Raw genomic sequence first — 57671 nt, forward strand, 5'->3', positions numbered from 1 at the left:
ACTATACACACCCACACCCACCACCGCAACCCGAGGAGTAATGATATAGAACACTCACAAAAATACTAGTCAGATATCTATAAATTCTACAGTGCTGGTTGGGGGGCGAAAGACCCCCGAAACTACGCAGCTCTTCACTGTTCTTGAAAAGCGCGTATTCCCGTCATGTCACCTCAAAAACTCGAATCGCTAAGATATTCTTTTCCCTCTAGACCACCATACTGAAGATATAGATGAAGGGTTTCCATACATCGAACCGTATAGAAACCCTTCAAGATCCTGTGGTAAACGGGAATAGTAAACCCTATACTACGGTAATCGCGCCCTGGTTTTTCTTGCCCCGACGCACGATTGCATACTTACCGTGCACAAGCTGCTCAGATGAGATCAGGGCATCTTCACCTTGAACCTTCACACCATTGACAGATGCGCCGCCTTCTTTCAGGATGCGTCGCGCCTCAGACTTGGAAGAGGCAAAACCAAGCTCCGTAAGCGCAGTAATCAGATCCAGCCGATCCGAAGAAAGCTCAACCGAAGGCAGCTCATCCATTACAGCCTGAAGAGTGCTCTCGTCCAAGGCCGCAAAATCTCCCTTGCCAAAAAGGGCTTCCGAAGCCGCTATGGCCTGTTCCGTAGGTTCAACACCGTGAACAAGGGCCGTAACCTCATAAGCAAGCCGTTTCTGTGCTTCACGCTTGTACGCTTCGGCTTCGACCTTATGCTCGTATTCGCCAATCTCCGCACGAGTCAAGAAAGTAAAGACCTTCAAACGATCTATTACATCCGCATCAGCGGTATTAAGCCAGAACTGGTAAAAGGCATATGGAGAACACATCTCGGGGTTCAGCCAAATTGCGTTGCCTTCGCTCTTACCAAACTTCGTACCATCAGAGTTTGTAATCAGAGGGGTTCCAATAGCATGAACGGTTTTTCCCTCGACCTTGCGAATCAGCTCGGTGCCGCTGGTGAGATTACCCCACTGGTCAGAACCACCGGTTTGTAAAGTGCATCCGTACTGACGGTTAAGCTCAAGATAATCCAAGCCCTGCAAGATTTGGTACGAGAACTCGGTGTAAGAAATTCCTTCTTCAGAGTTTAGGCGTTTAGCAACAATTTCCTTCTTGACCATCGTGCCCACACGAAAATGCTTACCAATATCGCGCAAGAAATCGATAGCCGAAAGCTGCCCGCCCCAATCCAAATTATTCACCATACGAGCCGCATTATCACCCTCAAACGAAAGAAAACGCTCAATCTGAGACTGTAGAGATTGAACCCATTCAGCAACGACTTCTCGGGAATTAAGTACGCGCTCCGATGTCTGCCGGGGGTCTCCGATTAGGCCAGTAAAACCGCCCACCAGACCTAGGGGGTAGTGCCCGGCAAGTTGCAGACGACGCATTACCAAAAGCTGCACAAGGTGCCCCAAATGTAAGGATGCGGCGGTAGGATCGTACCCGGTATAGAATGTAAGCTTTTCATCGCTCAATGCTTTTTCGAGTGCCTCTTCGTCAGTACTCACATGCACGAGTCCGCGCCATTTGAGCTCCTGCCAAATGTTCTCGAACGTGTCGTCATTGTGCTGCGCATTAAGGATGTCGGCAGACATGGTTCTCTATGTTCTCCGTTCCATGACATACGGTGTAGAAATATTTGATTTGCAGAACACAGCCTGCACATAGTAAGTACACCCAGGATTGATAGTTATAGCCTAGCACTACGTCGCTACCTGCGATACATGCCAACACTACTTACAGGTCCACTTTACGACTGGGCAGATCCGGTTCTTCAGCATCTAGACCTGCGGGCATTGAGGTTCCTACCAGATGAAGCCGCTGTGTGGGGCGAGTCATTGATACATATAGATCACCTACAGCACCTTGTGCATCGTCAAGAAGCTGCTGCGGTTCCACGATGATGACAACATCAAACTCAAGCCCTTTAGCTTCCCAAGGAGTCAAGACAAGAACCTGATTTTCGACGGCGTCCTCAGCGGTTCCTGTACGATCCGCATGTGTTTCCATAACTGCACGCGCCACCTGTGTGTACTGGGCAGGGGAACAGACTACTCCGATAAGAGCCCCATCTCCCAGGGCAACCTCATCACTCACGCGCTGGACAGTCTCAGCAACCACGTGTTCCTGGGGTACCCGATGGATAAAAGGTGCCCATTGTCCTTCACGCACAGCACGAGGTGCTGACACTTCATACCCGGCTTCGCGTGCAACGGCGACTGCGGCATCCGCAATTTGCGCCGGGGTACGGTAGTTAATCGTCAATTCTTCAAGGGTAAACCGCTCCCCTACAAAAGGTTCAAGAGCCTGAGACCACGATGAAGCGGCAGAGGCTGAAGATGCCTGCGCAATATCTCCCACTACCGTAAACGATTTCATGGGGCATCGTCGCATCAGCAAGCGCCATTGCATAGGCGAAAGCTCTTGCGCTTCATCCACAACAATATGCCCATAGGCCCAGGTGCGATCCGCCTGTGCCGCAGCTGCAGCAGTCATACGATTGATACCTACCTCGTTGAGAGCGGCGATCTGCTCGGCCGTAACAACGCCGTCTGCGCCAATATCGGCGAGTGTCTGATGCACATTCTCAAGTGCTTTTGAAGCATTCTCAAGGTTAGCTCGATGCTCAGCCTCTGCGCGCGCTGCTGCTGCCGCACCCGTGACCCGGGAGAAATCACCGAGAAGCTCCGCAGCTTCATCCAGTAAGGGAACATCAGCCTCAGTCAAAGGAGCATCGGCAGGGCGTTTGAGAAGCTCCCTTTCTGCCTCAGTAAAATTCTGAGTTGCGGACTCTAGATATTGCTGTTTCGAGAACAGGGAACGCACCAGCGTTTCAGGTGAAAGCGGCATCCAGGCAAGGTTAAGAGCACGTCGTACATCCAAAGAAGCACGCACATCATCTTGTAAATAAGGGCGGTCCACAATGCGACCGGCGGCTTTATTAAGCTGATCGTCCAGCACGCTCGTCAGTTCCTTAAGCAAAATTTTGACGAACGTCTCGCGAGCTTCATTATGTGGTTTTCCAGTAGCACGAGCCCGAGAACGTGCTGAACGTACCATCTGTGGAGTAAGAACAACATCAGTGCCCTCAACGTTGAGGCGCTGTTCCCGCTCAGGAACTTTTTGGCGATCTTCAACTGCTTTCTTGATTACCTCTACCATGCGCAAATCACCCTTAAGCGCAGCGATACGACGATCGTGCTCTGGTACAGCGCGAAGCCCAGGGTACAGTGTTGCCAAGGAAGCCATGACCACTCCGGTTTCCCCCAGAGAAGGCAGAACACGCTCAATGTACCACATGAATGAATGCGACGGTCCTACCACTAATACACCCGCTTTAGCGAGGCGTTCTCGATTTGTATACAGCAAATATGCCGCACGATGCAGAGCAACTGCAGTTTTACCGGTACCTGGCCCGCCCTGAACAACCCGAACGCCGGGCAGTTCGGAACGAATAATCGCATCCTGCTCGGCTTGGATGGTTGCGACGATATCATTCATCCGCCCGGTACGTTTCTTATTTAAAGCCGCGAGAAGCGCACCTTCACCATGCAAAGTGTCGCTATCCTGAAGTAATTCGGAGTCGAACACCTCATCTTCGATGTTGGTGACGGTACGTCCCTCCAGCATCAGATGCCGCCGACGCCGAACCCCTAACGGATTAAACGCCGTAGCCTGATAGAACGTGCCGGCCTCGGGGGCACGCCAATCCATCAAAAGCCGCTTCTGGTCGCTATCCATAATTCCTAAACGGCCGATATACCGAACCTCATCGGCTCCGTCTTTTGTAAGGTCAAGACGGCCAAAAACAAGCCGCGCATCCACTGCGTTAAGCTGGGCCAGGCGATCTTCGTAATGAGTGGCAAAAGAGTCCCGTTCGGAACGGTTTTGATGCCCACCAACCGCCTGATTCTTGCGAACATCCGCGAGTTTTTGTGAGGTTTCTTCCCGTAAATCATCTAGTCGTGCATAGATTTTTGCAACATGTTCGCGTTCTTGGGCAAGCTGCTGCGCAAAGACACGTGTAGCAACATTCTCGGAAACATTCTTAGATGTTTCTGCGGGCATAAAAACTCCTTTAACGGCATAACGCCGATTAACTCACGATTTACGGCGATGCCGAAAACAGAGTACCTATTTTACAGGGTTATATGCACGCTCAAAAGCTATGTCTATGTGCTTTGAGGCAGGACGTTACTCAGAAACTACACTTAAAGTTTCTACTCGGTATTGCGCCAGAGCTTCACGCCCGCCCAAACCTTTGAGCTCCAAGAGAGTGCCAATTCCTGCTACTTTCAGCTCCGCACGTTCAATAAGCTTCGCGGCAGCCACCAGCGTGCCACCGGTTGCCAAGATATCGTCGAGTAGAAGCACGCGGGTTCCCGGTGCGAAATCATGACAGTGAATCTCGATAGCTGCAGTACCATACTCAAGCTCATATTCTTCGCGGTATGTTTCACGGGGCAGCTTACCAGCCTTACGTACCGTCATAATGCCTTTGCCGGAGGCATAAGCAAGCGCTGAAGCCATAAGAAAACCACGGGCTTCTACACCAGCGACAACGTCATAAGTACCTTCAAAAAGCCGTGCTATCTCGTCAATAGATGCTTTAAAAACCTCAGCGTTTGCAAAGAGAGTGGTGACGTCGTAGAACAGGATTCCCTGATGTGGGTAATCCTGAATGGTTGCGCATGCCGCCGGAATAAGCTCTTGCATGGATGCGAGCGCAGAAACGTTCATTACTCTCTCTTTCGGAGGTCAGCGGGTTTGGGATCAGTCGATGTATGTTCGCCGCAGAATTAATGCGACACGGTGGCTTTGACAGCCTCAAGAATTCTACCTTTTTTCGATAAACATGGCACGTAGTTCATGTTTAAGGATTTTTCCAGTGGGCCCCAACGGCATGGAATCTACAATTCGATAATGGCGCGGATACTTATAGGCAGCGAGTTTCTCACGCGCGAGAGTATCTAATTCTTGAATCAGCGATTCATCATCCTTCTGCCCGCGAGAGACGACAACAGCTGTAATCTCCTCGCCAACGAGTGCATCATCAAAACCAATAACGGCAACGGCTCGAACCTGCGGATGCGCTTGAAGAACATCCTCTATTTCACGAGGATAAACGGAATACCCATTACGCAGCACCATGTCTTTAATGCGGTCCACAATATAAATATTGCCGTTGTTATCCAGACGAGCTATATCTCCGGTGGCAAACCATGTACCGTCGAAAACCTCGTCCGTAGCCTGAGGGTTATTCCAGTATCCCGCCATGATATTTTCGCCCGAAACCCAAAGCTGCCCATGAGTTCCTGCAGGTAAAGACCGACCTTCATCGTCACGTATCTGCACCTGCACTCCCGGAAGCACACGTCCGACGGAGCCAGTTACGTGCCCAAACTGGGCCTGATTAAAACTGACAACTGGTGAGGTTTCGCTCAGCCCATACCCTTCATATATAGGACAGGAAATTAACGCATCAAATGCACTGTGCGCAGATGCGGGCAGTGGTGAGCCTCCAGAAATACCAAATCGGATGCGTCCTTTCAGCTGGCGAGCGTTAGACGGGTTTTCTTCGAGTGCGGCTATAAGCGCCACATACATACTGGGTACTGCTGCAAGAACCGTCACATCGGCTTGGTCGATGAGTTTGATTGCCTCTTCGGGGGTGAACCTTGGCAAAAGAGCGATGGTTGAGCCAGCAGCGCATGCCGCGTTGAGGGTGACTGTTTGCCCAAAAGCATGAAAAAGAGGTAAGCCACCAAAAATAATATCTTCAGCGGTAAATCCGAACACTTGAGCACAGCTTTGGGCATTGCTCAGAATATTAGCGTGCGTTAGGGTTGCGCCCTTGGGCTTTCCCGTAGTTCCCGAGGTATAGAGAATAAGCGCCGGATCCGCCGGGCTTACGGGGCATAATTTGAGTTCTGGTTCAGACGGATGGTCTATTCCAAAGGGAGCTAATGAAGATTGAGGGTCTGCACTGGTGCCGCCTAATATCTCAAGATGCACAGTTCCGTCACACACGAGGGGCACTTGGTGTGCTTCAGCCGCTAGGCGGGTTCCTTCCCAGGCAAAGAGCATGGTAGCGCCGCTATCCTGCAGATGATGTTCAAGCTCGGCACCACTCAGCAGAGGGTTTAACGGAACACAGAGAGCACCGCTTGCCAGAATGCCATAGTATAGAGCGGGCATCAGGGGAACATTAGGCAAAGAGAGCGCTACTCGATCGCCTTCCTTCACACCACATTTTCGCAGATGTGTCTGTACCCGAGCCGCCGCCTGCCCCAGTTTTCGATATGTCACCGTAGCGATATTCGAGGAGGCTGAAAATACTAGCGCTGGAGTGTTCTCGTGTATGCGGCTTGCGAGCAGACGTGCAATATTGTGCGATGTTGCCGGTTCAGGGGCGGAGGCATTCTCAACAGTAACGGGCATCGTTTCTTTATTCCTGTTGTATGTTCTTGCGTAGCATGAAAAAGCTCTAACTCGGTAGTGCTAACAGCACAATATGGCGTTTGTTTAGCCTTCTCCATTCTAAACCCGTCAATCTCAGGCAAAGTTTACAGCATACCTATAAACCGAGCTTTTTACCGGTCACATTTATTCAACAAATTTGTATTCTGATAAATTCGTAATAGTATTTATGAATGAATCAAAATAAACGATAATCTCCTATGCAGGAAGCCTCCATGACCGATAACTTTTCAACATCATCTCAAGTCTCCCCCGAGCTAAAAGACCAAGAGCTCGAATTCCTCAATTCGATCTTTGACCTTGCCCGCAATAATAAGCCTATTGCGCTCCAGTCGCTCCTCGATCAAGGCATACCGGTAAATCTCACAAACTCCCACGGAGACACCCTCCTCATCCTTGCCGCTTACCATGAGCATGAAGAAATCGTGCGCGTTCTTCTCAAAGCGGGTGCAGACCTAGATCGTCTCAATGACCGTGGGCAAACGGCGTTAGTCTGCGCGGTATTCCGCGATAACCTCACTATCTCTCAGTTACTTCTTGATGCTGGCGCCAATGCGTCTTTAGGTACACAAACCCCCGCAGATGTTGCCCGGTTCTTCGACCTACCGAGTATGCAAGAACTTCTCGCTGCGGCAGCATCAACCGCTGAATAGCACAGAGGCAGCGGGAACAAACCATCACGTCTCAATTTTGCGCCCACCGCCTCATGCAAACCATAGCTTTACACGGCATTCACCGTATCTGAATATTCAATAAAGTCTTTTATTAGTTTGTAGACCATGCCAAGAAACTAGCTGCAAGTTCCTGTCCACCAGCAGGATCGCGGGATATTACCATTACGGTATCGTCTCCAGCTATTGTGCCAAGAATTGCCTCTAAGCCGCTCTGATCGATAGAGGACGCTAGGAATTGCGCGGCACCGGGTGGGGTACGCAAAACCGTAATATTGCCCGAGCCTTCCGCCGTGATAAGCAGCTCTTTAAAGAGCGAAATCATGCGTGCATCGGGAGCTGCCCCTCCCCCACGACGCGCAGGATAGTTTGGAACAGCATATATGAGACCAGCACCCTCATCACGAATACGTTCAGCACCAATTTCTACAAGATCACGTGAGAGCGTAGCCTGAGTAACTTTCATACCGTCATCGGTAAGATATTGCGCCAGCTCAGCCTGAGAACGTACACGGCGGGTCTGCAACAATTCCACGATACGTGCCTGACGCGCGATTTTTGTCGAGGGGAAAGGCATTTTGTCTTCTACTTCCTTCGGTTCCAACCACAGGTTGAGTCTAGTCACGGACCCCACGAGGTACCGCACCGCTCTCAATACTCAAAGATAATACATATACACATAATTATGCGACCTAAATATCGATTATGCGCAACTTTATTTGAAAACTTTTACGTTCCTAGCATACTTTGTGGACTTTATATCCTCTATTCCCGCATACAAAAGCGGAACCTGACCTCGCATATTCTACAAGGTCAGGTTCAGCCTACTACTGTGCTACTTTTGCCGCGACTCTACATCGTCCTGTGAAGATTCTTCCTCAACGATGTAGCCCTCATCGTCCTCTTCATAGTCGTCAGATTCCTCGAATCCGTCGACATCTACATAATCAACACGAGAGCGGCGATTAGACCATATACCGAAGGCGCATCCACCGATCAACACAACAAGAGCTAGCGCAAAACTACCCCAGCCAACGAGATACTGCTGACCTACACTGCCCTGCTCAATCGCTTTAACGCTTCCTTTTTCACCGGTACGCACAACCTCAATCTGGTGGTCAGAGGTCTCTGCGACTAAAGCACTTACCTCACGGGGGAAATCCTGCGCATAGGTTCCAGTCTGCGTACCACGGAAATCGATATTTTCACCCGCATGGACCTCATAGGTGTCCTTCAGGTTTGAGCGATATTTCATGCCGTCGATGCGGTTATCCTTCGGCAGATTACCCTTATATTGCGCTACATTCGAGTCTGTTTCTAAATCGGGGGTCAAATCAACATAACTGCCTTCAATAACCCAGCTTTTGCCCTCGTATTCCGCGTCCTGATTCGCGGAGAAAAGCGCACGAACACCCACAACGCACAGAACGATTGCAACCACGATAGCCAGAAGTACGCTAAATACCGATACCCAGTTGATGTGGGGTCGTTCTTCGTAGTATTCATCGTCGGCATCGCTCATGCCGAAAAAATCATCCCTGGATTCTTCAGTACCCTCGTAATCGACGTCTTCGTATTCGTCATCACGCTGTGTCATGCGCTCTCCTTATCGTGTTTCCTGTACTAGGGTACCGGTGCCTTAGCCTTACGGAAAGTTAAGACGTGATAGAACCTTCACAGAGTGACGATTTTCTAACGCTCACCTACAACTTGGCAAGTACATGATTCGTATGAACACATAGCTAGCGCCCCTTCTGATCCACGTAACGGGCGAAGGGGCGCTAGTGATGAACTATGCCATAGTGCGTCTACACACGCGCCACAGCCCCAAAGCGTTCCGCGGCAACAGCAACCGCTGCCTCACGCGAAGCGCTTGCTTCTTCAGCAGTGAGCGTGCGATCAGGTGCGCGGAAGCGCATAGCAAACGCCAATGATTTTTTACCGCTCTCGACGCCCTGACCACGATAATCATCGAAGACTCGCAAATCTTCGAGCAATTCCCCAGCGCCATCACGAAGAGCCTGAGCTACCTCAGAAGCAGGAATATCCTCATCGACCACAAGAGCAACATCCTGAGTAGCTGCCGGATAACCGTAAATAGGCGATGCCTGAGGCACACCCGAGCGGGAAGCAAACAGTTCAGTAAAGTTCACCTCAAAAGCACAGGTACGTTCAGGGAGATTCTCGGTCTGCAGGAGCTTCGGATGCAGCTCGCCAGCATAACCAATAGTTTGTCCGTCCTGCGTGCGGAGCTGCGCGGTTCGTCCAGGATGGAATGCCTGATGGGTTCCTTGGGCAATCACAATCTCAACACCTAAAACATCCGCTATGAGGCGTGCCGCATCCAGCGCATCGCGCCAGTCATAGGCACGAGCCTGAGTGCCAGGCATTGGCTCGTGCTCGGCGCCAGCAAATAGGCCACTAAAATACACAGGCTGCTCGGGGATACCCGCATTCAAATCCGCAAGAACCTCATCACTGGGCCGTTCACCCAAAGGAGGGATACTAGCGGAGCCCTGTCGTTCACCAGGAATAAAAACGCGGCCAGCTTCAAAAATCTTCAAGTTTTTGAAACCGCGCGAGAGATTCCGCTGCAAAACCTCTGTTAAACCGGGCAGGAGCGAGCGACGCAGCCATCCCTCAGCAGAAGAAATTGGGTTCGCTAACCGTACCGAGTTCACTTTTTCGCCAGCGGTTGGCGAAGACCAAAGATTATTCGCTTCCTCCGAGACGAAGGGGTAAGCGAAAACCTCGGTCAACCCAGCTGCCGCGAGCGCATTAGCAGCTCGCCGACGGGCGGCTTGTTCCGGAGTATATCCGTGACCTGCGGGAGCGACGGGTAGAGTGTACGGAATATTCTCGTATCCATCCAAACGAGCAATTTCTTCCGCTAGATCTTCCGGAGCCAGCAAATCATTACGCCACGAAGGAGCTTTTACGGTGTATCCCGTCGCGGTCGCCTCAACCTCACATCCTATTTCTGTGAGAGTATTGACGATCTGTTCGGGTGAGTACTCCACCCCGATGCGGTTCTTCACGTAATCCCGGGGAAGGTCGATGACCACTGGATCGCGAGAAATCACGACATCGGTCACCCCCGCATCTGCAACTCCTGCTGCGAGCTCGACAAGTAGCTCAACTGCACGCTGGGCAGCCGCTGGCTGAAGTTTCGTATCTACCCCGCGTTCAAAACGCTTAGACGCTTCAGAGATAAGCTTATGACGGCGCGCGGTACGCGCAATGGAAACTTCATCAAAGCGTGCCGCCTCAATCAGAATATTCTTTGTCTCGGTCGTGACCTCGGTAGAAGCACCACCCATGACACCAGCAAGGCCGATAACGCCAGAATCATCGGTAATCACAATGTCCTCTGGATGCAAGTCGCGTTCAACGCCGTCCAAAGTCGTCAGCTTCTCCCCTGCGACTGCTCGGCGCACCACGATTTCTCCCTGTACCTTATCGGCATCATAGAAGTGCAGCGGCTGACCAGTCTCAAGCATCACGTAATTGGAAATATCAACCGGCAGCGAGATAGAACGCACACCCGCTAAGCGCAAGCGTGAAGCCATCCACGTGGGTACTGGCGCGGTTGCATCCACACCATTAACCTGGCGCATGGTGAAGCGTACAGTTGCCGGGTTATCGTGAATTGGCGTGGAATCCTCTAGACGTACCGAGATGCCTTCAGAGTTAGCCTTGGGGGCGCGAGCGTCGTATTCCAGAACGAAGTCGTTAAAAGAGGTTCCGGTCGCATGCGCATATTCACGGGCAATACCGCGAATCGAAAACGCATATCCGCGATCGGGGGTCACATTAACCTCTGCTGCTTCGTCATGCAGACCCAAAAGTTCCAATGCATCGGAACCAAGTTCCGGGTCAAGACCCAGCGTAGAGAGCACCAAAATACCACCGTGATCTTCACCAATCCCCAGCTCTCGGGTAGAAGCAATCATACCGGCAGACTTATGTCCATAGGTTTTGCGGGCGGTAATGGCGAAGTTTCCGGGCAGTACGGCGCCGGGAAGAGTTACTACGACTTTGTCGCCGACCTTGAAGTTGTGGGCACCGCAGATAATACCCTGCACGCCGGATTCTTCAATGCCTTTGCCGGTGAGAGTCTGTGTTTGTCCTTCGGGAACTACGCGCACCTGGCACCAATTCACGGTCTTGCCGTTGGAGTGAGTTTCGGGCTCCAGTGAAAGCACCTGACCGACCACGATGGGACCGGAAATCTCATCGGTAGGACGATGCACATCCTCTTCCTCTAGACCTACCTTCACGAGAGTTGCAAGAACGTCCTCAGCCGAAGCATCCTCGGGGACAGGCGCAAATTCGCGCAGCCATGATAGGGGTATACGCATAGTGTCTAAATCTCCATCCCGAACTGTTCAGAGAAACGGATATCGCCCTCAATCATGTCGTGCATATCAAGGACATTATTACGGAACATGAGGGTACGCTCAATACCCATGCCGAACGCAAAACCCGAATATACATTGGGGTCAATGCCTGCGGCACGTAAAACATTGGGATGCACCATGCCGCAACCGCCCCACTCAATCCACTGGGGCCCGCCTTTCGCGTGGGGGTGCCATAGGTCGAGCTCTGCAGAAGGTTCCGTGAAGGGGAAGAAGTTCGGACGCAGACGAATCTTCGCTTCTTCACCGAACATTGCACGCGCCATATATTCGAGAGTTCCCTTCAGATCAGCCATGGTCAGTCCCTTATCGACTGCCAAGCCTTCAATCTGATGGAATACCGGGGTATGCGTAGCGTCAAGCTCATCTGTGCGATAAACCTGACCAGGGCACACAATGTACAGTGGCAGCTCACGGGTAAGCATGGAACGCATCTGTACCGGGGAGGTATGGGTACGTAAAAGAAGATGCGTTTCTTTAGGCTCTACATAGAAAGTATCCTGCATCTCGCGTGCCGGATGATCTGGCTTAATATTCAGGGCATCAAAGTTGTACCACTCGGACTCTAGTTCCGGTCCATCGGCAACTTCCCAGCCCATACCCACGAAAATATCGGTAAGTTTTTCCTGCATCAACGCAACAGGGTGACGCCCACCCAATGAATGGCGTGCTGTGGCAGCGGTTACATCTACCGCTTCTTCCGCAAGGATGCGCGCCTCGCGCTCTGCTTCAAGTTCTGCGGTACGGGCCTCAATAGCCTCGGTGAGTACCGCACGCGCCTGTCCTAAAAGTTTACCGACCGGCCCCTTATGCTGGTTTTCAAGGTCACGCATCTGCCGGTTGGCAAGGCTTAAGCTGCCTTTATCGCCAAAGAACCCAAGACGTACTTCCTTGAGCGAGTCAAAGTCTTGCGCGTGCTCACGCAGAGCTTTCTGCGCGCGTTCACGTTCTGCCTCGAAGGCTTCTCGAACGGTTTCTAAACCGTTCTCAGGGTTCTCTTTTAAAACCTGTGCAATACGGGCAAGAATGTGCGCTGATTCGGGCGCGTTCTCATGTTCCTGCACGGAATCGGTCATAACTACTCTTCTCTGCATTTGTGCATTGTTCTCACCAGGCGGGCGCGCCGCAGGGCACGCAGACACGCGCTATCTTTCTAGTTTAGTGCAGTTGGAGTCTTCTTTCACGATAGCTTGTGTCTATAGGCCCTAGGCATGAAAAACTACAGAACATTCTCCCGATCAGAGTAGCCGAAAGCCTTCCACAAAATCTCAGCGCAACCAGCGTTAAATTTAAATAGATCCTGGCCGCATCACCTCTGTGAATGCAGCCAGGAATTATGTCGTCATTTATGTATTTAGACGAGGAGCTCTTTAACAGCGGGGTCAAAAGCGGAACGAATCCATAGGACGTTCGTGATAAACCAGCCAGCATAGATGGGAACAAGACCGTAATGCTGGGAGTTAAGAATATTGCCGATCATCGACATAATAGCGATAAAAGCGCCCAAAATCGCAAATATCAGTCCAAAAGTAAGACCGATGCGTTTACCTTTCTGAATGGTGAAATAAACCCATAGATAAACGACCGCTGCCACGGCTAGAAGCACAAGACCGCCCCAAACCCCAAATTCCGGAAGGCCTTCAAGCGGTTTAAAGTTGTTTGGCGCAAAAGCTGAGATAACACCATGAAGAAAGCACAAAAGCGCCGATACAATCATAATTTCTTGAAGACGGAAAATTTTAGGGTGTTTCGATGGTAAATTAAATAGGCTGTCGTGCGATTCGCCGCCTTCTTGGATGTAAATCGCTTGAGTATCCGACGGGGCTGAATCACGTCTAAAAGTGTTCGGATCGTACTGAGGTGCTGGAGTAGTCATCATTGTCTCCCACGATGTATATGTGATTTCTAGCTCAATAGTACCCTGAGGGCTTACGGAAACAAATTAAATTTCCACAATATGACGCATAGCGGCTGGCCAACGTCCGCTATATGAACGTAGACCAGCCGCTAAAGGTTGAATACGGAGCTTAGTTAAAAAGTTTTGATGCTATAAAATCGTTCTCGTCTTTAACTCCTGCCGGAATAGCGAAGACCGCGCTCCCGGTATGCCGCAGATACTCACTCATAGCGTCCGATGCCGTCATGGTACTGAGCAAAGGAATAAAATGCGTGCGAGGGTCACAGATAAAAGCGATAAAGAAGAGACCGGCATCCAGGTGCCCCAGCCCGTCAGAACCATCCGTGTAGTTATACCCACGACGAAGCATCTGCACCCCGTTGTTTTGGTCTGGATGCATCAGGCGCATATGCGAATCATCGGGAATAATGGGACCGTATTTGCCCTTCATATTAAAATCCGGAGCGGTAAATTCTTCACCGCCTGACAGCGGCGCGCCTGTTACTTTGGTGCGCCCCACGATTTCTTCTTGTTCCCGTAGCCGGGAGCGGTCCCATGTCTCGATAATCATGCGGATGCGGCGTGCCGCAAGGTAGGTGCCGCCGTCCATCCAATCGGGGTGCCCCTCCGAATTAGATTTTGAAGCCCAGACATGCTTTTCCAACAACTCTGGATTCTGAACCTTAATATTGTTGGTACCGTCTTTGAACCCGAAGAGGTTGCGCGGGGTATCCTGCGTACTTGACGTGGATGCGGTACGCCCAAATCCGAGCTGGCTCCACGCTACAACGGCACGACCCGCAGCAATACGCACTAGGTTTCGGATAGCGTGAAAAGCCACCTGGGGATCATCAGCACAGGCTTGAATACACAGATCGCCGCCGCTTCGTTCGGGTTCTATGACATCCCCCGCCATCTTGGGAATGTCTACCAAGGCGGGCGGAAGTTTATCTTTAAACCCGTACGTATCTTTGCCTTCTGAATCCACGAAAAACGATCGCCCCAAGCCAAAGGTGATAGTTAGATGCCCAGCAGAAAGATCCATAGCTTCGCCTGTATCTTTTGGAGGTGCTTCATAGGAGGAGTCCTCCCCCACGATTTCTCCCGCCATGAGTTTACGCGATGCTTCTGACCATTCTTTAAAAAGCTTCTTAATCTCATCCTTCGATGTGGTTTTAAGAGTGAGAGCCGCGAAATACATGCGGTCTTGGGCATCTGTCGAGATACCACTCTGATGCTCACCAAAGAAAGAATATGAGTCTTTAACAGCAGACTTACCCGAGGCCTCAGCATTTTTTTGGTCTTCTGCGGAACATCCAGCAAGAGCGCCTACAGTTGCCACAGAGGCAGCCGCTATACCTGCGCCCGTCATCAGAGTCCGTCGACTGGTACCACGAGATACGTCTGACTGGTCAGCAGTGTGGGATTGCTGAACCTGTGTCGTGGGTGTCTTTTCTTCACGCATGAGATATTCTCCCTAAATATTTTGGAGATTATATGACAACTGTGTGTCAGTTGAGTATTTGAGAACCGACCGCCCGCAAGTGTCTCTGTATCCGCGATTATCTCGCGAATGTAGAAACGCTCACGGACGGCTCAGCATCTAGGCAGCATCTCTCAACGCCATCAATCCCCTGTGTGATCAGGATCTGTACGTTGAAATGCTGATACGTTACTTAGCTGTTGCCGATGAGGTACCTGCCGCTGGCTCGGAAGCATCCTGCGAAGCTCCAGCGGAGGACTCAGATGACGCAGCCGGCTTCGAAGAAGAAGTATCATCGCTCTTGCCCTCAGCGGACTCACCGCCTGCCACGGTCTCAGTCATCTGCGAGACAGGCTCTGCGAGCGCAGTCACGGCATCGGAGAGCTCACGGACTTCTTCTTTGCTCAGCTCGTTATAGGGCTTGAAACCGTCGCCCTGCTTGTACTTATCCAGGATCTTCTGCACGGCGTCGAATTTCTCTTGCAGAGTCTTGGCAAGCTCAGGGTTCTTCTTCTGCAGAATCGGCAGAAGGTTTTCGTAGTCCACCTTCGCACCATCTACGTTACCCTGGAAATCGGAGAGGTCAGTGTGTGACCAGTTCTCTTCCTCACCGGTCAGTTTGGTGTTGACAACCTCGTCCAAGAGCTCTTTCGCACCATTGGAGATCTGGAAAGCATCAAGCTTAAACTTATCCGAATGCACGTAATCGTACAGCTCTTGGGTGTCCTTCACGAGCGTTTCGCTGACTTGTTTACGTTCTTCAGTGGTAAGCGGCTTGTATTCTTTTCCGCCGTTGGCGTCTGCCTTAGGCTGCCACAAGTCTTTCTCGATCTTGTGCCAACCGGTCCACTCCTGAATCTTACCTTCTTCGAGATCGGTTTCACGCGCATCCAGCTTGAGGTCTAGGGTCTCACCGTAGCTTTCCGCAATGGGCTCGATGCGCTCGTAATGTATACGGGCCGCCGCGTACTTAGCTTTTGCCTCCTCGTTCTTGCCTTCTTGGTAGAGCTTGGCGAACTCGTCAGTATCGGTTTTAAGCGCCTCGACCTGGTCTTTCACGTATGAAGAGTATTGCGTAACTGCGGTATCGCGCATAGCCTGCTCATCAGCAGAGATGGGCTGAGCGCTCTCGTTCTTGACAACTTTAAGATCACCCTTGATGCCGTCGCCAACCATACCGGGCTTGCAGGCTGTCTTATACGAGCCTTCAGGAAGTTCAACAGTGAGATCACGAGAAAGGTTGGGACCAATGTTTTCGACCTCAGAAATAATGCGCAGTCCGTCGGAGCCTAGGACGTAGAACTCGGTCACTTTCGAGCCTTCGTTCTTTACCTTGAAGGTGACTTTACCAGCTTTAACTTCAGTGGCAGAAAGCTTGCACTCGGTATCGGTTGAAGTAACCGAGATGGAACCGTCAGCGGTTCCGCCAGAACCACCTGAGGCGTTATTCGCGCTATTGGGCGTGCACCCGGTCAGCGCAATAGCGCCGACTGACAGCAGGGCACCTGCGGAGTATAGGGACTTTCGCATTGTGTTTTCCTTTGTTCGGGGACAGAGAAATATGAAAAATCAGTTATCCGGCATCGGAAGTAGGGGTCTTAATACCTGCAGAGTTGGAGGAAGAAGCAGTTTCACCAGTGATTTTATTAGCCACCTTCGATACGTGCACCATGCCAGATGCTTGAGACGCATCAGCAGCTTTACGCGAAGGGGTATGACCTCGCTTTTGTTTCCAGAAGAAGAGGGGCATAACGATACCCACGTACAGCACCCACGCTATAGCTTCGACCCACGTGGTAGTGGTTGAAAGGTTAAAGACTGCTTTCAGGATCGTGGCAAGGAAACCGCCCGGTTCGATAAAGTCTTGAGAAGCGAATGCTATATTGTTCAGTCCCGGCAGTATTCGTGCTTCCTGTAGATCGTGAATACCATAGGAGAGCACACCAGCAGCAATAATAATAAGGAAAGCACCGGTCCAGGTGAAGAACTTCGCAAGGTTGATCTTCATAACGCCGCGCATCATAGCCCACGCAATGAGTACTGCCGTCAAAATACCGACAATGGCACCAATGACAGGAAGCACCGTGCCTATCTCAGTGCCTTGAGTAGCGGCGCGAGTGGCAGACCAGATAAAGAGCGTGGTTTCAAGACCTTCACGCCCTACTGAGAGAGTCGCGAGAACTATCACGGCCCATGAGCTAGTTTGAACCGCATCAAGTTTTCCGTGAAGTTCCGCAGAGAGGGCGCGAGCGTTTTCCGCCATCCAGAACACCATCCAGGTGACAAATCCAACCGCAATAATCGAGAGGGAACCGCCGATGGCTTCTTGGGCTTCAAAGGTCAGCGTTTCAGGCCCAAAAGTCAGAATTGCTCCGAAGATGAGCGAAACAGCGATGGCGGCTGCAACGCCAATCCAAATAGGTGGGAGAAGGTGATTACGCTTGGTCTTGTGCACATAGGCAATAAGGATACCCACGACAAGCGCGGCTTCTAGCCCTTCCCGTAAACCGATGAGGAAGTTACCAATGAATATTCCCCATGATTGTGCATCAAGACCCATAATTCGTCACCACGTTAGATTAGACAAAATTTCTTTTCTTTAATTTAACTCTAAAGGTTCCCCGGGTTACAGACCCCATCAGGATCGTGTGAGACTTAGCACACCATAAGTGTAGTGTTGGGATAGGCATAGTTTACCTACAGAATGTCTGCATAATAACAAGGGACCCAACGCTTGTTCAGAAAGAAATATCCGTTAACCTTTCATTTTTTCCAGAAATAACGGATACTTATGCCTTTACACTCTGGAAATGCCTCACAAGACGCACCGTTATATTTCAGCTCTGATGGAGTATGCTCAGCAGCTCCCGCACTATAGGCAAGTCGGCGGGAATCCAGGGTAAATCAAGAATATCTTGACCGCTCTGCTTCTTCACTGAAACCCATCGAAGTTCACGATGATCTTGGAGTGGTAAAGGCTCACCCCTGCTAATCTCGGCAAGGAACACCCGCATAGCAGCCTTCTCGTTTAAGACCCAGCCTTGCGGATGATCTCCCTGTACCTCAGAACCAAGATGTACGCTCACACCAAGTTCTTCCATCAGTTCACGTTCCAGCGCCTGCTCGCAAGATTCCCCCGACTCAACCTTGCCACCCGGAAACTCCCATAAACCCGCAAGGGATTCGGGTGCAGACCGCTGCGCAACAAGCATCCAAGAGGGTGATTCAAGGCTGTCTACAATAGCAGCGCCCACCACTTGAACGGAATATTCCGACATCTGTTCCTTTCGAGAATAAGCATTCCAGCAGACCAAGAAGATCTATAAGTCCGAGATTTCTACCGGCTAATGGGATACGCTCGTGGAGTCCTGCGCTTCGGGACGGTAAACATCCGGTTCCAGATATATAACACGTGCCGCCGGTACCGCCTCACGAATACGTTCTTCAGTTTTGTCGATCTCATTCGCAACGGTAATTCCCGTATCAGCATCATGAATGCGGATCTTAGCCGCAACTAAAATCTCTTCAGGTCCCAGATGCACAGTCTTAATATGAATAACACGACCCTGATCCCCGTTTTCGATCGCGGCACGAATTTTCGCGAGATCCTCCGGGGAAGCGGCCTCTCCCAGAATCAAAGACTTCATCTCTGAGGCGAGGAATACGGCGATAAATACCAGAAGTACACCGATAGCCAGAGTACCGGCGGCATCCCACAGTCCGTTGCCAGTCAGCAAAGTCATCGACACACCGAAAAGAGCCAGGATTAGACCAAGGAGTGCGCCCGCATCCTCCAGCAGAAGTACCGGAAGCTCCGGATTCTTTGAGGTACGTAAGAAACGAAACCAGCTCTGCTGCCCCTTCATCTCGCGCGATTCTTTAATAGCAACGCGGAACGAGTTACCTTCCAGGAGAATAGAACCTACAAGTACCGCAACCGGTACCCACTGCCACTCCGTAATTCCGTGAGGGTCATGCCATTTCTCGTACCCCTCGTAGAGAGCGAAGAGACCGCCAAGCGCGAAGATAATAATAGATACGATGAAGGCATAGATATAGCGGTTACGCCCGTAACCAAAAGGATGCTCTTCGTCTGCTTCTTTTTGCGCTACTTTGCCGCCTATCAGCAGAAGTAACTGGTTACCCGAGTCTGCTACCGAGTGAATAGCCTCGGCCAACATTGAGGATGAACGGGTCAGAAGGTAGGCAATAAACTTAAGAACCGCAATGCCTAGGTTTGCGCCTAAAGCCGCAAAAATTGCGCCTGATCCGGTGTGACCAGAATGAGCGGACATTCTTTCTCCAATACATGTCTGTGTTTCAAAAGTTCTTATTTTATGTGAGCCGCCGAGTCAGGAAGCTACTGAGTCTGGTGTTGTGCCATTGCCGAAGCATAGAGGCATATCGCTGCAGCAGTACCCACATTCAGCGATTCAGCCGCACCATACACTGGAACTGCAATGCGCATCGTCGCCGCAGATTTCTCCTCGGCGCTAAGTCCCTGAGCTTCATTTCCAAAAAGCCACATAGTAGGGCGAGAAAGGTCAAAAGCACCTTTTACTTCCGCTGGGGTCTCACCGCTAAAACCTGCGCGAAGAACTGCCGCGTGGTCAATAAGGTCTTGAAGATTTACAGTACCGTACCCATCGGCGGCAAGCACAACGATTCCCTGAGATTTTACGTCCTCGGCAAATTCTTCCAGCTCAACACCTTGAATAATGGGAACGTGAAAGAGAGAACCTGCCGTTGAACGTACTGTCTTGGGGTTATAAAGATCAACCGACCCCTTCGTGGTGATAACGAGGTCGGCCCCTGCCGCATCCGCCACACGCAGAATAGTACCCGCATTCCCAGGGTCCTGAATCCTGGATAGTACAGCGATAAGTTTAGGGTTGAGGGCGTTTTCACCCCATAAGACAGAGAACGAAGTATCCACCATGAACGAAATGGCAATAATACCTTGCGGGGTTACGGAATCCGCCATAGCCGCCAAGACTTCATCGGTCACGACACGCATAAAGACACGGCGGCCTTCCTCAGGTGTAGGGGTACCGTGTGCTTGTTCCAGAAGTTCAGCAATATCGGGGTGACGCTCATAAGCACTTTCCGTAACGTACACGGCGTCTAACACCGGCGATTGCAGATGAGCTTTCAGCGCCTCACGCACGGCTTGGGGTCCTTCGACCATGAACTGTTTTTTCTTGGTACGACCACGACGAGTGCTCAGTTTGGCGATGTCACGTACACGATCAGCATGCGGATTCGACATCACGGTTGGGGAACTTATGCGTTCTAGAAAATTCACCCTTTAAGGGTACAGGCAAAAAAGGTAACCGATGCGCTCCCCCGCGCACACTGAAGTGGGGCTGCATGTACGGGATTTTCTATATCAGTAAGAAAACGGTCGCCGTCATGAGACACGGCGACCGTTTACGCTTTAATACCCGCACTGCTGCAGGCATTACCTGGCTCTCAGTTACGCTTTAGGAGCCGAGGTATCCTCAGGTAGGTTTTTCTTAGCTATCTCAACCAGAGCGTTGAAAGCTGCTGGCTCGTTCACAGCGAGCTCAGCCAGCATACGGCGATCAACCTCAACACCGGCAGCCTTAAGGCCCTGAATAAAGCGGTTGTAGGTCAATCCCTGCGCACGGGATGCAGCGTTAATACGCTGAATCCAGAGGCGACGGAAATCGCCCTTCTTCTTACGACGGTGGTCGTAACTGTATACGAGCGAGTGGGTGACCTGTTCCTTAGCCTTACGGTACAGGCGCGAACGCTGACCGCGGTAACCGGATGCACGATCGAGAATAGTACGGCGCTTCTTATGCGCGTTAACCGCGCGCTTCACACGTGCCACGTGTGTCTCCTTCGTCTTATGTCCTGAACGGCCATCATGTTATACCGTGCAGGAGCGAGTCTTGGTCTGTGATGCGGGTTTTCCCGCTTCTCTAGGCGAATTGTAAGCGTAGCTTACTTACCCAGCATCTTCTTAACAACCTTTGCCTGGCCACCGGTAACAATCTGGTCAGATGCCAGACGACGGGTCAGACGAGAGGACTTATGCTCCAGGTAGTGGCGGCGGTTCGCCTGCTGGCGCTTAACCTTGCCGCTACCGGTGAGCTTGAAGCGCTTCTTAGCACCAGAGTGGGTCTTCTGCTTCGGCATAGCTGCCGTTCTCCTTACATTCATCCCCGCACGAGCGGAGTAGCTTGAGGGGGAAGAGTGCCCTCCCCCAAGGACGAATTACGATCGGGGATTAACCCGCCGCACCGAACCCAAAGTTCAAGGACGCCACCTCCACGAGGGGCGCCCCCAAGCTGTGTTTCGGCTCTATTACTCGGCTGAAGCCTGAGCTTTCAACTCGGCAGGCATAGCATCTGCCAATGAGTTACTAACGGGCTTCGCCGTAGTCGTGTCGAGACGCTCGCGACCCTTGCGGTTGCCTGAGTTCTGTCCACGGCGCACTTCTGCTTTACCGCGAAGCGGTGCCAGAACCATCACCATGTTGCGTCCATCCTGACGAGGACGAGACTCAATGGTGCTCACCTCAGCCAGTTCTTCTGCCAAACGCTCAAGCAGACGCACACCCATCTCGGGGCGCTGCTGTTCACGACCTCGGAACTGAATCATGGCCTTGACTTTATCCCCACCGGTCAAGAAACGACGAGCGTGCCCAACCTTGGTTTCATAGTCATGGGTATCAATCTTCAGACGGAAACGGATTTCCTTCAGAACGGCGTTAACCTGTTTCTTGCGGGATTCACGAGCCTTGACCGCAGCTTCGTACTTGTACTTACCGTAGTCCATGAGCTTACAAACGGGCGGTTTCGCGTTCGGGGCAACCTCGACAAGGTCAAGTTCGGCATCCTCAGCAAGACGCAAGGCATCTTTAAGAGGAACAACGCCTACCTGCTCGCCACCGGGGCCAACAAGTCGGACCTCCGGAACGCGGATACGATCGTTTATGCGTGGTTCGCTAATGAGTAGCTCCTGTGCTCTGTGGGTTTCCCCGTGAATATTATCCGTGGCGAGCACTAAAAAAGCCCTCGCCGTTTACAAGCGAAGGCACACATCGAATACCGAAAATTCGGTTATCTAACCCGTCTGCCTCACACCATATGCGGGCGGATGCGGGTGGGAGTAGACTCCACTTGCAAACAGTACATTAGTCTACCGGGTTTACAGCTAATTCACAAGAAAATGCCAAGAACGATAACCTTCTTCGTCATATTCCCGTTTTATCCCTGTGAAGCCGGTCAGTCAGCCCAGTAAACCTGCCGTGAGGGGCAGCTACGATTATGCGCATTACGCTACCCCGCACAAGGCAAAATCTTATCTGAAAACCTGTGTAGCGAACATATGAAGATTTACATTCACGGATCGTTCAAGGTACTTCAGCACGCAGAATTAGTACACAGGACCGGTAAATTTCTCGCCAGGCCCTTGCCCCGGCTCATCTGGGATTGACGATGCTTCCCGAAACGCCAGCTGTAACGTCCGCAGCCCATCACGCAGCGGGGCGGCATGCTGCGAACCAATTTCCGGCGCCGCCGCCGTCACAAACCCCGCCAATGCAGTAATAAGTTTGCGTGCTTCATCCAAGTCCTGTAACTCCGCAGCATTATCTTCGGCAGCCAGACCGCATTTGACGGCTGCAGCGCTCATGAGATGGACAGCCGCAGCACCGATAATCTCAACGGCTGGCACATCAGCAATATCCCGCATCTGTTCACTAACGGCATGCACTTGCTCATCAGTTAGCTCTGTACCGCCGTGTACAGGTACAGATTCGTTTGATGATGCGCCAAATTGAAAACTATTCGTCGTGTTACTCATGGTTCTAGAATCTCACACTCTCTAAAGTTCACCAAGACATCATCAACAGAGACTACACAAATCTATGAAGCAGAAAGAAGCTTAATTTGCACAGAATCAACCGCCTGTGACATAAGGTCGCTGCTCGCCAGACTCCGCTGAAAATCCTGAATTACCATATTGAGCTGTTCGCGGGTGAGTCCGGGAAGAACAGCAAGTTTAATCGCAAGCTCAGGACCAGGTCCTCCGCCCCTTAGGATCTTCCCCGTGCCTGTGCGTGCCTGTACGCCGTCACCAACATCGCATTGAACATCCACCAAAGCGGGTTGTGTAGAGATAAGGCGCTTTAGTTCATTTAGTACCTCGTCGTTGAGATACGAAGGGATCCACGGTTTCCCCTGCGCCAAAGACCAAACAGCGGGGCGACGTACCACAAAGGTGAGGTTCTGACCAGGATTCACAACGATGAGTTGGTTATCATCTTCCACAGCACTCAATGCCGTTTTACGCATAGAGGCTGCAACCGGGCGAGCTTGCGGATGCCACTGCGTCAAAGCATCAACACTCGTAAAAACAGGAAGAGCTTTTCGACCATCTGGAGCCTGCAAGCTAACTAATGCCATATCAGCTTCTTTATCAGATACCAGACCATCATGGGTTATATGAGCTTGTGAAAGCTGAGCAACAATCGGAGCAAATATTCGCACTTCACTCAACGCTTCAACAACTGCTGCCTCATCAACTTCATCAGCTTCAAAAGAGGTCAGAACCCGGGCTAAATCTGGGTTCGTCAAGCCATCGTCTCCATAGTATTGATGGGTTTGTGACGTTCCCTCTCCTAGGTTCCTCCCTTTCCAGGGCTGTCCGCCAGTATCAGTTTGCCTCCCAGCGCTGCGCAATTGAGCCGCAATATGCTCTGGCAACGCGCGCCGTGCAGCTGCACGCTTTTGGGGTTCAGACAGATTCCGTTGTTCTTGTGGGTTATGAGGCATCATCATTAGCCGCCTTACGAGCCTCCTCAAAAGTAAAATTGCCGACGTACAGTGCCTTCCCTAGGACAAGACCTTCCAAGCCCTGATTCGTCAGCGCACGAAGAGTGCGAATATCTTCCAGGGAAGCAACACCTCCCGAAGCCACAACGGGATGCTCAGTGAGACTGAGAACTTCACGAAGCAGCTGTAGCCCAGGCCCTGAGAGAGCACCATCTCGGCTTACATCTGTCACAATATATCGGCATGCTTCCGCAGTTTGCAGCCACCGCACCGTGTTATGCACGGAATCGCCACACCATTCGGTCCCACGTGCTACAACGGTTCCATTGCGAGCGTCCAAACCCAGAGCTATCCGCTCACCATAGTGTCCTAGTGTTTTCTCTAACCATGCCGGATACTGCAGCGCCGCCGACGTCACATTGATGCGATCGGGTTCAAGACTCAAGGCGAATTCCAAAGAACGTTCATCTTTAACACCGCCACTGACCTGTATTTTGATAGGATTCTGAGCTGTCGCACGAACTCGATCAATAACCTCTCGAAGGATGCAGGTGTTGTTACCACGACCAAACGCCATATCCAGATCAACAAGGTGAATCCATCGTGCCCCCGCACGACACCACGATAGAGCCGCTTCCACTGGATCTGTACCCTCACTCTGTTGGGAGAGGCGACCGCCTACGGGACGCACTGCACGCCCCTGAGCAATATCGACTGCGGGAAGAAGTTCTAGAGTACCCATATTCTTATCCCTGTGACCCGTATACGAAAGTTACATATGCTCCGTAGCCGAAGAGGGCTAAAGCAATAATCCACAGCACAATCTGCGCGCCAAAAGATATGCCCTGTTTACGGAAAGATATACCCCCACCGGCAAAGAATGCCCCAACAGTCATAAGAATAAGTCCGGAGTATAGAGGTGACATATGATGCTCCTTCGCAGTTTTTCGTAAAATTTATGATGCTACAAACGGTTCATGACGGGAAGATGCGCAACCCAGCGGCGAAGAAATTCTTCACCTGCAGCACCCGAAGCTACCGGACAAAATTGAATTGCTGTGAGAGGACCATTCTCGACAGCTGCAATATAACGCGGATCTGCATCAGTCCAACTGACAGCAGGCGGCTCCATATAGTCTATACTCTGGTCAAAATCCCAAGTAAACACGCCATCCTCTGCCTTGAAGTTCAAGGGTTCAGGAAGATCCTGTAAAAATTTACTGGACGCAGCAGCCTCAACCCTATAGTGTCCTCGATGAGCCCCAGCGGTAGCCAGATCTTGTGCAGCACCCGGCCACTCTCCCAGTGCAGAAATATCAAGGTCTCCAAGATCTGGGTTCACGGTTCGGATAACTTCAAACAGCATCCCAAAACCAGCCCCGGCAACGAGGACAGGACGACCGCCTGCAACGCGCCTGCCAAGCACCCGATCACCGTGGAATTTCCGCACAGCCTCGTATGTTTCGAGAGATTTCTTATGGCCAGCAATCACCATACCATCAGCGTCTCGTAGAGAATTGAGATCTGTGGTAACGAACGCTTGGGCACCGACGCGCTCGCACGCTTGCTGGAGCTCGCCATATGTACCAAATTCGCCAAGTATAGCTACGGTGGGACGTGTGGGCATAGAGACTCCTTAGTTCCGCTCCCACCGGATTCCAGACGAGTAACCGGGCGAGCATACAAATGTCATGTATCTCTAGGGTACAAACTCCAAGGTTTCTGCCCCTAATCTCACGCTATCATTGCATACCGCATGTTACATCGCCTGTATTGAGCACCATATGTCCATAAAAGGGCCCTACGCGATACAGGTCCCTTCAAAGCCACCAGTCTCAAATTAGTCATGAGAACAAAGAATGCAGATAGTTATGATAAGCGCACATCCAGTCACGTTTTCTAGATAGCAACTATGACTGCTATCGCACATTTGGGACTTCTAGACGCTGCCCGACTTTGACAGTTGAACCCTGCAGATCATTAAGTTTACTGATCTGCACCATGGTGTCGCGTGGATCAGTCTTCGGGTCTACCTCTTGCGCAATATCCCAGAGCGTATCTCCAGATTGAACGGTCACGTACCGGGTTCCTGCACCTTGAGAATTATTTCCAGCGTTTGCTGTATGCGGCGATATAAGAATGAACGCCCCAAGAACGACAAGGGCCGCCAGCGTTATCAGCGGAATGCCAAAAACCCAATTTTTCAGAGCCCTAGAGCGATGCATAGCACGTGTGAAAAATGAGGGATTGCGCTTATTAACCACCGACACACCTTTAAGTTTTTCTGGAACCCGCCGCTGTCCGCTTGATGTTTTACCGGTTACGCTCTGCTGAGTCTGAGAGGAAGATGTGACGTTCACTTTCTGTGGTGCAGCTGAGAATGAAGTCTCGTATACAGCTTGTACTTGAGGAAAAGTCAGTCGAGGATGAGGATGAGGCACACGGGAACGGCTCGGTGAAGCATAGTGTGTACGTGCTCGATAAGAGCCCTGACGAACACGAGCCGGGTGAATGACGGTTAACCCCGCCGGAATCCGGGAGGAAGAAGCAGCCGTTGCCATAGTATTTTCCTTTCCTCTGGTGTGTGACAAGTTCATATCCTCGCCGTTACACACCATTCTCAATGCTCATAATGCGGTTGGTATGAGTTCATATTCCTGCAGAAAGCACATATTTTGCTTTCGGATTCTCTTAAGATGCTCTAGAAATACCGAAGTATTTCGAAGACCGATAATCCCTGCATAGCAAGAGCTTGAACTAGAACATCTCACCGAAAGACCTCAACTTTTATCGAATATGTCTTCCGTAGACACCAACTATATCGAATCTAGTTTCGATAGTCTAGTAGAAAGTTACTAAATATTTCTTCGATTATATTCGAGATTCATAGAATATTTGTTTGAAGTTTTCTCTCTGATGCTTTAGACTGAGAACGAGACGGTTCATCATTATGCTTACCTGGATCCAGTCAATACTCTAGGAACCATGGCGTGCGTAAATAGTTAGAAAGAAGGCTCCGCATGACACCCGAAGCTCAGCGCCCTCCGCTGACTCCGCGTCAGCAGAAAATTTTGGATGCGATTCGTACAGAAATCGAGCAGAAAGGGTACCCCCCTTCGATGCGTCAGATTGGCGATATCGTTGGATTGGCTTCACTTTCTTCGGTGACTCATCAGCTCGGTCGTCTTGAGAAGATGGGATATATTCGCCGCGATCCAAAACTACCGCGTGCCATCGAGATTCTTGACGATATAGAGTCTGAGGGCGCTTCAGCCCATTTTCCGGAGCTGCCTACATTTGAGGTGAGCGACGAGGATATGGTTCCCGTGCCCCTCGTAGGTCGCATTGCTGCTGGTGGTCCTATTACGGCTGAGCAATCCGTTGAGGATGTTCTCTCTCTCCCCCGCCAGCTCGTGGGCAGTGGGAAGCTTTTCATGCTTCGCGTCAAAGGGGATTCGATGATTGACGCCGCCATATGCGACGGTGACTGGGTTGTTGTACGTGAACAACACACCGCCGATAATGGAGATATTGTTGCGGCTCTTCTTGACGACGAAGCGACCGTCAAAGTATTCCGCCAAGTAGATGGTCATACTTGGCTGCTCCCCCGAAATTCCCAATATGAGCCCATACTCGGCGACCGCGCCACGGTGATGGGTAAAGTAGTTTCTGTTCTGCGAAGCATCTAACAGGGACCTTCTGAACTGCGCGCGTTTTTCTCAAAAGACACGCGCTAGAGGTTCCGTTCCTGCGTATTCAACCGTCTCATGTCCAGAAGGAACAACAGCACAATGATTGACCGTGAGATCGTTTTTATTGTCTATGTATCGGATATCGAGGCCTCAGTGTCCTTCTATACGAGCATTCTAAATCTTGAGGTCAGTTTTACCTCGCCACGCTATGTCACCATGGATTTAGCGCCGGGAGTCTCGCTAGCGTTGTGGACCGGAGCAAGCAATACTCTTCATGAAACTTCAACACGTACCTCTGAGGTATGTATAAATCTCAAGGGCTCCGATGCAGAAATCCTCACGCAGTACCAAGCCTGGGTGGAACAAGGGGTTGTCATATTGGAAGAGCCCCATCGTGATGTATTTGGGATGACTTTCGTAGCAAGTGATCTAGATGGGAACCGTATCCGAGTTGCCCCGATAGACTAACTAATTACTATAGGCAGCCATAAACGCACAATACATCAGGGAGGGTACCGTCGAACGGTACCCTCCCTTTCCCACATTACATCTATGGACGCTTCGCTACGTTTATGTCTCGGTACCAGTACCGGAATACAACGTGTATTAAACCCGCGTATCTTATTGCTTTTAGTCAATACTCTGATAGAGCCGTTCTAAAGCACCCAAAACAACATTCTTATCCTGGGTGGTCCAAAGGTTAGGCATCGCCCGCATCAGGTACCCACCGTATCGCTGAGTCGCCACCCTAGAGTCAAGGATCGCCACTACCCCGCGATCGTGGACGGAACGTATCAATCGCCCTGCTCCCTGAGACATGCGGATTGCCGCATGATATGCCGAAACAGCCATAAACCCATTCCCGCCTTTTTCTGCCACGGCACGGGTACGCGCTTGAGCGAGAGGATCGTCTGGGCGCGGGAACGGTATACGGTCCATCAGTACCAGACGACAGGAATCCCCGGGAACATCCACTCCCTGCCAAAGGCTCATGGTGCCGAAAAGACAAGCATTTATATCTTCAGTAAACTCCTCGACAAGAGCCCGCAATGAGGACTCTCCCTGCAAGAGAATATTCAAATCTGTGTGCTGACGTACATATTCAGCCGCCTGCTCGGCACCTCGCTTCGACGAGAATAACCCCAGAGCCCCACCACCAGAAGCTTCACATAATTCGCGTAATCGTTCGAGCTGCTGAGGATTCACGCCAAAGCTCGGTTTGGGCAAGTCGGAAGCCACGTATAGAATTCCCTGCCGTGGATAATCAAAAGGAGAGCCTACATCAAGACCTTCCCAGCGCGGAGCCTGCGGCCCAGCCAGCCCTAGGGAGCCGGCTACTGCATCAAAGGATTCACCCACGGTAAGGGTTGCACTCGTAAGAATAACGGTACGGTCCTCAAAAAGCCCCTCACGCAAACGGCTTCCGATGTTCAAAGGAGCAACGTGGAGTGTGGCGGGATCCTGATCGGAAGCTGCGGTATATCGTCCGTTTTCCCAACCACCCTGGCGCGATAACCACAGCACTTCGCGATGTTCGGCAGACTCCAGCATGCGCGTTGCGGCATCGTGTACCTCAGAAACACGTGAACGAGCCATCTGAAGCCCGGCATCCGCCTCTTTATTGTCACTCTTAGAGTCGGAAAGCGCCGCCCGTGCGGCATCGGCTACAGCCGCGAGTGCGTTCAGAAGTCGCCCTTCGAGCCTTTCTAGCAAGCCCTCAGAAACACCTTCACATGCGGTTTCTAAAGAACCGGCGGCTTGTTCAAGCGCGCTGGAGTCTGCTTTGGAGTTCTTGCGGATATCGCGAGCGGCACGCCTAATTAAGGAAGCAGAAAGGGAATCCGTCACCGCGCCGGTCACGCGGTCTGCAAGCTCATGCGCCTCGTCAATAATAGCGATATCGTGTTCGGGAAGTACACCTAAACCTTCAAAAGCGTTGATGGCAAGCAGCGCATGATTAGTAATCACAAGATCAGCTTCGTATGCTTCTTGGCGCGCCCGCTCACTAAAGCACTCCTCAACGAGGGGGCAGCGTTTTCCCAAACACTCTGAGGCGCTCACGGATACCTGCGCCCAGGCACGATCCGATACACCGGGTTTAAGTTCATCGCGGTCGCCGGTCTCGGTTTTTTCCGCCCAGGACCTTAACCGCAGTACTTCTTCACCGATGCGAGACATACTACGCTGAGGTATGTCGAAGAGGGTATCAGGTTCCTCTTCGGGGTATCCGCCGTCGAGTTTGTGCAGGCACAGGTAATTGTTCCTGCCCTTGAGGATTGCGACCTGAGCTTCAGATTCGGGCTCAGAAGAGAGCGCCTCCATAAGTTTTGGAAGGTCTCGTTTTACGATCTGTGCTTGGAGGGCCAGGGTTGCGGTCGCCACGATAATGGGTTTTGTACTTGCACCCGCATGGTGCAGGGCTGGCACCAAATACCCGAGGGATTTACCGGTTCCGGTGCCTGCCTGCACGAGGAGATGCCGCTCAAGGTCGAAAGCCTGCGCAACATGGGCTGCCATTCTACGTTGTCCGAAGCGTTTTTGTCCGCCCGTTTTTTCAATCACATGATCGAGCAAATCTAACACGGGTTTTGCACCGGGCAGAGTTTCAAGCTCCGCTCCGGTGGGCGCAGTAATATTATCGGTCATGGGGTGCTCACGCTCTCATCACGCGAGTTCACAGACGTTTTCGGGTTCAGAGGCAGAGTCTTGAAGCTCCAATTCAAGCACTTCAAGGAGCTCGCCGTCGATCACATAGTCAGAGAGTTCTGCGGCAACATCCTCACGCACCAAAGCGGTGACAAAGGTTCCATCTGAGACAAACGCAGTACTTTTAATCTCAGCGTCCCAAGCATGAAGACGGGAAATAACTTCACCGTGGTTATAGGGGATCAGTAATTTAACTTCAAGCGATGGCCGCGGAATTGTATCCGCAATCTTCTGCTTGAGTTCGTCAATGCCCTCCCCTGTGCGCGCCGAGACGATGACGTGGTTCGGTTCGCGCTGTCGCATGCGTTCGAGGATAAAGGGATCTGCCGCATCCGCTTTATTGAGCACAATAATCTCGGGTATACGGCGAGCATCTAAATCTGCGATAACCTCACGCACGGCGCGAATCTGCCCCTCAGGGTCTGGGTGAGATGCGTCTACCACATGCAGAATCACGTCTGCATCGGCTACCTCTTCGAGCGTGGAACGGAATGCTTCCACGAGCTGGGTGGGCAGCGAGCGCACGAATCCTACAGTGTCCGAAAGCGTATAGCCGATGCCGTCCGGAGTCTGTGCTTTACGCACGGTCGGATCCAGGGTTGCGAAGAGAGCATTCTCCACTAAGACACCAGCGTCGGTCAGACGATTCAGCAACGACGACTTACCTGCGTTCGTATACCCCGCGATAGCAACCGAGGGTACCCTGTTGCGTTTACGGCTTAGGCGTTTTGTCTCACGTGCGGGCGCCATAGCGGCTATTTCGCGCTTGAGCTTTGCCATGCGGGCACGCAGACGGCGGCGATCCATCTCGATTTTGGTTTCACCAGGTCCGCGTGAACCAATGCCTTCACCGGATGCTGCACGCCCGCCTGCCTGGCGTGACAGAGACGCGCCCCAGCCGCGCAGACGCGGAAGCATGTATTCGAGTTGGGCAAGTTCGACCTGTGCTTTGCCTTCACGAGATTTCGCGTGTTGAGCGAAGATGTCTAGAATCAGGGCTGTACGATCGATCACTTTGACTTTAACGATATCTTCGAGGGCTCGTCGTTGTGAGGGTGCTAATTCAGAATCGACGATCACGGTATCAGCACCGGTTGCCTCAACAATGTCTTTGAGTTCGAGGGCTTTTCCTGAGCCAAGAAAAGTTCCGGGGTCTGGTTTGAGGCGGCGCTGAACTAGCCCGTCCAGCACTTCAGATCCTGCGGTTTCGGCGAGTGCAGCGAGTTCTCGCAGGGAGTTTTCAGCATCTTCGACGGTCCCTTCGGTCCACAGCCCGGCGAGAACCACGCGTTCTAGGCGCAGCTGACGGTATTCAACTTCAGTCACATCATCGAGCTCGGTAGAAAGCCCGGCGACTCGGCGTAATGCGCGGCGTTCGGCGAGGTCTTCCTGCTCGCCGTCAAATTCTGAGTGTTCCCGCTGATTATCGGAAATTTCTCGGGCACGGGTATCGAGCACGCGGCGTTGTGCGGTGCTACCGGTGCTTTCGGGGTAGATAGTGGTCTGTGCCGCTGCATCTGCACGGCCTAAGACTCGTTCTACGGTTCGGCGTAGCTGCTCATCACTGGGCAGCTTTTCGCTGGAAAAAGAGGTATCTGTTAATTTCATATGTTCCTCTATTTTAGCGGTCGCATGCCGCAGTTGTCGCGGTTTTCGGTTATCTCTCGCTGTGGGCGCATCAGCGTAGCAGCGATGATGCGGGGTGCAGCCGGGTACACTGGATTCATGAGCGAACAGCATTATTTTTCCTCGTCTCCCGAGGCCGAGTTCAAACCTCGAACGGTTCAGGTTGAGTTGGCGGGGCGTGAGGTTTCCGTGACGACCGCGAACGGTATTTTTAGTCCTTCGGGAATAGACAAGGGAACTGCGGTTCTTTTAGCGCAAGTACCTGAGCCACACGGAAAATATATGCTCGATATTGGATGCGGCTGGGGACCCATCGCGTTATCTTTAGCTATGCTTGCTCCGCAATCTGAGGTTTATGGGATTGACGTCAATTCCCGGTCGCTTTCGCTCACGGAACAGAATGCCCGCGCTTTGGGGCTGCATAACGTCTCGGTGAGCACCCCCGATGAGATAGATCCCACATTACGTTTCGATACTATCTGGTCCAATCCTCCGATTCGCGTGGGTAAAGAGGTTCTGCACAATATTCTGCTCACGTGGCTTCCGCGGCTAGCCCCCGGCGGTGCTGCCTATCTGGTGGTTCAAAAGAATTTGGGTTCTGATTCCCTGCAAAAATGGCTGGATGCACAGCTCACCGAACGTTTTGGATCCGAGTTTTCGGTATCTCGATATGCCATGTCGAAGGGGTTCCGTATCTTGGAGGTTGTGCGTTCTTCCAAAGGTTCTTAAAGGCTTCAGGTGGATGCTCACGCGATAATGCCCGCCAGCTTCTCCGCCTCAGAAGAAGGCTGACGGGCATAAGTTCTCAAAACTCCTTCGTAGGTTAGTGGAGCTCAATCTTGGCAACCGTCTGAGCTGGCCCTGCTAGAACGACGTGTTCGAGGTCGTCGGGGCCTAGGACGAAGGTTACTGCAAGCGTGCCGCCGGGAACATGAACCAGCCATTCATCGGGCGCCTCTTCGCCGCCCCAAAAACGGGTTGCCGCCGCGGCCGCGCATGCACCAGTCCCGCAGGATAGAGTCTCACCCACGCCGCGTTCGTATACGCGCATCCTGATGGCTCCAACGTTTTTATTCTCGTCGGATGTTTCTAGATCAACCGGAACCACAAACTCAACGTTAGTTCCTTTTTCGGGGGCTGGATTTACCTGTGGTTGGCTGTTCAGATCGAGTCCGTCCAACTTGCCTTCCTGACCCAGCATCACCACAGTGTGGGGGTTACCCATCGAAATCGACAGACCGGCTCGGGGAGTCATCAGTCCACGCGCCGAAACATGCGAATCTTCACCACTTTCGCGTGCTGTGTCTCCATGGATAAAACTCCACGGACCCATATCAATGGCATATCCTTCTTCGGTGCGCGCCACGATTTTGACGCCGCCTCGCGTAGCAATCTTGACGGTCTCACCTACCTCAAGGTCAATCATTCCCTCAGTACGCAAGTAATCGACGAAAGCACGCACACCATTCCCGCACATTTCGGCGATCGAGCCGTCACCATTACGGTAATCCATAAACCAGATAGCGTCTGGATGTTCTTCCAGCATATTCTGCCCGGTCCTGAAATTTTCGGTATACGCTGCACGGATAAAGCCGTCGGCACCGATTCCAAAATGACGATCGCAGACACGCGCGATGAGGTCAGCATCGAGCGGGATCTCAGAGGCTGGATCGGTCAGAAATATAAAGTCATTACCCGTTCCATGCCCCTTTGTCAGAGTACGCCCGGCTAGTTCTCCCCACGTGGATACGCCATCGGTCATGCTCGTTCTCTACCCTTCGTTCTTCGTGACTAAATCTCTGTAAATTCTACCGGTTTACCGCAGAGGATGCGTCTTAAGCAGGTTTCGGTCCTTTACAGCCTTGGCTCGCCTGATGCACGACCTCAAGAGCTTGGCTAAGCAGGTTCTTCGATTCGGCGTCAAACCAGTGTACGCGGTCATCCCCGCGAAACCAGGTTATCTGACGACGCGCAAATTGTCGGGTTGCCGTCGCGGTGTCTTCGATCGCATCGTGCAGAGTATACGTCGCGCTCAACGCGGGGGTGGAGGCGGTAGTCTGCGCATCCAAAACCTCCAAAAACTGGGCGTACCCGATGGCACGTGAGGCGGTCTTTCCCTCGCGCAGACCATGCTGTTCCAGCGTTCGTACTTCATCTAAAAGCCCTGATTCCGCCATGTTCACCACCCGCCGGTACAGGCGTTCGTGGAGGCGTTCACGATCCATATCAAGCCCAATCTGTATGGCGGGTGAGATATATTCGCGTACTGGCATAAAGGCAGAAAAGGGACGCCCCGTCACCTCAAAAACTTCGAGGGCACGGATAACGCGCCGTTCGTCGTGAACACGCGCCGCAGAGTCAGGATCGACCTGAGCCAGGCGTGTGCGCAAAACACCGATCCCCTGCTGGGCGGCTTCCTGCTCCAGCCGAGTCCGTACTGCCGAATCCGTGCCGGGAAATTCGAGTTTATCGAGAGCCGCCCGAACATAGAGGCCGGATCCGCCCACCAGAATAGGGTACTTACCGCGCGCTCTAATATCCGCAAAGAGCTGCCGGGCTTGATGCTGAAATTCTGCTACCGAAGCTTCCTGCGTGATATCCAAAATATCGAGCAGATGGTGAGGAACCCCCTGCATTTCCTCAGCGGTAATCTTAGCAGTTCCGATATTCATACCGCGATAGAACTGCATAGAATCCGCGTTCACACATTCACCGCCAAGATGCCGGGCAAGAGCAATTGCGAGCGCACTCTTACCGGTACCGGTGGCACCGATAATAGCGATAATAGGAGGCTCTAAGGGGTACGTCATGGGTCTATTGTACGGGTCTACAGATAATATGAGACCGCGCGCACGCCCTACGGTATCTAGGATTTAGGCCCAATAGTGGGCATGCCAAGTCCCACAGGACCGCCCGAAACTTGGGTAGTTCCGGCGCCGCAGGATTCGGCCTGTGAACGGTCCCAGGCGTCCCCGGCTCGGGTGCGGCGAAGCTGATACTGCTCAGCGGTGGGATCTGAAATCAGATGGAATGACCCTGCCTCAGTGATAGGAACGGTTACCATGTCTCCAGGGCGAGGCTCTTCGCACCCGGCAGGTACTGAGAAATGTACGAGGCGCTGATCCGGTCCGCGGCCCGCCAGACGATGCGTCTGTTGCGCTTTACGCCCAGACTCGGCGATAACCATCAGCTCGACAGTCTTCCCCAGCTGTTTACGATTCTCTTCACCCGCGATACGGTCCTGCAGAGCCACTAAGCGTTCGTAGCGCTCTTGCACAACATCTTTTGGAATCTGGTTTTCCATAGTCGCCGCCGGGGTGCCGGGGCGAATTGAGTACTGGAAGGTAAATGCTGACGAGAACCGCGCCTGCTCCACCACGCGTAGCGTATCCTGGAAGTCTTCTTCGCTCTCACCGGGGAACCCCACGATAATATCGGTGGTAATGACAGCGTGCGGAATGCGCTCGCGCACCTTCTCTAAAATACCCAAGAATTTCTTGGATCGGTATGAGCGGCGCATGTCTTTGAGCACCTTATCCGATCCCGATTGAAGCGGCATATGCAGAACAGGCATGACGTTCGGGGTTTCTGCCATCGCTTCTATCACGTCGTCGGTGAACATAGCTGGATGCGGTGACGTGAACCGTACTCGTTCCAGTCCCTCAATATCACCGCAGGCGCGCAATAGTTTGGAGAATGCCTGACGGTCCCCAAATTCCACGCCGTAGGAGTTCACGTTCTGCCCAAGCAGAGTTACTTCGATCGCACCGTCATCAACGAGCGCCTGAACTTCAGCGAGGATATCGCCGGGTCGACGATCTTTCTCTTTACCGCGCAGTGACGGCACGATGCAGAAGGTACAAGTGTTATTGCATCCTACGGAGATTGACACCCAGCCCGAGTACACATGGTCGCGTTTCGTGGGCAGGGTCGAGGGGAACACCTCAAGCGATTCGAGCAGTTCCGCCTGTGCTTCGTGATTGTGGCGGGCGCGTTCAAGGAGTGTGGGGAGCGAGCCAATATTGTGGGTGCCGAACACGACATCTACCCAAGGGGCTTTTTCGATAATAGTGTTCTGGTCTTTTTGAGCCAGGCATCCGCCTACAGCAATTTGCATGCCTTCGTGGCGTCGCTTCACGGAGGCCAACTGCCCCAAATGCCCGTAGAGACGGTTCGATGCGTTCTCGCGCACCGCGCATGTGTTAAACACCACGAGGTCGGGTTCTTCCCCCTCGGCGGCGCGTACATACCCGTTCGCTTCTAGCAAACCAGACATACGTTCAGAATCGTGAACGTTCATTTGACAGCCAAAGGTGCGAACTTCATAGGTTCGGGGAGTTTCGGCGGACGTTGCGGATTCAGCAGAAAAATCATTTAGGGTCATGCTCACGCCATTAGGGTAGCGGATGGTGGATAATGGCTCTATGCAGGTATCCCTTAGTAATTCTTCCGGCCAATATCCTGAGGATCCCCTCGCGACTATTCTTGAGCGTGCCATCGCGGAATACCATCCCGCGCCCACGCACTCCCCCGCCGATTCTGAGGCGTTCCGGGTCAGTGTTCTCAAGATGCTTTCGTGGGCGGCAACCCTACCGGCTATCGGAGATCGGATTCCGCTCTCGCTGACGATTCTCTCAACCGGAATGCGCTCGGTCGTGCTGCGAGTACGCTATGGATCTAACCCGCATACGCCCTGGCAGCCCGAGTCTGTCATCTTAAAGCGTTATCGCCGCGGAGATTCGGCGACTAACGCAGGCGGTTTTGGATACCTTCGGGAAAAATACGGTGCAGTTGCCCTCGATGAGATGGTTCCAGATATTTACCCTGCCCTCTACGGTGTTGATGATGACTTACGCTGCTTAGCACTCGAAGACGTGGTTTTTGAAGGGTCGGTACCCGTTGCAAACTCCCTCATAGCTGATACCTCCACGCAGCTTTTCAACCAGAACAATACGGCACGCGCTTTTGCGGCTTACGCGGCAGTGTGGGGTGAATTCGCCCGACAAGGAATTTTTGACGACACCGTCGATCAATATCGCGCATCGCTTGCGAGGGCGGACCGTAGGGCGCAGTTCCCGGGGGCGATGCCCTCCCCGAAACTTGCCGAGAAGGGGCTTCAACGCCTATATCCCGATCTCCCAGCAGAACGGAGCGAAGATGCCGAAGAACCTACAAACGATCTCCAAGAACTAATCTTCCGGTTCCATCGCATTACTCAGCCATTTTTCCTCAAACGCCCGCCGGTACCCGAGCAGTTTAAACGTAGCCGCGGGCAGGTCTATATGCTCTCGTCAGGAGATTTTTCGCCGCATAACGTGCTGTACTCCCCTGCCGATACGGCACCTTCTCGCGGTATCGGCACCCGCGCCTTTGATACGGAGGGGACCTGTATTCACCATCGCGGATTCCCTTTTGTGGAGGCGATGCTCGGGTTTCCCTCGTCGCCCCAGTACCCGCTTTACCGGGTAGATAGGGAACAGGAGCTTCCTAAATTTTATACGGTCCTCTTCGGTGAAGTACCTTTAGATGCCAGGCTTGCCGAAGACATTGCGGTGTGCGCAGCTATTACAGTGTGTACGCTTTTGGAGCTTTACGCCGACGGATCCCGGGTACAGGTTCTTCCCCGCATTTGCTATCAGGGTGCCGAGCTGATGCGCATCCTGCTTACTCTTGGGAACACTCAAGACCCCGCGCTTTACGATCTCATCCAGCGCCTTGGCGATTACGGTAAGAACCTCGAAAAGTAGATTAGACGGCACGTCCAGTTGCCTCACCGGCGGCAAGCGTAAAATCCCAACTAATTCCGTTCCGGGTAAGAACCTGCGGACGTAGTTCCTCACGCAACGCAAAACTCTTATCGGCATATCCCAGCAGATACTCATCGAAGGCTGGGAGAATAAGCTTGCGATTAAGAGCAACTTTGAGTTCCGAGTCGGTAATGCCTTCTTGCCAGGAACCTATCGCATATTCTTGCCCACCCAGCACAATGTTCTGGGTACAATGAGCATGTTTAAACGCATATCGGGCATCGGTTATCGTAATTCCAGCCCACCAGCTCAGGTCCTCGGCAGTCACTGGCCCGTGACCGCATATATAACGTGTACCCAATTCAACCAGTGCCTGCTTTCGCTCGTATTTTGTGCGGGGCACAGGTATGGAGTCACGGTGCACGAAGCTTTCCTCTTTCCCCTGAAGCGGCCCTTGAAGAACCGTACCCTCACCGCCGTAGAGCCGAATGAGGTGACTACGTCGCGAACTTGGTCCGCTATAGCCGCATTCATCCAAAATGGCGTAGAGGTCAGTACGGGTGAGCGGCTCAAGATAACCGCGAGTTTGTAAAGCTTCATGAAGATGTTTACGCCAACGTTCAAAGTCTTCGAGCGTAAAGTTACATTGATGCATATAGGTGGTCTGAGGCTTCGCACCTCGACCAGCGACGGCAGCATACAGTGAATCTGAGCTTTTAAGAGTCAAAAAATGGAGTGTCCCGCGCATAGGCCACGAACGTACAATATCGTAGTCATGGATGCCTTCAAGAACTGTTTCAGCACTGCACGCAGCTCGTAGAGCAATGGCGCGCACACCGGCATTGTAATTTTGCCCCTGAACAGCGTAGAGATGATTTAACACATGTATCGGGGCGCTTGTCTCTTGGTACAGAGTGTCAGCGTCTACACCTATACCACGATGCGCTGCACTTGGAGCGAGGAGCTGAGCGATCATACGCCTGGCACGAAGTTCTTGTAACGGCTGCATAGATTACCTCTTATCTGTTGCTGGATCCGCTGGATACTCTTCTGATGAAGAATATTCAACAGTCTTCTTCTTGCTCGCTGCGGTACTTCTCGATTTCTTCTTTTACCACCGAAAACGCTACGGATGAAGAATATCCTCGACGTGCCAGCATCCCTACCAGCCGGCGCATGATTTTCTCCTTCTCGGTACGATCTGAGAAGTTCATGGAAGGACGCAGTTTTTTGCGCACGAGCTCCGCAGCATCCCGATGCTCATCTTCGTCCGTGCGCGCAGCGAGCGCATCTTCAGCAAGTTCTCCGGTAATTCCTCGCTCTTTGAGTTCACGGCGCAGAGCGGTTCGGGAAAGCTTCTTATGTTTTCCCCGCTGTTCCACAAAGGAACGCGCATACTCGGCATCGTCGATTAGGTGAGCCGCCTCGAATTTATCGAGCAGCGGCTCTATAAGACTTTCCTCAAACCCTTTATCGGCAAGTTTTTTCTGCAGCTGCGCGCGGGATTTAGCGGAATACGCCAGCTGATTGTAAACCAGAGTCTTTGCTCGCGTGTACGGATCTGGCTCTTCGCGCTGTTTCCAACGTCCTGAGCGATTGGTGCCCGGAACATTCGTCTTTTCTTCGGTAGCGATACCTCGAATAAGAGCTTCTTCTTCGGTGCTCAAAGGTTCGTTGAGGGCACTCCCCTCACGAAATAATGGGCCTGATGACCTTTTCTTCTTTCGTACTTTTTCTGGATGTTCTTCCTCTGCACGATGAGCCCCAATAGCCGGGGCGAAGGGCGATTTTTCGGTGTTCTTGGGGCGCCGGAATCCTTTTTTCCAGTCCGGGTTTCGACGCTTCTTACGGGCGCCCGATGTACGCTCTGCTGAGGGTTTTGATGAAGCGTTTTGTGTACGGGGTTCTGCATCATGTTGAGCTGCCGCCCCTCCCCCTCGTGTGCGTGGGAACGAGCGCGATGAGGAAGAACGATAGGGTGCAGAATCGGGGTCGGGTTTGTCTTCCACGTATCCGTGTGCGGCGGGATGCCAATCAGAGAATCCTGTGGCTTTGCCCTCTGCAGCATCAGAAATTGTTTCAGCGTCAGAAATCGCAGGGTCACTCAACGGGTTATCACCCCAGGCATCCGCCAACCAATCGTTACCCATGCCGCCTTCCTGTGCTGATTCGATGCTGTAATCCTGTAGGTACAACGCCTCAAAGGCGTAGAGTTCTCAGATATGCTAGAGCGTGTGCCGCGTATCCTCAAAGCTAGGCTATCGTGGATGCACGGCACACGCCATCTTATTTAGAATTCTTCTGCGAGCTCGTCGAGAGGATCGGCTTCAACCGATGTGGCTTCAGCTTCTTCCGAAGATTCCTCGCCTTCAGGATCGATAATTCCGAGTTTTACGAGGACCTTATACTGTAGTTCTTCAGTCAATTCCGGGTTATCCTTGAGCAGTTTACGCACGTTCTCGCGCCCCTGCCCCAGCTGTTCGCCATCATAGGTAAACCAGGCGCCAGACTTCTTGACGATGTCATGCTCTACCGCGAGGTCAAGAATACCGCCTTCAACGGAGATACCCTCACCATACAGAATGTCGAACTCGGCCTGTTTGAAGGGAGGAGCCATCTTATTCTTCACGATCTTGGCACGAGTTTTATTGCCAATGGGGTTCGCCCCGTCCTTTAAGGTCTCAATACGTCGAATATCGATACGCACCGAGGCGTAGAACTTCAGGGCCTTACCGCCGGTCGTGGTTTCGGGAGAACCAAAGAACACGCCGATCTTCTCACGAAGCTGGTTAATGAAGATTGCTGTAGTGCCGGTGGATGCCAGGCGACCCGTAATCTTACGGAGAGCCTGGCTCATCAAACGCGCCTGCAAGCCCACATGAGAATCCCCCATATCGCCGTCAATCTCGGCGCGGGGAACGAGAGCTGCTACAGAGTCGACCACAACGATATCTACAGCACCGGAACCAACCAGCATATCCATAATTTCGAGTGCCTGTTCCCCAGTATCGGGCTGCGATACCAAGAGGGCATCGGTGTCAACGCCGAGTTTGGCAGCATAGACCGGATCGAGTGCATGTTCAGCATCAATAAACGCCGCGATACCGCCCGCTTTCTGCACATTCGCTACAGCATGCAGAGCGACAGTGGTCTTACCGGAAGATTCAGGACCATAAATTTCGATCACACGGCCGCGGGGCAGTCCGCCGATACCGAGAGCAGCATCCAAAGCGATAGCGCCGGTTGAAATAACCTCCGTTTTCACGGTCTCTTTATCGCCTAGACGCATAATCGCGCCTTTACCATAATCCTTGTCGATTTTAGCCATCACGGCTTCGAGTGCCTTGGCACGGCCTTCTTCAGGAACACGAGCGACGCCCTGTGCCTTGCTGTTCTTTGCCACGGTTAGTTACCTCGTTCTATCAATAGAAGGTCTCAATGATTCTTCGGGAGGTGCTTCTCGCCACCCTCTGCACACTACTCTACGAAGTCCGCCTGACACTTTAAGACCGGCGGCGGAAGAATGTGGAAAAATCCCCCCAGAAAGTACAGATATTTTTACTCTGTGGATAGATTAGCACGACTCGAACAAAAATCCTATAAATCGCACAAATTTTCGGCAAATTTTTTCGAATTTATGCTCGCCGTGTCTATCTCAGAGTCTCCACATACAGCGTCGCAACAACCCCTAAACCGGACTTATTCCGCAGCAATTCATGGATTCGGCTACCTGCGCGGTTCACGGTCGGGTCCCAAACGGCGAACCTCCGGAATATCCTGTGTCTCGCAGACCGCAAGCCAAACATCCTTCGGTGCAACCCCAGCTTCAAGTGCCTCTAAAGCCGTCATATTCCCAAGCGACCCAAGCACCAAATCTCCCGCCAAAACTCGGGCATACCCAGCACCGAATTCGTAGTCCATATTTGTCCAAAACTCGCTGAGTTTCATCATCCCTCCTTACGCTCTCCTGTTTCAGAGCATATCCGAGAAAAAATCACGAGAATGCTTCATCAGAGTCCCCTGCGAAAGTAGACCTCTACCGTTGTCAGTGCATAAAAAAGCGAACCGCGCATCATAACGGATGCGCGGTTCGCTCACATAGGTCTCTTAGAGCGAAGCCATCATGTAATCGTTACGGTACTGCTCAGCAAGCTCGGCGGGAACGGTATCCGGAACGTGTACGCCCTCTAGAATTGCCATACGGTCGGCGACTTCACGGAGCATCTGGTACATCGGGATATCAAGCGCCTGGCAAATCCATGCCAGAAGCTCCGAAGAAGCTTCCTTCTGCCCACGCTCAACTTCGCTGAGATAACCCAGGGAAACACGTGCGCTCTGTGAAACCTCGCGTAGGGTACGACCCTGGCGCTGACGAACGTCACGAAGAACCTCGCCAATAGCCTGGCGCAGAGGTACAGTCTTTGCCTCTTCCACAACAGGAGCTACCTGTTGCGGAGCTGGGTTAATTTCTTTCCACCGGGTAATACCATTAATAGATACACGCTTCTTGGTCATATGCGTTGTTTCTCCTCGTACGTAGGTCAACCAGTGTTCGGTTCTTACAGTTATTAAGCCTAACTCATTTTTTAGTTCTCGGCTAGCCTTGGGTGCTGTACCGTTTATATGAGCCTGGCTAGTATATATTCAAACTTACCAAGCTATAGTTTTATTCCCATGCACCTGGGAAATCCCTGGAAACTTGATTAAAGTATCCCGTGAAAAGATACTTCAGCTGACCTCTAGATAAGACTACGATGCGTCCTTAGTACCGTGCACAGCTTGGGTTAGCAGGAGAATTGCATCCGCCGTTGCCGAGGCGCGAATCTGTACCCGATCCCCCTCATAGTGCCGCTGTACGGCATAGGTTGCCTCTGGAGTGTGCATACCCAAAAATACGGTACCAACGGGCTTACCATCGTGCGGCTCCGGCCCTGCAACCCCGGTGGTCGAAACCCCGTAATCGGCCTCGCAGATATGTGCGGTTCCCTGTGCCATCTGCCGGGCAACTTCCGGATCAACTGAACCATTCTTAGCTAAAAGCTCTTCGTTTACGCCTAAAACGGATGCCTTGACCGCGCTCGCATATGAGATAACCCCGCCGCGGTAGTATTCCGAGGCTCCCGCAACGGTGCAGATAGTACCCCCGACGTCTCCTCCCGTTAGGGATTCCGCCGTAGAGATTGTCAGACCTGTACCGACCAACGCATCGTGAAGCATCTGAGAGGCTTCCTTCGCACTATGCGGTACCGTTTTGAGTACGTCCATAAGTACTCCTCTCCTCCCAACGAGATATATCCGGCGTATAAAATACCGGGACAGTCCATCTAGAACCGTCCCCAGCCTCATGCCTATGCGGGATGCTGCGCCAGCCATGTCTGGCGAAGCTGATGGGCATCACGCACATAAACCGCCCCTGTCCAGACGGTAATAGCGGTTACCGCCGCCATAAGAACCCATCCGGGAACCAACCAAGGTTTGCCGAGGAGTCCTAAGGGTAAAAGCATCACCACGAGAGCAACGGTTTGTAAAACGGTTTTGATCTTTCCACCCTTGTTTGCCGCCATAACCCCGTATTTGATAACGAAAAAACGCATGATGGTGATTCCCCACTCCCGAAGGAGAATTACAGCGGTCACCCACCACCACAGCTCGCCCAACCAAGAAAGGGTAATAAACGCCGCACCGGTGAGGAGCTTATCAGCAATAGGATCAGCGATCTTCCCAAAGCTCGTGATGAGGTTACAGCTTCGAGCCAGGTAACCGTCCGCCCAGTCTGTAATCATCGCGGCGATAAAGAGGGCAAAAGCAAGCCACCGTTGCGCTACATCTTTAGCTCCGAATGTTCCGCCTGCAAGGAGCACTACAACGAAAAAAGGAACTGCAATAATACGCACAACCGTCAGAATATTCGGCAGATTCCAGTTAGATACATGACGCTCGGTCTGCGATACCGCCGATGCTGATTCCTGACTCACTTTTACCCTTCGTCTCTACAGTCTGGTACCAACGACTCGCTGTTGGCTGCAAGGAACTCCCAGAGCGTAGCCCTCGCCTCATATCTTTCCAGTATACGAGGTATCGTTCCTATAAGAACGGCATTCCGATAAATCCTTGTTCGGGCTCGCAGTAATAGAAAAATTCCCGCTTCCGCAGCACGATATGCCAGCAGAAGCGGGAATCTCTCTAGGATGTGAGAACTACTTTGAATACGACTGTTGGTGGGTTATCGCCCCGTAAGCTGCCAGGCGTCCTCCGAGCCCTCATCGCTCTCTTCCACCGCATATTCGGCAGGTTCTGCGGGGTTCACCGCTTGCGCATACGGGTCTTCAAAAGTTTCCTCAACGGGTTCGGGCACCTCTTCACCCCGGATGCGTGCCAAGGTATTCTGTAGATCGTCCGGGCGCACCAGCACATCGCGCGCCTTCGAACCCTCGGAAGGACCAACTATGCCTTGAGACTCCAGCAGATCCATAATACGCCCCGCCTTCGCAAAGCCCATGCGGAGTTTACGCTGAAGCATTGAGGTAGAACCAAACTGCGTGGTAATCACGATTTCAGCCGCCCGGAGCAGGTCATCAAGGTCGTCGCCGATTTCCTCATCAATCTGCTTCTTCCCGGCAGAAACCATAACGTCTTCACGGTAAATTGTCGGAGCCTGCTGCTTCACGTGCTCAACAACCGCGTGAATCTCGGATTCAGAGACCCACGCACCCTGCACACGCATCGGCTTCGAGGCACCCATCGGCAGGAAGAGCGCATCGCCCTGACCGATCAGTTTTTCAGCGCCTGGTTGATCCAGCACCACACGCGAATCCGTGACCGATGACGTCGCAAACGCCATACGCGAAGGAACGTTCGCTTTAATCAGACCGGTCACCACGTCAACCGAAGGACGCTGAGTTGCAAGCACTAGGTGAATACCAGCTGCACGCGCCAACTGCGTAATACGAACAATCGCCTCTTCAACGTCACGCGGGGCAACCATCATCAAATCGGCAAGCTCGTCCACGATAACCAACAGGTACGGGTACTCGTGAATTTTTCGTTTACTCCCCGGCTCAGGCTGAATCTTGCCCTCGCGTACAGCCTTGTTGAAATCGTCTACATGCTTAAACCCGTAATGCGCCAGGTCGTCATAGCGTGCATCCATTTCACGTACTACCCATTGAAGCGCCTCTGCTGCCTTCTTCGGGTTAGTAATAATAGGCGTAATCAGGTGCGGAATTCCCTCATAGGCAGTAAGCTCCACGCGTTTGGGGTCCACCATCACCAAACGCACCTGATCAGGTGTAGAACGCATAAGAATCGAGGTGATCATCGAGTTCACGAACGAAGACTTACCGGCACCGGTTGCACCCGCAACCAACATATGCGGCATTTTCGCCAGGTTCGCAAGCACAAAACCACCCTCGACATCTTTGCCCACGCCCATAACCATCGGATGCGGGTTCGAGTGAGCCTGCGGGGACCGTAAGACATCACCCAGAGATACCGTCTCGCGGTCGGTATTTGGGATCTCAATACCGATCGCCGATTTACCGGGGATAGGCGATAGGATACGCACATCCGGGCTGGCGACCGCATAGGCGATATTCTTACTCAGCGCGGTCACACGTTCAACCTTCGTACCGGCACCCAGCTCGATCTCGTAGCGGGTCACGGTCGGACCGCGCGAGAATCCGGTGACAACCGCATCAACCTTAAACTGCTCTAAAACATTGGTCAGTGCCTCGACCACGTGTTCATTCACTTCGGATGATTCCTTAGCAGGGGGACCTGCCACCAGCATCTGTTCTGCAGGTAGGTTATAAGTGCCCTGCGAAGACTCGACGGATTGTTCGGGGCGGGCCTGCTCGGTATGCGCGGTGCGCGTGTTGTTTTGCAGGGGTCGTGACGCCCCCGTACCGGCAGCCGCTGATCCGCTGACCGTAGCTTGCGGCTTCGTCTGGGGCATGCGGGATGCACCACTACTTTGCTGCGGTTTAGCTGATGTACCTTGCTGCACTGCTTCCGGCTGTGACTGTTGAGGAGGCTGCGTCTGAGGGCTTGCTATCTGCTTTGTCGCAACATTCTGCTCGGATGCGGCGGGCACGAGAGGCTGCACCGATGTGTCATCAAAAGCCTCTACATCAAAGAGCGCATCCGGTGCCACACGACCGTGTTCAACGGCGGCACGCTGCGCCTGAGCCAGGCGTGCCGAGGGCGCATCCGAAGCCTCATGATCGAACACGGTGTTCTCGGTGCGGCGTTTGGGCAGGCGGCTCAACCTACCCTGAGACGATGCCGAAGAATGCGGCGCTGGAGCATCCGCTGAGGTTGCGGAAAACTCTTCATGAGTATTAACCACGGGGCTGGCGAACGCCTCATCACCAACGTATTCATCCAATCCCTGATCAGCCTGTTGGGAACGGCCGAATCCGAACCACCGCTTAATTGACCCGAAGATACCGCCGCGAGGCGTACGGCGTTCTTCCTCATCACTGTAAAGATAGCTACGATCATGTTCTGAGGCACTCAAATCGACTGTCTGAGTCGCTGCCGTGGAATCCGCATCATAGCCGTCCTGCGGGTATGCGATGGTCGGGTCATCATCGGTGGAGGCAACCGGCTTTTCGCCCAAGGCCATGCGAACGAGATGTGTAAGCCGCGGAATAACCTGACGCACCGGAGTAGCCGTCAGTACCATGAGCCCCATGACGAAGAGAGCCAGAATAACGAGCCACTGTACAAATGCTATGCGTTGCATGAGAGGTCCAAGAAGCGCACCAATGGCGCCACCCCCGGCCCAGACGGCCTCAAAACCGCCCGAAAAACTGGGGTATCCGGCGTTCATCGCGAAGAAAAGCGACGCTGCAATAAGGATGAGCAGCAGGCCGAGCGAGACTCGATTGGTGCGGCGAACATCATCCGGCGTACGGAAAACGCACCATGCCAAGATAAAGCTCAGAATCGGTACCAAAATAGCACCCTGACCGAAAACACCGCCCAGCATGGTGTGCCATGCCGAGATTGGGGCATGAATAATGGCCGGTGCAGACATGACGCGCCAGCTATACCATTCGACCCCCGCCGTAATAACGCCGAAAAGCAGAATGAAGAGCGCTCCGCCGTCTCGGCGTGCCTGTGGATCTAAATCTGTGCGATGCACCCCAAGAGCACGCACAGCACCGCCCACCGTGTGGGCGATGCCTAACCACACTTTCGCAATAGCATTTGCTACAGGGTTGGTTTCGGGGATATTCGCGCGCTTAGACGTGCCTCGGGAGCCGCGTGCCGAGGTTTTCTTGGCTGATCCGGTTTTGCTTTTACGCCCTTGATTACTCCGTGAAGCCATATTTACTAGGTTAGCAACCTTCCATGTGCTTGGGGCTAGATGCCGTCATTCTCTCGCGACCGATGCAATCGGGGCAAGAACGTGATACGCATCCATAGTATTCATATGCTACCGTACACGGGAACGGGACCGACCGCTCAAGTAGCTATCGGCCCCGTTTGTCGTGTATTGTGCGGGGTGCGTTCGCACAGAGCGTGCCCGCACCACCTTTCGCCGTGGGCTATGCGCTCACTACACCGTCGGCTTAGGCTCCTCATCCGTTTTAGTCTCAACGACCACCGGGACGATCATGGGCTTACGGCGCAGGCGGCGGGAGATCCATGCACCAATGGTACGACGCACAATCTGCTGAAGCTGCTGTACCGTATGTACCTTCTCGGGCGCACGGTGAAGCGCATCCTCAAGGGCGGCGGTAATTTTGGGGGTGATCTCGTCGAAGACCGAATCGTCTTCGGCGATACCGCGGGCATGAATATCTGGCCCGGTTACCACACGTTTGGTAGCACGATCAATCACCGTCACGATAGAGACGAATCCTTCTTCACCCAGAACGCGGCGTGCCTTAAGATCGTCCTCAGTCACCGAACCGACAGAACGTCCATCCACGTACAAGTATTCGCAGGGAACTTCGCCAACGATCTTCGCTACGCCGTCTTTGAGGTCCACAACGGTACCGGATTCGCACAGGAGCACGCCTTCTTCGGGAACACCTGTCTCTTTCGCCAGTTCCCCGTTAGCAATCAGGTGACGAACCTCGCCGTGAACAGGCATCACGTTCTTCGGTTCCAGAATGTTGTAGCAGTACAGCAGCTCTCCCGCCGCAGCGTGACCGGAAACGTGAACCTTCGCGTTGCCCTTATGCACAACAGTCACGCCAAGTTTCATCAGGGCATTAATGATGCGGTACACGCTGGTTTCGTTACCCGGAATTAGCGAAGAAGCCAACACGACGGTGTCGCCCGGTTCAAGCTGAACCTTGTGATCGCCATTAGCCATACGCGACAGAGCTGCCATCGGCTCGCCCTGCGAACCGGTACACATGAGTACAAGCTCATCGGGGCGGTATTCATCGACCTTCTTCAAATCTACAAGAACGCCCTCAGGTACCTTGAGGTAACCCAGTTTCTCAGCGATGGTCATGTTGCGCACCATGGAGCGTCCGACCAGCACAACTTTGCGCCCGCGCTCGACTGCGGCATCGAGCACCTGCTGCACGCGGTGAACGTGTGAGGAGAACGAGGCCACGATAATACGACCGGGCGCATCGCGGAATACGCTCGATATAACAGGTCCGATATTTTTTTCGGTGGGTGTAAACCCGGGAACCTCTGCGTTTGTGGAGTCAGGCAGGAATAGATCCACACCTTCGTCGCCCAGACGCGAGAAGTGACGCAGGTCGGTGATGCGCCCATCCAGTGGAAGCTGATCCATCTTAAAGTCGCCGGTGTGTAGCACGGTGCCTGCAGCGGTTCGGATAAATACGGCGAGTGCATCCGGAATAGAGTGGTTAACCGCGATGAACTCGCATTCAAAAGGACCAAATTTTTCGATCTGGTGTTCCTTTACGGTGAGCGTATAAGGCTTGATGCGATGCTCGGCAAGCTTCGCTTCTACCAGCGCGAGAGTGAGTTCGGAACCGATGAGGGGAATATCGGGACGTTTCTTAAGCAGATAAGGTACCGCCCCAATGTGGTCTTCGTGCCCGTGAGTGAGAACCATGGCGACTACATCATCCAGGCGATCGACCACATAGCTGAAGTCGGGCAGGATTAGGTCTACACCGGGCTGGGACTCTTCAGGGAAGAGCACACCGCAGTCTACAATCAGCAGTTTGCCGTTGATTTCGTAGACGGTCATATTTCGACCGACTTCACCCAGACCACCGAGAGGCACCACGCGCAGGGTGTCTTTCTGCAGTTTGGGAGGCGCCGGCAGATCATTTTCAAAAACGCTCATGCGTATCTCCTTATTTTCTATGATTCTATTTTTCGTGTCGTCTAAGGGCGCACCCGCCGTGAGTATCAGACTCCGAAGCGTATCGGGCTGCTTCGCGGGTGCTGCTCATGCGGCTTGAGGGGCTGAGAGTCCGTTCGCCAAAGGTCGTGGACGCATCTCGCCTCTAGAGGAGGGGTCCACGCCTTCACGTTCCGCTTCTGCACGGAAAGCGGACCCGCGTGATCTTCTCGCTACATACGAGTCACGCTGGGTCCGCCCGAAACTAGCCGCAGAAAGTCTTATGCGTTTTTAAGAGTCTGCGCGATGGTGGAGGAAAGCAGATCCGCTCGGATAGCCTCCGCCACCTCGGGTTCGGAAAGTACATGGGGCAGGCGTACAACAGGTGTGCCAAGAACGCCTTGCCAAGCCAGGATTTCTTTGGCAGCAACGGCGCCGGGGGCTCGTCCCATGGTGGCGTTCACAATGGGCACGAGCTGCAGGTTAATGCGCTGCGCACTCACAAGATCCTGCGCTACAACGGCATCGATAAGCTCACGGAAGAGCATGGGTGCCACATGCGCGGTAACTGAAACTAAGCCTACGGCTCCTACTGCCATCCAAGGCAGAGTCAAACCATCATCACCACTGTAGTAATGCAAATCTGTGGTTGCCATAACGTCGGTTGCGGCGCCAAAGTCAGCCTTCGCATCCTTAACAGCAACAATATTATCAAGTTCTGCCAGCCGACGGTAGGTGTCGGGGGCAATCGGGATGCTGGCACGCCCCGGAATATCGTAGAGCATGATGGGTGTACTGGTGGCTTTTGCTACGGTGCTAAAATGCGCGTAAACGCCATGCTGAGTGGGCTTGTTATAGTAGGGAGTCACTACAAGCAAACCGTCAACACCAACCTTTTCGGCGCGACGGGCAAGCTCAATGGTATGCGCGGTGTCGTTCGAGCCCACGCCAGCAACAATAGAGGCACGGTCTCCTACAGCTTCTTTGACGATGGCGAAAACTCGCTCGTTCTCATCATCGGTCATGGTCGAGTATTCTCCTGTGGTGCCACAGACAATCAACCCGTCATGACCATTGTCAATGAGGTATTCCGCCAGGTGTGCAACCTGTTTTTCATCCACAGATCCGTCTTGAGCGAAGGGCGTTACCATCGCCGTGAGCAGACGCCCAAAAGGCGGGTTTACAAAAGTACCGGGGTTCATCACGTTCTCAGCCATACACCCCAGAGTACTATCTTAAGCTATTCTTACGCTACATTAATTTTGCTTTTGTCCCGAAAATTTTCACTTTTTTGTGGAGTTCTGCGTTCTTGAGCTCAAAACGCAACTTCAAGCACTCCTCATGAACACGCATGGACTACCCTAACAGCCACGCTATTTCAGGTCGGTCACACCACGACCGCGGCGTAGAGAAATCGCATTTCGCATAGCGGCGCGGGCACGTTTACGTTCACCGCAGACATCGTACATGCACGAGAGATTAAACCAGGCTTCCCAGCTGTCCGGATGTGCTTCGAGAACATCGGCAAATTTTTCAAGTTCTACTGAAGCAGCCTCACGATCAACCCTTCCGGAAGGACTTCGCGGCAGCGTATCTTCGGGAAGTTTACCCTGGGCATCAAGCTCCTGAGCCATCCGCTGTATACGCGCACCAAATATCACCTCGCGTACAAGCGCCCATGTACCCACTGCGGGCAAAAGCAATAGTCCCACCCCGAGCAGAATACCTGCGATATTCCCCGATGCAATGAGCACGACCCCACGCTGTGCCGTAAACAGCAGATACAGCCCCAAGAGCGCCACTGTGAGCGCCGCAAAGATTTTACCTTTACCGCCCGCATCCACCAGCATAAATACTCCGCTGAAAATCAGCACGCCCAGTATTGACGCACGAATACCCAGCGGCAGAGGCAGCAGAAGCACAGTACAGACTAATAAGAGACAGGCAATCGCAACCCATAATCTCAACGATGTCAGCAATGAGGCGCCCCGCACAGGTTTTACCGTTTCTTGTTCAGAGGTCATTGGAGTCGGTATCCGCACGATCTACAGATCCATATACTTATCGAGTCCAACGCTCAGCCCCGGATGCGCCGCAACCTGCCGAACACCCAAAAGCACTCCGGGCATGAAGGATGCGCGGTCGAAAGAATCGTGGCGGATTGTCAAAAGCTGTCCGGGGTCGCCCAGCAGAATTTCCTGATGCGCAACCATGCCGCGAAGCCGCACCGCATGCACATTAATACCCTCAACTTTACCGCCGCGAGAGCCCAGAGGATCACTCTCGGTAGCATCCGGGCTGATCCCACGTCCCGCTTCCTCTCGCGCAGCCGCAACCCGGCGTGCTGTGTGAGCGGCTGTTCCCGAGGGGGCATCGACCTTATTGGGGTGGTGAATCTCGATAATCTCAATCGATTCAAAATACGGCGCTGCCTTAGCGGCAAATTCCGTCGCCAAAATGGAGCCCAACGCAAAATTCGGTGCAATCAGCACACCCACCTGCGGGTGCTCATCAAGAAGCTCACGCAAGGATTCCACACGTTCTTCAGTCCAGCCGGTAGTACCCACAACGGCATGCACTCCGTGCTCTACGGCAAAACGGACGTTCGTCTCGGTAGCGGTCGGCACGGTCAAATCAACCATAATCTCAGCATTAGTTTCAACGAGCTTTTCGAGAGAATCTTCACGCCCTAAAGCGGCAACTAATTCAAAATCGGGGGCCTCGGCAATAGCCTTGACCGCTTCCGACCCCATACGCCCCGATGCTCCAAGAACCGCCACCCGCCGTATTTTAGTCTGCGTTGCTTCTACCATTCTGTTGCCTCCAAAAATTACGAATAGCCCAGTTATCTCTACCCTATTATCGCATGTGGTGTACAGCACGAATCGAGACACTATGTTGCTTATGCACTACGCCCCATCAACGCTCAAGTACCAGCACAACACCCTTATAGATACCAAAATATCTGGTAGCCACGTTTCTTAAATTTCACAAAACTTCCCGATGGCTCCAAACGTCTCTATCTAACAAATAAACTTTTATACTAGTAAACAGTATTTTTCTTCACTCTTTCATCACCCCGGAGTAACAACACATCATGAAGCAACTTTTTCCATCCGCGGTCAGTCCCCATGAGGCTAACCGCTCTTTTATGTTGCCCGGGCTTGACGGCCTGAGGGCCATCGCCGTACTCCTGGTAATTGTTTACCATCTCTGGCCTACTGCGGTGCCGGGCGGTATGATCGGGGTTGATATTTTCTTCGTCATCTCGGGATATTTGATTACCGCCCTCTTACTCCGCGAAGGTGCAGTAACTGGGCGTATTAACCTGTTCCTTTTCTGGAAGCGCCGCGCTCGCAGGCTCCTCCCTGCGATAGCGCTACTCATTTTAGTAACCGGACCCATCGCACTAGCAATAGGCGGCGATATACAGGTCAATCTGGGCAGACAACTTACTGGCGCAGGCACATTCTCATCTAACTGGCTCTCTATTTTCAGCGGTAACGACTATTTTGCTCAGACTTCTCCCGAACTTTTCACGAACTTTTGGTCGCTTGCCGTTGAAGAGCAGTTCTATCTGTTCTGGCCTCTTCTCCTGGTGGCGGCGGGTGTTATCCTCGGCAGACGGTGGAGACGATTCAGCCTCATTATCTTTATAGCTATCATTGCATCCTTAACAAGCGGCACGGTTATGTTGGCGTTTGGAGCGCCCATCAGCCGTATTTATTACGGTACCGATACCCATGTTTACGGTCTGCTTCTAGGTGTTTTACTAGCTTTTTCGATCCCGTGGTCGCTCTATCCACCTCGTGATAAACACGTTATATATCGAGTGGCGCAACCCTTTGGAGCGGTGACTTTCCTGCGTGTAATTCTCAGCTGGCTCTGCTTGGTTGCTCTCATTCCGCTCGCTCTTCTTATGCCGGAGAAGGCACCAGGCACTATCCCCTGGGGGCTCCTCGGCGCTTCGCTGCTGACTCTTGGAGTTATTCAAGGAATCCTGCCGGATATGCTTGCCGGGGCATCGTCTCTATTACGTTCGGTACTATCTTTCGGCCCCCTCACCTGGATTGGGCAGCGATCCTACGGACTTTACCTCTGGCACTGGCCGCTTGCCGTTATGGCACATTATCTTCTGGGTGTGGATCGTTCACCGCTGTGGAACGTTGTCGTTCTGCTGATTACCGTCATTATTGCTGAGCTTTCTTATCGTTACCTTGAAACTCCAGTACGGCGATATGGTTTCCGTAGTTCGTTCGCACAATTTTTTGGAAGCATTCGTTACGGCAGGTATCGTGCTCTACCCGTTATTGCTTTAGTGCTTGTGATGGGCGCAGGCTCAGCGACCGCCGTCGCGGTACGAACTGCTCCTGATCAAACTAGTGCACAACGCGCCGTTGAAGAAGGCAAAAAGCGCGCCCAGGAACGTTTAAAAGCGCGTGAGGAACAACGAGCACATGCGAGCGCCTCGCCAACAGCAAGTTCGACCACAACTAACCCTAGCGCTGCGGCCTCTGCGGTGCCAGATGAATATCCGCAGGTGAATTCTGCTGATGTAACCGTGATCGGCGATTCTGTAGTGCTTTCTGCAGAGCCCGATATTTATGATGCGATGCCGGACGCCACGATCGACGCGGCAGAGGGACGCACCATTGTTCAGGCGTTGCCCATGGTCAAATCCTGGTCATCGCAGGGAAAAATTGGGAAAGTTTTAGTACTCTCGGTAACCGCTAACTCGACGCTGATGCCCGGTCAGCTTGAAGAGGTTTTGCGGGCGCTTCCGGCAGACACGAAGTTGGTGCTCGCAACGGGGTACGGTCCGCGAGCCCTCACCTGGATTGATTCTTCAAATAATCTGATTCGTGAGTTTGCGCAGAAAAATTCTTCCCGCGCCTATATTGCAGACTGGAACGGTGCAATAACGCAGGCGGTGCGGAGCGATCCAAGCCTGATGACTTCGGACGGCGTGCATCCGGAGGTTAAGGGGCAGATGCTCTACGCCCGTATTCTGACGGAGGCGGTTGCTCGGGCACAAAGTTAGGAGGAAATCGTACGTGTAGTGTATTGGTGGCGTTTTTTAAACCTTTTGAATCCACACGCCTCAAACTACGGGTCAAGAAAATCAAACCGTTTTGATACTGGCAGGTTGGAGGAAGGAGTTTTGAAAGTAAGTAAACCTTTCAAGAACTTCACGTACCTGGAGTAGCATCATGTGTACGTCTGCATGACCTGCTAAATCTATTCCACATCGTCAAGACGTCTTTGGGATCCCGCTTTGGCTTGCTTAGTACATTAGTACAACAAAGTAACGCTCCCCTGCATATCAGCAAAAGCCTTCCTATCGGCAGGTTTCCACGAATTGCAGCGAAACAAAATGCTGTTTTCACAGCGCTCAACTAGCATTCCGCTATCACCGGTGAAAGACTCTAGTTGCTTTACATCCGTGAGTCCCCGAGGACCAGCTAAATACTCGTTGTACACAAGGATTGATGATTCTTGAGTGGCACCATGAATAGGTATTCGGGCGTAATTCTCGTCGCCCGGTGTCGGGTTCACCTCACCATGAACCAGCCTGATTCTCTCCGATAGCTTTCCGTCTGGATGGGTAAACTTACAGTCATAGGCATTTAATCGTAAAGCTACCTCCCCAGCCGGGTGCGGTGACGTGAACCTTATTTCCAGCTCTTTCGGGACATCCGTGATATCAATCGCTCCAAAAATCTGCAACCCCTCCCACTCAAAATAGAACTCCTTGATGGTTGGGCTGCGGCGCATCATTTCACTGAAGTCTGGCATGTGTCTTCCCTCCTGCTGCCTGAAGGCGTTAGCTGAAATCTATGTCAAAATTCCTTTTGATCGCAAACTTCAACTCATCCATCACATCATCAACCGTTTCCTCCCGCCGAACAGATGACCTTATTGATCCAAGAAAGAACTGCAGACCATCAATATACCCTTTGGAGGTTTCATAATTAGGACGAGCTATCAATGGTCGATTGTACGCACCTGACTTCTTTGAGGTTTTCGATGCCACCCAATCCACATCATCCCGATACTTTTGCAAGAATGCACACAGGCAGAAAGCAAAATCATTGGCCAAGCTGAAAAAAGTGCCAGAAATATCATCCATCTCCGGCCCAGTCCTATCCATAGATTCCCTCCCCAACCGCAACAGCTGTTCTAAATCACGGAGAGTGGGAAATTCTTTGCCGCTCGTGGAGCCTAGATACTCTGCAACATACGCGATCCTTGGCCCTTGATCCTCTTTGAACAGTTTAACGACCTGCCGCAGCTGGGCTCTAGTCATTACGTCGAACGGCATCGGCTCATGACGCAGCGTAAACCAATCGTAAGCTTGATCAAAATCTTCAAAGTTCATCATGAGTTATAGGTTTTCTCTCTGACATGCTGAAAATACACCAGCGGTGATGTTAGTTGTCTCTTAGAAAGGTGATGTCGCTAAAAATCTCTCAGAAAGTTCTCTACCGCTAAGAGCCTTGACGAGCTACCCGCAAGGCATCAAGCATCAGGTGATCCGTGTCGGTCTCCTGTGAGAAGGAGTACTCGTAGAGCAGATAATCCAGGCTTTTATCCTCCGTAAGAGCGTCTTGAGCATACGATAAAGAGGCAGCAAACCGGGCACGGTAGAAAAGCGGTTGTACAATATCGTACGGTTTATCGGCGTCGAGCTCCTCAAGGTACATCTCGTCCATGCTCTCTGCCCACTGCTGGAGACGTTCGGCGTGGGAGAATATTTCTTGCTCACGCACTATACGCACAATATCCTCAGCCACCTCAAGCGCTGAAAGGTGCTGCTGTTTCCAGTCAAGCCACGCCAATGCTAAAAGGCTGATAAGTTTCTCACGTTGTGATGCATCTAGACCGCAGATTTGCTGTAGTTCTTCGGTATAGTCGGGAGGGACAACGATAGTGAACATAGCGGGGTTCCTTTCGCGAATTCTCTCAACCTTAGCACAAGGATAAAGTAAAACAGGGAGGAATCTCCTCATGAGAAACTCGTGAAAGCTGTACACGATAATCTCTACCATAAAAGCACCGCCCCTATACCCAATATCAAAGGGATTCTATGGAGTCACAGCAGGAAACATCACACGATATATTAGAGTCTCTTCTTCAAGAGCTTGTAGAGCGTGAAGAAGACTTTAGTTTCTACATAAGTCTCTGTCTTCTTCTGCTTACGCGGTCTCCACAGCACGGTTGGGATGTTAAGGCTTTTATGCGGGGTCTAGAGCCCGAAGATATGGCAGCCCCACGCGATCCTGCCGAGCTCCGAACAAACCCAAAGTTTCTGGAAAGCGAATGGCTCATGGGCAAATATTCCATCCTTCTGGAAGCTTTCGATGAGGCGGTAACTTCCCATCACATATCTGCTGCCGCTCCAAAAGATACGACCCTGGCAGGATACGATCTTCGCGTCCTGTGGAAAATCGTCAATGCCCACTACAGCTCTTATTTTGAGCCAGACCCGCGCAGGCGTGTTACCTGTGCGATTGAGGGGCTTGTGGGAAAAGATTATTCGATTGAAGACCTCACACGTGATCTTCAAGATTACCTTGATCGGCATGCGTGTCTGCTTAAACTACCGGACCTCTGCCGCGAGCTGGCGGATCAGGGTAAAGATCTGGCATTCTTCGCGGACCTTGGTATACGTCTTCTTGAATCCGTCACCTGGCCCGTGGATGATCTGCGTTCCTTCCTTCAGGAAATAGGCTCGGAGGATGTGGTGACTCCGGTCGATATTCCCAAGCTTGACTGGCATGAGCTGTTTCGCACGTCTGACGATGAGATTTTTGCCGACAGTGAGCAACTCATGCAAAAGTACAGTATTCTCGCGGACACGCTTGGTGAATTGAGCAGTCCCGCATACTCTCAAGTTGATCTTGCTGCCCGTGTCGCCCACGCCCAGTACGAGCTGTTCTTCGCATGTGAAGGGCAATCCCGCCTCCTGAAGGCTCTGCGGATTCTTTTATCGGAGGATTACACTGCCGATATGCTTTGCACTGATGCAGAGGCATATCTAGCTGCATCGCAAGATAATCCGTAAAAGGTCACGAGCAGCCCGATTAGGCTGCCAGAAATTCCAGGAGGTCTTGAACGAAAAGCTCCGGCTCCTCTAGGGCCGCAAAGTGCCCGCCGCGCTCAGGCTGTGTAAACCTGACAACGTTGAAAAACCGTTCCGCATATTCACGTGGAGGATTACTGATATCGTGCGGGAAAATCGCGAATGCGGTTGGAGCCTCTACCCTACCCCGCTGTATATTCCCGGCACCCAAAGCCTCCCGATATATCCTTGCGGCAGAGTGCCCGGTATTCGTTATCCAGTACAGCATCGTATTTGCGATGATAATATCCCATGAAATCCCGTTTTCGCTCCACGCCTGCATTTTCTCCGCCATAAAAGCAGCCAAAAATACTGGTGAATCGGCAAAGCCGTAAGAAACAGTCAAAGGTTTTGTGGAAAGCAGCATATAGTAACCGCCTTCAACCTGCGACCAACGCGCAACCCGGGTCAGATAATCTTGTTCTGCATCCGAAAACGTGCTCCTATCGAGAGAATACTGGTTTGAAAACGGGACATCGGTCAAGTGCAGTTTCAGGATACTCTGCGGATAACGCAACGCCATCTGCTGACCAATTGAGGCTCCCCAATCACCACCGTGTACCACATAGTGCTCATAACCCAACTGTTCCATCAACGTATGGAGCCGTTCGGCAATATCTGCGACAGTATGTTTTTCCAGCTGTTCCGAGAAAGCGAATCCGGGAAGCGAGGGAACAACAACGTTATACCCCGCCTCAACGAGAGGATGAATCACCGGAAT

52 protein-coding genes (1 of these 52 running past the window's edge) are annotated in these 57671 nt (G+C 52.4%); 7 read left to right on the plus strand and 45 right to left on the minus strand.

Annotation, left to right across the window (positions count from 1 at the left end):
• Positions 1-304 precede the first annotated feature (304 nt).
• From tyrS to HMPREF2958_RS06470, 4 genes are all read right to left on the minus strand, one after another.
• Complete coding sequence (gene tyrS, locus HMPREF2958_RS06455; protein ID WP_070697421.1) at positions 305-1609, minus strand: tyrosine--tRNA ligase; 1305 nt, start codon at positions 1607-1609, stop codon at positions 305-307.
• A 142-nt stretch (positions 1610-1751) separates the two neighbouring features.
• Entirely contained in the window at positions 1752-4082 is a 2331-nt protein-coding gene (locus HMPREF2958_RS06460) for a HelD family protein (protein ID WP_070697423.1), read from the minus strand.
• A 126-nt stretch (positions 4083-4208) separates the two neighbouring features.
• Entirely contained in the window at positions 4209-4754 is a 546-nt protein-coding gene (locus tag HMPREF2958_RS06465) for an adenine phosphoribosyltransferase (RefSeq protein WP_070523260.1), read from the minus strand.
• A 96-nt stretch (positions 4755-4850) separates the two neighbouring features.
• Complete coding sequence (locus HMPREF2958_RS06470; protein WP_070697424.1) at positions 4851-6455, minus strand: AMP-binding protein; 1605 nt, start codon at positions 6453-6455, stop codon at positions 4851-4853.
• Between the two features lie 254 nt (positions 6456-6709).
• Here HMPREF2958_RS06470 and HMPREF2958_RS06475 point away from each other — a divergent pair, with 254 nt between their 5' ends.
• Positions 6710-7147, plus strand: a complete 438-nt coding sequence (locus HMPREF2958_RS06475; RefSeq protein ID WP_070697426.1) for an ankyrin repeat domain-containing protein — start codon at positions 6710-6712, stop codon at positions 7145-7147.
• 112 nt (positions 7148-7259) lie between these two features.
• On the opposite strand, the gene HMPREF2958_RS06480 is transcribed toward HMPREF2958_RS06475, so the two are convergent.
• The 20 genes from HMPREF2958_RS06480 to HMPREF2958_RS06575 form a co-directional block, all read right to left on the minus strand.
• A complete protein-coding gene (locus HMPREF2958_RS06480; RefSeq protein ID WP_048751575.1) occupies positions 7260-7742 on the minus strand; it encodes an arginine repressor in 483 nt (160 codons plus the stop codon).
• 258 nt (positions 7743-8000) lie between these two features.
• A complete protein-coding gene (locus tag HMPREF2958_RS06485; protein ID WP_004006298.1) occupies positions 8001-8762 on the minus strand; it encodes a hypothetical protein in 762 nt (253 codons plus the stop codon).
• A 211-nt stretch (positions 8763-8973) separates the two neighbouring features.
• Entirely contained in the window at positions 8974-11526 is a 2553-nt protein-coding gene (pheT, locus tag HMPREF2958_RS06490; RefSeq protein ID WP_070697428.1) for a phenylalanine--tRNA ligase subunit beta, read from the minus strand.
• A 5-nt stretch (positions 11527-11531) separates the two neighbouring features.
• Complete coding sequence (pheS, locus tag HMPREF2958_RS06495; protein ID WP_004006296.1) at positions 11532-12659, minus strand: phenylalanine--tRNA ligase subunit alpha; 1128 nt, start codon at positions 12657-12659, stop codon at positions 11532-11534.
• 278 nt (positions 12660-12937) lie between these two features.
• Complete coding sequence (locus tag HMPREF2958_RS06500; protein WP_239664773.1) at positions 12938-13459, minus strand: ABC transporter ATPase; 522 nt, start codon at positions 13457-13459, stop codon at positions 12938-12940.
• 151 nt (positions 13460-13610) lie between these two features.
• Positions 13611-14945 carry an iron uptake transporter deferrochelatase/peroxidase subunit gene (efeB, locus tag HMPREF2958_RS06505; RefSeq protein WP_013398783.1) on the minus strand — a complete coding sequence of 445 codons (1335 nt, stop codon included), beginning with the start codon at positions 14943-14945 and terminating at the stop codon, positions 13611-13613.
• Positions 14946-15152: 207 nt separating this feature from the next.
• Entirely contained in the window at positions 15153-16493 is a 1341-nt protein-coding gene (gene efeO / locus HMPREF2958_RS06510) for an iron uptake system protein EfeO (protein ID WP_048778744.1), read from the minus strand.
• A gap of 43 nt (positions 16494-16536) precedes the next feature.
• The gene (gene efeU / locus HMPREF2958_RS06515; RefSeq protein WP_004006292.1) at positions 16537-17523 is read right to left on the minus strand and encodes an iron uptake transporter permease EfeU; all 987 of its coding nucleotides are present in this window, start codon (positions 17521-17523) and stop codon (positions 16537-16539) included.
• 277 nt (positions 17524-17800) lie between these two features.
• Positions 17801-18241, minus strand: a complete 441-nt coding sequence (locus tag HMPREF2958_RS06520) for a (deoxy)nucleoside triphosphate pyrophosphohydrolase (RefSeq protein WP_070697429.1) — start codon at positions 18239-18241, stop codon at positions 17801-17803.
• Between the two features lie 66 nt (positions 18242-18307).
• Positions 18308-19258: a cation diffusion facilitator family transporter gene (locus tag HMPREF2958_RS06525; RefSeq protein ID WP_048755066.1), complete on the minus strand. Its 951-nt coding sequence runs from the start codon at positions 19256-19258 to the stop codon at positions 18308-18310.
• Positions 19259-19323: 65 nt separating this feature from the next.
• Positions 19324-20268, minus strand: coding sequence for a TrmH family RNA methyltransferase (locus tag HMPREF2958_RS06530; RefSeq protein ID WP_048755067.1), 945 nt, complete (start codon positions 20266-20268; stop codon positions 19324-19326).
• A gap of 171 nt (positions 20269-20439) precedes the next feature.
• Positions 20440-20820: a 50S ribosomal protein L20 gene (gene rplT / locus HMPREF2958_RS06535; protein ID WP_004006288.1), complete on the minus strand. Its 381-nt coding sequence runs from the start codon at positions 20818-20820 to the stop codon at positions 20440-20442.
• 113 nt (positions 20821-20933) lie between these two features.
• The gene (gene rpmI / locus HMPREF2958_RS06540) at positions 20934-21128 is read right to left on the minus strand and encodes a 50S ribosomal protein L35 (RefSeq protein WP_004006287.1); all 195 of its coding nucleotides are present in this window, start codon (positions 21126-21128) and stop codon (positions 20934-20936) included.
• Between the two features lie 168 nt (positions 21129-21296).
• The gene (infC, locus tag HMPREF2958_RS06545) at positions 21297-21998 is read right to left on the minus strand and encodes a translation initiation factor IF-3 (RefSeq protein WP_013398777.1); all 702 of its coding nucleotides are present in this window, start codon (positions 21996-21998) and stop codon (positions 21297-21299) included.
• A 372-nt stretch (positions 21999-22370) separates the two neighbouring features.
• A complete protein-coding gene (locus HMPREF2958_RS06550) occupies positions 22371-22799 on the minus strand; it encodes a DUF1844 domain-containing protein (RefSeq protein WP_070697431.1) in 429 nt (142 codons plus the stop codon).
• A gap of 62 nt (positions 22800-22861) precedes the next feature.
• Positions 22862-23572 carry an SseB family protein gene (locus HMPREF2958_RS06555; protein WP_246828065.1) on the minus strand — a complete coding sequence of 237 codons (711 nt, stop codon included), beginning with the start codon at positions 23570-23572 and terminating at the stop codon, positions 22862-22864.
• A 187-nt stretch (positions 23573-23759) separates the two neighbouring features.
• A complete protein-coding gene (locus tag HMPREF2958_RS06560; RefSeq protein ID WP_070697435.1) occupies positions 23760-24512 on the minus strand; it encodes a HisA/HisF-related TIM barrel protein in 753 nt (250 codons plus the stop codon).
• Positions 24513-24516: 4 nt separating this feature from the next.
• Positions 24517-24696 (minus strand): hypothetical protein, encoded by a 180-nt coding sequence (locus HMPREF2958_RS06565; RefSeq protein WP_048753109.1) that lies wholly within the window; start codon positions 24694-24696, stop codon positions 24517-24519.
• A 38-nt stretch (positions 24697-24734) separates the two neighbouring features.
• A complete protein-coding gene (locus HMPREF2958_RS06570; protein WP_048753107.1) occupies positions 24735-25397 on the minus strand; it encodes an imidazole glycerol phosphate synthase subunit HisH in 663 nt (220 codons plus the stop codon).
• Between the two features lie 292 nt (positions 25398-25689).
• Positions 25690-26331, minus strand: a complete 642-nt coding sequence (locus HMPREF2958_RS06575) for a LysM peptidoglycan-binding domain-containing protein (protein WP_070697436.1) — start codon at positions 26329-26331, stop codon at positions 25690-25692.
• Between the two features lie 459 nt (positions 26332-26790).
• On the opposite strand from HMPREF2958_RS06575, the gene lexA reads away from it, so the two are divergent.
• Together lexA and HMPREF2958_RS06585 are read left to right on the plus strand one after the other, a co-directional pair.
• Positions 26791-27459: a transcriptional repressor LexA gene (lexA, locus tag HMPREF2958_RS06580; protein WP_048753103.1), complete on the plus strand. Its 669-nt coding sequence runs from the start codon at positions 26791-26793 to the stop codon at positions 27457-27459.
• A 102-nt stretch (positions 27460-27561) separates the two neighbouring features.
• On the plus strand, positions 27562-27930 hold the full coding sequence (locus HMPREF2958_RS06585) for a VOC family protein (protein ID WP_048753101.1): 369 nt from the start codon (positions 27562-27564) through the stop codon (positions 27928-27930).
• Positions 27931-28092: 162 nt separating this feature from the next.
• On the opposite strand, the gene HMPREF2958_RS06590 is transcribed toward HMPREF2958_RS06585, so the two are convergent.
• Together HMPREF2958_RS06590 and hflX are read right to left on the minus strand one after the other, a co-directional pair.
• The gene (locus HMPREF2958_RS06590) at positions 28093-30108 is read right to left on the minus strand and encodes an ATP-dependent DNA helicase (protein ID WP_070697438.1); all 2016 of its coding nucleotides are present in this window, start codon (positions 30106-30108) and stop codon (positions 28093-28095) included.
• Between the two features lie 18 nt (positions 30109-30126).
• Positions 30127-31776: a GTPase HflX gene (hflX, locus tag HMPREF2958_RS06595; RefSeq protein WP_070697440.1), complete on the minus strand. Its 1650-nt coding sequence runs from the start codon at positions 31774-31776 to the stop codon at positions 30127-30129.
• Positions 31777-31893: 117 nt separating this feature from the next.
• Between hflX and HMPREF2958_RS06600 the strand changes: the two genes are divergently transcribed.
• Complete coding sequence (locus tag HMPREF2958_RS06600) at positions 31894-32523, plus strand: class I SAM-dependent methyltransferase (RefSeq protein WP_070697525.1); 630 nt, start codon at positions 31894-31896, stop codon at positions 32521-32523.
• Positions 32524-32617: 94 nt separating this feature from the next.
• Here the strand turns inward: HMPREF2958_RS06600 and dapF are convergent, their stop codons facing one another.
• From dapF to miaB, 3 genes are all read right to left on the minus strand, one after another.
• Positions 32618-33556, minus strand: a complete 939-nt coding sequence (gene dapF / locus HMPREF2958_RS06605) for a diaminopimelate epimerase (RefSeq protein WP_013398765.1) — start codon at positions 33554-33556, stop codon at positions 32618-32620.
• Positions 33557-33629: 73 nt separating this feature from the next.
• Positions 33630-34604, minus strand: a complete 975-nt coding sequence (gene miaA / locus HMPREF2958_RS06610; protein WP_070697441.1) for a tRNA (adenosine(37)-N6)-dimethylallyltransferase MiaA — start codon at positions 34602-34604, stop codon at positions 33630-33632.
• A 56-nt stretch (positions 34605-34660) separates the two neighbouring features.
• Positions 34661-36178 (minus strand): tRNA (N6-isopentenyl adenosine(37)-C2)-methylthiotransferase MiaB, encoded by a 1518-nt coding sequence (gene miaB / locus HMPREF2958_RS06615; RefSeq protein ID WP_070697443.1) that lies wholly within the window; start codon positions 36176-36178, stop codon positions 34661-34663.
• Positions 36179-36218: 40 nt separating this feature from the next.
• Between miaB and HMPREF2958_RS06620 the strand changes: the two genes are divergently transcribed.
• Positions 36219-37541, plus strand: a complete 1323-nt coding sequence (locus HMPREF2958_RS06620) for a hypothetical protein (RefSeq protein ID WP_246828066.1) — start codon at positions 36219-36221, stop codon at positions 37539-37541.
• A 1-nt stretch (position 37542) separates the two neighbouring features.
• On the opposite strand, the gene HMPREF2958_RS06625 is transcribed toward HMPREF2958_RS06620, so the two are convergent.
• The 12 genes from HMPREF2958_RS06625 to dapB all read right to left on the minus strand — a co-directional run bounded on the left by HMPREF2958_RS06625 (position 37543) and on the right by dapB (position 51641).
• On the minus strand, positions 37543-38550 hold the full coding sequence (locus HMPREF2958_RS06625) for a DNA glycosylase AlkZ-like family protein (protein ID WP_070697447.1): 1008 nt from the start codon (positions 38548-38550) through the stop codon (positions 37543-37545).
• A gap of 55 nt (positions 38551-38605) precedes the next feature.
• Entirely contained in the window at positions 38606-39691 is a 1086-nt protein-coding gene (locus HMPREF2958_RS11155) for a regulatory protein RecX (protein WP_246828067.1), read from the minus strand.
• A gap of 140 nt (positions 39692-39831) precedes the next feature.
• Positions 39832-40944: a recombinase RecA gene (recA, locus tag HMPREF2958_RS06635; protein WP_004006268.1), complete on the minus strand. Its 1113-nt coding sequence runs from the start codon at positions 40942-40944 to the stop codon at positions 39832-39834.
• 323 nt (positions 40945-41267) lie between these two features.
• On the minus strand, positions 41268-41489 hold the full coding sequence (locus HMPREF2958_RS06640; protein ID WP_004006267.1) for a DUF3046 domain-containing protein: 222 nt from the start codon (positions 41487-41489) through the stop codon (positions 41268-41270).
• 159 nt (positions 41490-41648) lie between these two features.
• The gene (locus HMPREF2958_RS06645; protein ID WP_004006266.1) at positions 41649-42056 is read right to left on the minus strand and encodes a helix-turn-helix domain-containing protein; all 408 of its coding nucleotides are present in this window, start codon (positions 42054-42056) and stop codon (positions 41649-41651) included.
• 234 nt (positions 42057-42290) lie between these two features.
• Positions 42291-42806 carry a CinA family protein gene (locus HMPREF2958_RS06650; protein ID WP_070697449.1) on the minus strand — a complete coding sequence of 172 codons (516 nt, stop codon included), beginning with the start codon at positions 42804-42806 and terminating at the stop codon, positions 42291-42293.
• Between the two features lie 83 nt (positions 42807-42889).
• Positions 42890-43516, minus strand: a complete 627-nt coding sequence (gene pgsA, locus HMPREF2958_RS06655) for a CDP-diacylglycerol--glycerol-3-phosphate 3-phosphatidyltransferase (RefSeq protein WP_070697451.1) — start codon at positions 43514-43516, stop codon at positions 42890-42892.
• Positions 43517-43764: 248 nt separating this feature from the next.
• Positions 43765-46875 carry a DNA translocase FtsK gene (locus HMPREF2958_RS06660; protein WP_070697453.1) on the minus strand — a complete coding sequence of 1037 codons (3111 nt, stop codon included), beginning with the start codon at positions 46873-46875 and terminating at the stop codon, positions 43765-43767.
• A 231-nt stretch (positions 46876-47106) separates the two neighbouring features.
• Positions 47107-48831 carry a ribonuclease J gene (locus HMPREF2958_RS06665; protein WP_013398755.1) on the minus strand — a complete coding sequence of 575 codons (1725 nt, stop codon included), beginning with the start codon at positions 48829-48831 and terminating at the stop codon, positions 47107-47109.
• A gap of 278 nt (positions 48832-49109) precedes the next feature.
• Complete coding sequence (gene dapA, locus HMPREF2958_RS06670) at positions 49110-50045, minus strand: 4-hydroxy-tetrahydrodipicolinate synthase (RefSeq protein ID WP_013398754.1); 936 nt, start codon at positions 50043-50045, stop codon at positions 49110-49112.
• 156 nt (positions 50046-50201) lie between these two features.
• A complete protein-coding gene (locus tag HMPREF2958_RS06675) occupies positions 50202-50852 on the minus strand; it encodes a hypothetical protein (protein WP_070697455.1) in 651 nt (216 codons plus the stop codon).
• A gap of 21 nt (positions 50853-50873) precedes the next feature.
• Positions 50874-51641, minus strand: coding sequence for a 4-hydroxy-tetrahydrodipicolinate reductase (dapB, locus tag HMPREF2958_RS06680; protein ID WP_070697457.1), 768 nt, complete (start codon positions 51639-51641; stop codon positions 50874-50876).
• A 284-nt stretch (positions 51642-51925) separates the two neighbouring features.
• Here dapB and HMPREF2958_RS06685 point away from each other — a divergent pair, with 284 nt between their 5' ends.
• Positions 51926-53869, plus strand: coding sequence for an acyltransferase family protein (locus HMPREF2958_RS06685; protein ID WP_070697458.1), 1944 nt, complete (start codon positions 51926-51928; stop codon positions 53867-53869).
• A 251-nt stretch (positions 53870-54120) separates the two neighbouring features.
• Here the strand turns inward: HMPREF2958_RS06685 and HMPREF2958_RS06690 are convergent, their stop codons facing one another.
• From HMPREF2958_RS06690 to HMPREF2958_RS06700, 3 genes are all read right to left on the minus strand, one after another.
• Positions 54121-54624, minus strand: coding sequence for a hypothetical protein (locus HMPREF2958_RS06690; RefSeq protein WP_070697459.1), 504 nt, complete (start codon positions 54622-54624; stop codon positions 54121-54123).
• A 28-nt stretch (positions 54625-54652) separates the two neighbouring features.
• Entirely contained in the window at positions 54653-55210 is a 558-nt protein-coding gene (locus HMPREF2958_RS06695; RefSeq protein ID WP_070697460.1) for a hypothetical protein, read from the minus strand.
• A gap of 106 nt (positions 55211-55316) precedes the next feature.
• Positions 55317-55766, minus strand: coding sequence for a hypothetical protein (locus tag HMPREF2958_RS06700; RefSeq protein ID WP_239652982.1), 450 nt, complete (start codon positions 55764-55766; stop codon positions 55317-55319).
• Positions 55767-55915: 149 nt separating this feature from the next.
• On the opposite strand from HMPREF2958_RS06700, the gene HMPREF2958_RS06705 reads away from it, so the two are divergent.
• Positions 55916-56893, plus strand: coding sequence for a hypothetical protein (locus tag HMPREF2958_RS06705; RefSeq protein WP_070697462.1), 978 nt, complete (start codon positions 55916-55918; stop codon positions 56891-56893).
• A gap of 19 nt (positions 56894-56912) precedes the next feature.
• On the opposite strand, the gene HMPREF2958_RS06710 is transcribed toward HMPREF2958_RS06705, so the two are convergent.
• Positions 56913-57671, minus strand: the 3' portion of a protein-coding gene (locus HMPREF2958_RS06710; RefSeq protein ID WP_070697463.1) for an epoxide hydrolase family protein. The gene runs 315 nt beyond the window's last position; 759 of the gene's 1074 nt are visible here — the last part of the coding sequence; its start codon lies beyond the right edge, outside the window; the stop codon is at positions 56913-56915.

The sequence above is a fragment of the Rothia sp. HMSC036D11 genome, assembly GCF_001814205.1.
Taxonomy (GTDB): Bacteria; Actinomycetota; Actinomycetes; order Actinomycetales; family Micrococcaceae; genus Rothia; species Rothia dentocariosa.

Coding starts and splice junctions, on each gene's coding strand:
- HMPREF2958_RS06565 (WP_048753109.1), bottom strand. CDS start 24,696: ATGTCACCTCTATACTCCGGACTTATTCTTATGACTGTTGGGGCATTC.
- pheT (WP_070697428.1), bottom strand. CDS start 11,526: ATGCGTATACCCCTATCATGGCTGCGCGAATTTGCGCCTGTCCCCGAG.
- HMPREF2958_RS06590 (WP_070697438.1), bottom strand. CDS start 30,108: ATGACCGATAATATTACTGCGCCCACCGGAGCGGAGCTTGAAACTCTG.
- HMPREF2958_RS06705 (WP_070697462.1), top strand. CDS start 55,916: ATGGAGTCACAGCAGGAAACATCACACGATATATTAGAGTCTCTTCTT.
- miaA (WP_070697441.1), bottom strand. CDS start 34,604: ATGACGTACCCCTTAGAGCCTCCTATTATCGCTATTATCGGTGCCACC.
- dapB (WP_070697457.1), bottom strand. CDS start 51,641: ATGGTAGAAGCAACGCAGACTAAAATACGGCGGGTGGCGGTTCTTGGA.
- HMPREF2958_RS06685 (WP_070697458.1), top strand. CDS start 51,926: ATGAAGCAACTTTTTCCATCCGCGGTCAGTCCCCATGAGGCTAACCGC.
- HMPREF2958_RS06470 (WP_070697424.1), bottom strand. CDS start 6,455: ATGCCCGTTACTGTTGAGAATGCCTCCGCCCCTGAACCGGCAACATCG.
- HMPREF2958_RS06585 (WP_048753101.1), top strand. CDS start 27,562: ATGATTGACCGTGAGATCGTTTTTATTGTCTATGTATCGGATATCGAG.
- HMPREF2958_RS06550 (WP_070697431.1), bottom strand. CDS start 22,799: ATGAGTAACACGACGAATAGTTTTCAATTTGGCGCATCATCAAACGAA.
- HMPREF2958_RS06465 (WP_070523260.1), bottom strand. CDS start 4,754: ATGAACGTTTCTGCGCTCGCATCCATGCAAGAGCTTATTCCGGCGGCA.
- hflX (WP_070697440.1), bottom strand. CDS start 31,776: ATGAAATTAACAGATACCTCTTTTTCCAGCGAAAAGCTGCCCAGTGAT.
- HMPREF2958_RS06485 (WP_004006298.1), bottom strand. CDS start 8,762: ATGACACAGCGTGATGACGAATACGAAGACGTCGATTACGAGGGTACT.
- HMPREF2958_RS11155 (WP_246828067.1), bottom strand. CDS start 39,691: ATGGGTAACGATTGGTTGGCGGATGCCTGGGGTGATAACCCGTTGAGT.
- HMPREF2958_RS06600 (WP_070697525.1), top strand. CDS start 31,894: ATGAGCGAACAGCATTATTTTTCCTCGTCTCCCGAGGCCGAGTTCAAA.
- miaB (WP_070697443.1), bottom strand. CDS start 36,178: ATGACCCTAAATGATTTTTCTGCTGAATCCGCAACGTCCGCCGAAACT.
- efeU (WP_004006292.1), bottom strand. CDS start 17,523: ATGGGTCTTGATGCACAATCATGGGGAATATTCATTGGTAACTTCCTC.
- HMPREF2958_RS06650 (WP_070697449.1), bottom strand. CDS start 42,806: ATGGACGTACTCAAAACGGTACCGCATAGTGCGAAGGAAGCCTCTCAG.
- HMPREF2958_RS06640 (WP_004006267.1), bottom strand. CDS start 41,489: ATGAAACTCAGCGAGTTTTGGACAAATATGGACTACGAATTCGGTGCT.
- HMPREF2958_RS06520 (WP_070697429.1), bottom strand. CDS start 18,241: ATGTCGGAATATTCCGTTCAAGTGGTGGGCGCTGCTATTGTAGACAGC.
- HMPREF2958_RS06575 (WP_070697436.1), bottom strand. CDS start 26,331: ATGGCAACGGCTGCTTCTTCCTCCCGGATTCCGGCGGGGTTAACCGTC.
- HMPREF2958_RS06570 (WP_048753107.1), bottom strand. CDS start 25,397: ATGCCCACACGTCCCACCGTAGCTATACTTGGCGAATTTGGTACATAT.
- HMPREF2958_RS06690 (WP_070697459.1), bottom strand. CDS start 54,624: ATGCCAGACTTCAGTGAAATGATGCGCCGCAGCCCAACCATCAAGGAG.
- HMPREF2958_RS06700 (WP_239652982.1), bottom strand. CDS start 55,766: ATGTTCACTATCGTTGTCCCTCCCGACTATACCGAAGAACTACAGCAA.
- HMPREF2958_RS06645 (WP_004006266.1), bottom strand. CDS start 42,056: ATGACCAAGAAGCGTGTATCTATTAATGGTATTACCCGGTGGAAAGAA.
- lexA (WP_048753103.1), top strand. CDS start 26,791: ATGACACCCGAAGCTCAGCGCCCTCCGCTGACTCCGCGTCAGCAGAAA.
- HMPREF2958_RS06475 (WP_070697426.1), top strand. CDS start 6,710: ATGACCGATAACTTTTCAACATCATCTCAAGTCTCCCCCGAGCTAAAA.
- HMPREF2958_RS06500 (WP_239664773.1), bottom strand. CDS start 13,459: ATGACTACTCCAGCACCTCAGTACGATCCGAACACTTTTAGACGTGAT.
- HMPREF2958_RS06460 (WP_070697423.1), bottom strand. CDS start 4,082: ATGCCCGCAGAAACATCTAAGAATGTTTCCGAGAATGTTGCTACACGT.
- dapF (WP_013398765.1), bottom strand. CDS start 33,556: ATGACCGATGGCGTATCCACGTGGGGAGAACTAGCCGGGCGTACTCTG.
- HMPREF2958_RS06660 (WP_070697453.1), bottom strand. CDS start 46,875: ATGGCTTCACGGAGTAATCAAGGGCGTAAAAGCAAAACCGGATCAGCC.
- dapA (WP_013398754.1), bottom strand. CDS start 50,045: ATGGCTGAGAACGTGATGAACCCCGGTACTTTTGTAAACCCGCCTTTT.
- HMPREF2958_RS06480 (WP_048751575.1), bottom strand. CDS start 7,742: ATGCCTTTCCCCTCGACAAAAATCGCGCGTCAGGCACGTATCGTGGAA.
- efeB (WP_013398783.1), bottom strand. CDS start 14,945: ATGCGTGAAGAAAAGACACCCACGACACAGGTTCAGCAATCCCACACT.
- HMPREF2958_RS06625 (WP_070697447.1), bottom strand. CDS start 38,550: ATGCAGCCGTTACAAGAACTTCGTGCCAGGCGTATGATCGCTCAGCTC.
- HMPREF2958_RS06525 (WP_048755066.1), bottom strand. CDS start 19,258: ATGTCCGCTCATTCTGGTCACACCGGATCAGGCGCAATTTTTGCGGCT.
- rpmI (WP_004006287.1), bottom strand. CDS start 21,128: ATGCCGAAGCAGAAGACCCACTCTGGTGCTAAGAAGCGCTTCAAGCTC.
- HMPREF2958_RS06620 (WP_246828066.1), top strand. CDS start 36,219: ATGCAGGTATCCCTTAGTAATTCTTCCGGCCAATATCCTGAGGATCCC.
- tyrS (WP_070697421.1), bottom strand. CDS start 1,609: ATGTCTGCCGACATCCTTAATGCGCAGCACAATGACGACACGTTCGAG.
- pheS (WP_004006296.1), bottom strand. CDS start 12,659: ATGACCGATTCCGTGCAGGAACATGAGAACGCGCCCGAATCAGCGCAC.
- HMPREF2958_RS06665 (WP_013398755.1), bottom strand. CDS start 48,831: ATGAGCGTTTTTGAAAATGATCTGCCGGCGCCTCCCAAACTGCAGAAA.
- HMPREF2958_RS06560 (WP_070697435.1), bottom strand. CDS start 24,512: ATGGGTACTCTAGAACTTCTTCCCGCAGTCGATATTGCTCAGGGGCGT.
- HMPREF2958_RS06695 (WP_070697460.1), bottom strand. CDS start 55,210: ATGATGAACTTTGAAGATTTTGATCAAGCTTACGATTGGTTTACGCTG.
- HMPREF2958_RS06675 (WP_070697455.1), bottom strand. CDS start 50,852: ATGACCTCTGAACAAGAAACGGTAAAACCTGTGCGGGGCGCCTCATTG.
- efeO (WP_048778744.1), bottom strand. CDS start 16,493: ATGCGAAAGTCCCTATACTCCGCAGGTGCCCTGCTGTCAGTCGGCGCT.